At 63.4% G+C, this 41,446-nt stretch carries 39 protein-coding genes; 30 read left to right on the plus strand and 9 right to left on the minus strand.

Annotation, left to right across the window (positions count from 1 at the left end; translation table 11 throughout):
* The 6 genes from CAG46_RS28815 to CAG46_RS26690 all read left to right on the plus strand — a co-directional run.
* Window positions 1–6,321: immunoglobulin-like domain-containing protein (locus CAG46_RS28815; RefSeq protein ID WP_143493574.1), on the plus strand; the 6,321-nt coding region annotated here is incomplete at its 5' end.
* 305 nt (window positions 6,322–6,626) lie between these two features.
* On the plus strand, window positions 6,627–6,968 hold the full coding sequence (locus CAG46_RS26670) for a hypothetical protein (protein ID WP_025337260.1): 342 nt from the start codon (window positions 6,627–6,629) through the stop codon (window positions 6,966–6,968).
* 199 nt (window positions 6,969–7,167) lie between these two features.
* Window positions 7,168–8,067, plus strand: a complete 900-nt coding sequence (locus CAG46_RS26675; protein WP_085619333.1) for a TauD/TfdA family dioxygenase — start codon at window positions 7,168–7,170, stop codon at window positions 8,065–8,067.
* Between the two features lie 18 nt (window positions 8,068–8,085).
* A complete protein-coding gene (locus CAG46_RS26680) occupies window positions 8,086–9,105 on the plus strand; it encodes an ABC transporter substrate-binding protein (RefSeq protein WP_025337262.1) in 1,020 nt (339 codons plus the stop codon).
* A 6-nt stretch (window positions 9,106–9,111) separates the two neighbouring features.
* Window positions 9,112–9,975, plus strand: a complete 864-nt coding sequence (locus CAG46_RS26685; RefSeq protein WP_085619335.1) for an ABC transporter ATP-binding protein — start codon at window positions 9,112–9,114, stop codon at window positions 9,973–9,975.
* A 14-nt stretch (window positions 9,976–9,989) separates the two neighbouring features.
* Window positions 9,990–10,853, plus strand: coding sequence for an ABC transporter permease (locus CAG46_RS26690; RefSeq protein WP_015268522.1), 864 nt, complete (start codon window positions 9,990–9,992; stop codon window positions 10,851–10,853).
* A 118-nt stretch (window positions 10,854–10,971) separates the two neighbouring features.
* On the opposite strand, the gene CAG46_RS26700 is transcribed toward CAG46_RS26690, so the two are convergent.
* Window positions 10,972–11,532 carry a WYL domain-containing protein gene (locus CAG46_RS26700; protein WP_085619337.1) on the minus strand — a complete coding sequence of 187 codons (561 nt, stop codon included), beginning with the start codon at window positions 11,530–11,532 and terminating at the stop codon, window positions 10,972–10,974.
* A gap of 207 nt (window positions 11,533–11,739) precedes the next feature.
* Between CAG46_RS26700 and CAG46_RS26705 the strand changes: the two genes are divergently transcribed.
* From CAG46_RS26705 to CAG46_RS26745, 9 genes are all read left to right on the plus strand, one after another.
* Window positions 11,740–12,534: a tetratricopeptide repeat protein gene (locus CAG46_RS26705; RefSeq protein WP_025337265.1), complete on the plus strand. Its 795-nt coding sequence runs from the start codon at window positions 11,740–11,742 to the stop codon at window positions 12,532–12,534.
* A gap of 234 nt (window positions 12,535–12,768) precedes the next feature.
* On the plus strand, window positions 12,769–13,221 hold the full coding sequence (locus CAG46_RS26710; RefSeq protein WP_025337266.1) for a MarR family winged helix-turn-helix transcriptional regulator: 453 nt from the start codon (window positions 12,769–12,771) through the stop codon (window positions 13,219–13,221).
* Window positions 13,218–15,305, plus strand: a complete 2,088-nt coding sequence (locus CAG46_RS26715) for an FUSC family protein (RefSeq protein WP_085619339.1) — start codon at window positions 13,218–13,220, stop codon at window positions 15,303–15,305. The genes CAG46_RS26710 and CAG46_RS26715 overlap by 4 nt, the downstream gene beginning before the upstream one ends.
* Complete coding sequence (locus CAG46_RS26720) at window positions 15,302–15,514, plus strand: DUF1656 domain-containing protein (RefSeq protein ID WP_003255905.1); 213 nt, start codon at window positions 15,302–15,304, stop codon at window positions 15,512–15,514. Before CAG46_RS26715 ends, CAG46_RS26720 begins: the two co-directional genes overlap by 4 nt.
* Window positions 15,511–16,386 (plus strand): HlyD family secretion protein, encoded by an 876-nt coding sequence (locus CAG46_RS26725; RefSeq protein WP_010951565.1) that lies wholly within the window; start codon window positions 15,511–15,513, stop codon window positions 16,384–16,386. The genes CAG46_RS26720 and CAG46_RS26725 overlap by 4 nt, the downstream gene beginning before the upstream one ends.
* Window positions 16,383–17,801 (plus strand): efflux transporter outer membrane subunit, encoded by a 1,419-nt coding sequence (locus CAG46_RS26730; RefSeq protein WP_015268531.1) that lies wholly within the window; start codon window positions 16,383–16,385, stop codon window positions 17,799–17,801. Before CAG46_RS26725 ends, CAG46_RS26730 begins: the two co-directional genes overlap by 4 nt.
* Window positions 17,802–18,357: 556 nt before the next feature.
* Window positions 18,358–18,633 (plus strand): hypothetical protein, encoded by a 276-nt coding sequence (locus CAG46_RS26735; protein ID WP_085619341.1) that lies wholly within the window; start codon window positions 18,358–18,360, stop codon window positions 18,631–18,633.
* Window positions 18,630–18,881: a DUF3077 domain-containing protein gene (locus CAG46_RS26740; protein ID WP_023662451.1), complete on the plus strand. Its 252-nt coding sequence runs from the start codon at window positions 18,630–18,632 to the stop codon at window positions 18,879–18,881. The genes CAG46_RS26735 and CAG46_RS26740 overlap by 4 nt, the downstream gene beginning before the upstream one ends.
* A 217-nt stretch (window positions 18,882–19,098) precedes the next feature.
* Window positions 19,099–21,042 carry an FTR1 family protein gene (locus CAG46_RS26745; protein ID WP_085619344.1) on the plus strand — a complete coding sequence of 648 codons (1,944 nt, stop codon included), beginning with the start codon at window positions 19,099–19,101 and terminating at the stop codon, window positions 21,040–21,042.
* Between the two features lie 154 nt (window positions 21,043–21,196).
* Here CAG46_RS26745 and CAG46_RS26750 read toward each other — a convergent pair whose 3' ends face one another.
* Complete coding sequence (locus CAG46_RS26750; RefSeq protein WP_075044277.1) at window positions 21,197–21,442, minus strand: TIGR02647 family protein; 246 nt, start codon at window positions 21,440–21,442, stop codon at window positions 21,197–21,199.
* Window positions 21,443–21,512: 70 nt separating this feature from the next.
* Window positions 21,513–21,815: a hypothetical protein gene (locus CAG46_RS26755; protein ID WP_085591763.1), complete on the minus strand. Its 303-nt coding sequence runs from the start codon at window positions 21,813–21,815 to the stop codon at window positions 21,513–21,515.
* Window positions 21,816–21,962: 147 nt separating this feature from the next.
* Between CAG46_RS26755 and CAG46_RS26760 the strand changes: the two genes are divergently transcribed.
* Window positions 21,963–22,625 carry a glutathione S-transferase gene (locus tag CAG46_RS26760; RefSeq protein WP_085619345.1) on the plus strand — a complete coding sequence of 221 codons (663 nt, stop codon included), beginning with the start codon at window positions 21,963–21,965 and terminating at the stop codon, window positions 22,623–22,625.
* A gap of 105 nt (window positions 22,626–22,730) precedes the next feature.
* On the opposite strand, the gene argH is transcribed toward CAG46_RS26760, so the two are convergent.
* The gene (gene argH, locus CAG46_RS26765) at window positions 22,731–24,125 is read right to left on the minus strand and encodes an argininosuccinate lyase (RefSeq protein ID WP_025337274.1); all 1,395 of its coding nucleotides are present in this window, start codon (window positions 24,123–24,125) and stop codon (window positions 22,731–22,733) included.
* Between the two features lie 297 nt (window positions 24,126–24,422).
* On the opposite strand from argH, the gene CAG46_RS26770 reads away from it, so the two are divergent.
* The 7 genes from CAG46_RS26770 to rsd all read left to right on the plus strand — a co-directional run bounded on the left by CAG46_RS26770 (window position 24,423) and on the right by rsd (window position 30,925).
* Window positions 24,423–25,166, plus strand: coding sequence for a LytTR family DNA-binding domain-containing protein (locus tag CAG46_RS26770; RefSeq protein WP_085619347.1), 744 nt, complete (start codon window positions 24,423–24,425; stop codon window positions 25,164–25,166).
* Window positions 25,167–25,409: 243 nt separating this feature from the next.
* The gene (gene hemC / locus CAG46_RS26775; protein WP_085619349.1) at window positions 25,410–26,351 is read left to right on the plus strand and encodes a hydroxymethylbilane synthase; all 942 of its coding nucleotides are present in this window, start codon (window positions 25,410–25,412) and stop codon (window positions 26,349–26,351) included.
* Complete coding sequence (locus CAG46_RS26780) at window positions 26,348–27,115, plus strand: uroporphyrinogen-III synthase (protein ID WP_085619351.1); 768 nt, start codon at window positions 26,348–26,350, stop codon at window positions 27,113–27,115. The genes hemC and CAG46_RS26780 overlap by 4 nt, the downstream gene beginning before the upstream one ends.
* Before the next feature lie 45 nt (window positions 27,116–27,160).
* A complete protein-coding gene (locus CAG46_RS26785; protein ID WP_084785108.1) occupies window positions 27,161–28,261 on the plus strand; it encodes a uroporphyrinogen-III C-methyltransferase in 1,101 nt (366 codons plus the stop codon).
* Window positions 28,258–29,496: a heme biosynthesis protein HemY gene (locus tag CAG46_RS26790; protein ID WP_075044282.1), complete on the plus strand. Its 1,239-nt coding sequence runs from the start codon at window positions 28,258–28,260 to the stop codon at window positions 29,494–29,496. Before CAG46_RS26785 ends, CAG46_RS26790 begins: the two co-directional genes overlap by 4 nt.
* A 221-nt stretch (window positions 29,497–29,717) precedes the next feature.
* A complete protein-coding gene (locus CAG46_RS26795; RefSeq protein WP_025337279.1) occupies window positions 29,718–30,224 on the plus strand; it encodes a disulfide bond formation protein B in 507 nt (168 codons plus the stop codon).
* A gap of 230 nt (window positions 30,225–30,454) precedes the next feature.
* A complete protein-coding gene (gene rsd / locus CAG46_RS26800; RefSeq protein WP_085619353.1) occupies window positions 30,455–30,925 on the plus strand; it encodes a sigma D regulator in 471 nt (156 codons plus the stop codon).
* 9 nt (window positions 30,926–30,934) lie between these two features.
* On the opposite strand, the gene CAG46_RS26805 is transcribed toward rsd, so the two are convergent.
* Window positions 30,935–31,573 carry an FKBP-type peptidyl-prolyl cis-trans isomerase gene (locus CAG46_RS26805; protein WP_085619355.1) on the minus strand — a complete coding sequence of 213 codons (639 nt, stop codon included), beginning with the start codon at window positions 31,571–31,573 and terminating at the stop codon, window positions 30,935–30,937.
* 379 nt (window positions 31,574–31,952) lie between these two features.
* Here CAG46_RS26805 and CAG46_RS26810 point away from each other — a divergent pair, with 379 nt between their 5' ends.
* Window positions 31,953–33,068 carry an AlgP family protein gene (locus CAG46_RS26810; protein WP_085619357.1) on the plus strand — a complete coding sequence of 372 codons (1,116 nt, stop codon included), beginning with the start codon at window positions 31,953–31,955 and terminating at the stop codon, window positions 33,066–33,068.
* Here the strand turns inward: CAG46_RS26810 and CAG46_RS26815 are convergent.
* The gene (locus tag CAG46_RS26815; RefSeq protein WP_085619359.1) at window positions 33,044–33,526 is read right to left on the minus strand and encodes a TIGR02444 family protein; all 483 of its coding nucleotides are present in this window, start codon (window positions 33,524–33,526) and stop codon (window positions 33,044–33,046) included. The two genes, CAG46_RS26810 and CAG46_RS26815, sit on opposite strands and share 25 nt — an antisense overlap.
* Window positions 33,527–33,576: 50 nt before the next feature.
* Here CAG46_RS26815 and CAG46_RS26820 point away from each other — a divergent pair, with 50 nt between their 5' ends.
* The 3 genes from CAG46_RS26820 (at window position 33,577) to CAG46_RS26830 (ending at window position 36,906) form a co-directional block, all read left to right on the plus strand.
* Window positions 33,577–35,487 carry an ATP-binding cassette domain-containing protein gene (locus CAG46_RS26820; protein ID WP_085619361.1) on the plus strand — a complete coding sequence of 637 codons (1,911 nt, stop codon included), beginning with the start codon at window positions 33,577–33,579 and terminating at the stop codon, window positions 35,485–35,487.
* Window positions 35,487–36,074 (plus strand): mechanosensitive ion channel family protein, encoded by a 588-nt coding sequence (locus tag CAG46_RS26825; protein WP_085619363.1) that lies wholly within the window; start codon window positions 35,487–35,489, stop codon window positions 36,072–36,074. Before CAG46_RS26820 ends, CAG46_RS26825 begins: the two co-directional genes overlap by 1 nt.
* A gap of 199 nt (window positions 36,075–36,273) precedes the next feature.
* The gene (locus CAG46_RS26830; RefSeq protein WP_046616418.1) at window positions 36,274–36,906 is read left to right on the plus strand and encodes a LysE family transporter; all 633 of its coding nucleotides are present in this window, start codon (window positions 36,274–36,276) and stop codon (window positions 36,904–36,906) included.
* A gap of 72 nt (window positions 36,907–36,978) precedes the next feature.
* Here the strand turns inward: CAG46_RS26830 and CAG46_RS26835 are convergent, their stop codons facing one another.
* Both CAG46_RS26835 and CAG46_RS26840 read right to left on the minus strand, forming a co-directional pair.
* A complete protein-coding gene (locus tag CAG46_RS26835) occupies window positions 36,979–37,731 on the minus strand; it encodes a slipin family protein (RefSeq protein WP_025337287.1) in 753 nt (250 codons plus the stop codon).
* A 2-nt stretch (window positions 37,732–37,733) separates the two neighbouring features.
* On the minus strand, window positions 37,734–39,080 hold the full coding sequence (locus CAG46_RS26840) for a nodulation protein NfeD (RefSeq protein ID WP_085619365.1): 1,347 nt from the start codon (window positions 39,078–39,080) through the stop codon (window positions 37,734–37,736).
* 98 nt (window positions 39,081–39,178) lie between these two features.
* Between CAG46_RS26840 and CAG46_RS26845 the strand changes: the two genes are divergently transcribed.
* The 3 genes from CAG46_RS26845 (at window position 39,179) to CAG46_RS26855 (ending at window position 40,648) form a co-directional block, all read left to right on the plus strand.
* Complete coding sequence (locus CAG46_RS26845) at window positions 39,179–39,637, plus strand: aminoacyl-tRNA deacylase (protein WP_003260230.1); 459 nt, start codon at window positions 39,179–39,181, stop codon at window positions 39,635–39,637.
* A gap of 60 nt (window positions 39,638–39,697) precedes the next feature.
* A complete protein-coding gene (locus CAG46_RS26850) occupies window positions 39,698–39,940 on the plus strand; it encodes a DUF2789 domain-containing protein (protein WP_075044292.1) in 243 nt (80 codons plus the stop codon).
* 69 nt (window positions 39,941–40,009) lie between these two features.
* Window positions 40,010–40,648 (plus strand): NADH:ubiquinone oxidoreductase subunit N, encoded by a 639-nt coding sequence (locus tag CAG46_RS26855; protein ID WP_075044293.1) that lies wholly within the window; start codon window positions 40,010–40,012, stop codon window positions 40,646–40,648.
* A 6-nt stretch (window positions 40,649–40,654) separates the two neighbouring features.
* Here CAG46_RS26855 and CAG46_RS26860 read toward each other — a convergent pair whose 3' ends face one another.
* Window positions 40,655–41,092 (minus strand): CBS domain-containing protein, encoded by a 438-nt coding sequence (locus tag CAG46_RS26860; protein ID WP_025337291.1) that lies wholly within the window; start codon window positions 41,090–41,092, stop codon window positions 40,655–40,657.
* Window positions 41,093–41,446 lie beyond the last annotated feature (354 nt).

Consider the following 41,446-nt stretch of genomic DNA (forward strand, 5'->3'; position numbering starts at 1 on the left):
ACCATCACCATCCCGGTGGGCGAGTCGTCGGCTTCGGTACCGTTCACCGCGCCGAACAACGTGCACAACACCAACCTGGATCTGACCAACAAGATCACCAATATCTCGGGCGGCAACTACGAGAAGACCGTGGCGGTTGGCGAGCCAGTGACCACGGTCACCGACAACCCGGCGACTCCGGACGTCACCACGCTCACCCTGACCGCGACGGATACCGTGGCTGAAGGCGGGGCGATCACCTATACCGCCAGCCTGACCAACAAGGCGGGCACTGACCTCGTGATCAAGCTGAGCAACGGTGAAACCATCACCATCGCCGCTGGCTCGAAGGAAGCCTCGATCACCATCGATGCCCCAAGCGATGACGTGTACCTCGATGCCGAAAACCTGAGCGTGATCGTTACCGGCACCACCGGTGGCGACTTCGAGAAGCTGAACATCAGCAGCACTGCAGCCGTGACCAAGGTCACCGACACCATCGACACCACTACCGTCACCCTGACCGCCACGCAAAGCGTGGTCGAGGGTGGCGTGGTGACCTACACCGCGTCGGTCAACCACAAAGTCACCGGTTCCGATCTGGTAGTGAAACTGGCCAACGGCCAGACCATCACCATCCCGGTGGGCGAGTCGTCGGCTTCGGTACCGTTCACCGCGCCGAACAACGTGCACAACACCAACCTGGATCTGACCAACAAGATCACCAATATCTCGGGCGGCAACTACGAGAAGACCGTGGCGGTTGGCGAGCCAGTGACCACGGTCACCGACAACCCGGCGACTCCGGACGTCACCACGCTCACCCTGACCGCGACGGATACCGTGGCTGAAGGCGGGGCGATCACCTATACCGCCAGCCTGACCAACAAGGCGGGCACTGACCTCGTGATCAAGCTGAGCAACGGTGAAACCATCACCATCGCCGCGGGCTCGAAGGAAGCGTCGATCACCATCAATGCCCCAAGCGATGACGTGTACCTCGATGCCGAAAACCTGAGCGTGACCGTTACCGGCACCACCGGTGGTGACTTCGAGAAACTGGACGTCAGCAGTACTGCGGCCGTGACCAAGGTGACCGATACCATCGACACCACCACCGTGACCCTGACCGCCACGCAAAGTGTGGTCGAGGGCGGCGTGGTGACCTACACCGCGTCGGTCAACCACAAGGTCACCGGCTCGGACTTGGTGGTGAAGTTGGCCAACGGCCAGACCATCACCATTCCGGTGGGCGAGTCGTCGGCTTCGGTACCGTTCACTGCACCGAACAACGCGCACAACACCAACCTGGATCTGACCAACAAGATCACCAATATCTCGGGCGGCAACTACGAGAAGACCGTGGCCGTTGGCGAGCCGGTGACCACCGTCACCGACAACCCGGCGACTCCGGACGTCACCACGCTCACCCTGACCGCGACGGATACCGTGGCCGAAGGCGGCAAGATCACCTACACGGCCACCCTGACCAACAAGGCCGGTACTGACCTGGTGATCAAGCTGAGCAACGGCGAGAGCATCACCATTGCCGCGGGCTCGAAGGAAGCGTCGATCACCATCAATGCCCCAAGCGATGACGTGTACCTCGATGCCGAAAACCTGAGCGTGACCGTCACCGGTACCACCGGTGGTGACTTCGAGAAGCTCGACGTCAGCAGCACCGCAGCTGTGACCAAGGTGACCGATACCATCGACACCACCACCGTGACCCTGACCGCCACGCAAAGTGTGGTCGAGGGCGGCGTGGTGACCTACACCGCGTCGGTTAACCACAAGGTCACCGGCTCGGACTTGGTGGTGAAGTTGGCCAACGGCCAGACCATCACCATCCCGGTGGGCGAGTCGTCGGCTTCGGTACCGTTCACTGCACCGAACAACGTCCACAACACCAACCTGGACCTGACCAACAAGATCACCAATATCTCGGGTGGCAACTACGAGAAGACCGTGGCCGTTGGCGAGCCGGTGACCACTGTCACTGACAATCCGGCCACTCCGGACATCACCACGCTCACCCTGACCGCGACGGATACCGTGGCCGAAGGTGGCAAGATCACCTACACCGCTACCTTGACCAACAAGGCCGGTACCGACTTGGTGATCAAGCTGAGCAATGGCGAGACCATCACCATCGCCGCCGGTTCGAAAGAAGCGTCGATCACCATCAATGCCCCAAGCGATGACGTGTACCTCGATGCCGAAAACCTGAGCGTGACTGTCACCGGCACCACCGGTGGCGACTTCGAGAAGCTGAACATCAGCAACTCTGCAGCTGTGACCAAAGTCACCGACACCCTCGATAATACCGGTCTGACCCTGACTGCCACTCCTACCGTCCAGGAAGGTGGCCAGATCACCTACACCGCCACCTTGACCAACAAGGCCGGCACCGACATGACCATCAAGCTAAGCAACGGCGCCGTCATCAGCATCGAAGCGGGCAAGCTCTCCGGTAGCGTTACCGTTCCGGCGCCTACCGATGACGTCTATATCGATGCAGGCAACGTTTCGGCGAAGATCACCGAAACCAGCGGTGGCAACTTCGAGAAACTGAATGTCAGCGATACGGCGGCGGTCACTGCGGTAACGGATACCATCCAGACCACCACCCTCAGCATCAGCGGCACCTCCGCGGTCGCCGAAGGTGGCGATGCCACGTACGTCCTGAACCTGACCAACAAGGCCGAGAGCGACGTCACCGTCAAACTGACCTACACCGGCACCGCGGCCGATGGCACGGACTACACCGGCGTGGCCACCGTGGTGATCAAGGCCAACAGCACGCAGGCAACGTTCACCATCCCGACCCTCAAGGACAACTTCACCGAGGGCACCGAGCACTTCACGGTCAAGATCGATTCGGCCACTGGCGGCAACTTCGAGAAGCTCGACATCAGCTCCAGCGCCGGCAGCGTGACCACCCAGATCTTCGAGCCAGCCCCGGTTCTGGACCTGGATGGCAACGACTCCAGCGGCAAGACCGGTGCCGACTACCAGACCACCTTCACCGAGAACCAGCCAGGCAGTGGTGTGTCGATCGGCGATGTGGACGTCACCATCACCGACTTCGACAGCTCGAAGCTGACTGGCGCGACGGTCACCCTGACCAACCGCCAGCCGGGTGACGCGTTGAACCTGGGCAACAGTGTCAACGGCATCTCGATCAATGCCAACAGCACCGACGGCAAGGTAGTCCTGACCCTGAGCGGCGCTGCATCGCTGGCCGACTATATCCAGGCGATCAAGAACATCACCTTCATCAACAGCAGCGAGAACCCGAGCACCACGCCTCGCATCATTACCGTGACGGTGACCGACGGCGTTAATACCTCGAACACCGCCACGACCACGGTGAATGTGATCGCAGTCAACGACGCACCGGTTGCCACCGGCGGCGCCGTCACTGGCGTCGAAGACACGCCGCTGGTGCTGACCTGGAACGACTTCAACATTTCTGACGTCGACAGCGCCCTGTCGAGCCTGGGTGTGACCTTCACCCAGCTGCCAGCGGGTTCCCTGCAGTTCTTCAACGGCACCGCCTGGGTCAACGTCGCCCAGAACCAGACCGTCAGCCAGGCCGACATCGCTGCCGGCAACTTGCGGTTCGTGCCGAAACCCAACGAGTCGGGTATCGACGGATATGGCGGAACGGGCGTCGGCAACAAGCAGGCCGACTATGCCCAGATCAAGTACAAGCCTACCGACGGTACCGCTGCTGGTGGCGAGGCCACGCTGAAGGTCGATATTGCACCTGTAGCCGACAAGCCTGGCCTGAACATCGGCAGCAACACCCCCGATTCGCTTGGCCTGACCAAGGAAACCTGGAACAGCCTCACGGGCCTGGGCACCAACGGCAACGGCATCAGCGGTACTGCGCTGAAGAACGTGTTCGCCAACTCTGGCAGTGCCAGCAAGACCGAGCAGGTTACCAGCGCCGATTCGGGCGGTAGCGTTGCCGCCGGCACTGGCTCCAAGACCTCCGGCCTGATCTACCTGGAAGCCGGCCAGACCTACACCTTCAGCGGCACCGCCGATGACAGCCTGCAGGTCTACATCGGCAAAACCAGCGTGGTCGGCGCCACCTGGGGGGCGGGCGGTACGATCTCCGGCAGCTTCTCGCCGCCTGTCAGCGGCTACTACACCCTGGAGATCTACCACGCCAACCAGTCCGGCCCGGGCAGCCTGGATATCAACGTCAAGGTCGGTAACGGCCCGGTGACCGACCTGAGCAGCTCGGCCATCCCGATGTACCCGAACGTTGCGGCGATGGGTAACGCCGGGCTTTCCGTGTCCGATTTCCATGGCAGTGACGGCCAGGGCTACTACGACGGCTACAAGCTCAACGAAGGGCCGGAGAACGGCACCGTCAAGCTGGTTGGCATTTCCACCAACCTGACCGACACCGACGGCTCCGAGAGCCTGAGCGTCAAGCTGGACGGCATTCCGGCAGGTTCGGTGGTCAGCGATGGCGCCGGTCATACCGTAACCGTCGGCGCCACTTCGGTTGACGTCACCGGCTGGAGCCTCAACGGCCTGAGCATCAAACCGCCGGCGTACTACCAGGGCAGTTTCGATGTGAAGGTCACCTCGACCGCCACCGAGAGCGTGGGCGGCAGCAAAGCCTCCACCGAAGGCACGATCAAGGTAACTGTCTATCCGGACACCTACACCGCCAACAACCTGACCACCGACAGCGACAGTTTCACCGGCACCGCCACCAGCGACATCATCGTTGCCGACATCAGTGGCCTGCATGTGACGCCGGGTCAGGACTACAACATTGCGTTCATCGTCGATACCTCAGGCAGCATGGGCAGCGCGGTCGATGCCGCGCGCAACTCGCTGAAGTCGGTGTTCGATACCTTGGCCAACAGCGTCAAGGGCGCGCAGTCCGGCACAGTGAACATCCTGCTGGTGGACTTCTCCACCCAGGTGAACAGTACGGTTTCGGTCAACCTGGGCGACAAGAACGCGTTGAGCACGCTCTACACTGCGCTCAATACGCTCTATTCCAGCGGCTCGACCAACTACGAGGATGCGTTCAAGACCACCGCCAACTGGTTCAAGCAATTGATGGATGCGGGCAACACCGGCAGCCGCCAGACGTTCTTCATTACCGACGGCCAGCCGAACGTGTACCAGGCTGGCGAACGTGAGGGCACCTTCAAGAACATCGGCACCACGGTGGATTCCGTGCTCAAGTCGATCAGCTACAAGTTGGGCGACGTGGTCACCAACAAGATGGTGGGCAGCGACAACCGCTTCAGCATCGATGCCAAAGGCAACATGACCGCCGAGTACTGGGGCAAAAAGGGCTGGACCAACGACAGTGGTGCGTCTGGACAGCTGCATGCCCAAGGTGATGGCACCTTTGAGTTCTCCTACGCTGAAAGCGGTTACTACTATGTGGACTACAACTCGCAACAAAGCTTCCTGTTGCTGTCCAACCTGTCTGGCGTGGAAGCCATCGGCCTGAACAGCGCGGTCAATGTCAACGACCTGAAGCCCTACGACACCGATAGCAAGCCGCAGACCAACATCGACCCGAGCAAACTGGCGGAAGCGATCCTGGGCCACACCGAAGCCACCGTGCCGGGCAATGACACCGTCAACGGTGGTGATGGCAACGACATCATCTTCGGTGACCTGGTGAGCTTCGGTTCGGTCGCCGGCAACGGTGTCGAAGCCATACAGGGCTATGTCGCAGGCCAGCTGGGTGTGGCCCTGGGTGATGTCGACGGTCGCGTGCTGCACAAGTACATCGTCGAGCACGTCAGCGAATTCGATGTCTCGCGCAGCAACGATGGCAATGACATTCTCAACGGTGGTGCGGGCAATGACCTCCTGTTCGGCCAGGGCGGCGACGACACCCTCGACGGTGGCAAGGGCAATGACATCCTGATCGGTGGCCTGGGCAAGGACACTTTGCTCGGTGGTGAAGGCAATGACATCCTGCTTGGCGGCAAGGGCGATGACACCATGACCGGTGGCAGCGGTGCCGACACCTTCGTATGGAAGGCTGGCGATACCGGCAATGACGTGATCAAGGACTTCAAGGTGGCCGAAGGCGACCGCATCGACCTGAAGGACCTGCTCCAGGGCGAGAAGGGCAGCACCATCGACAACTACCTGAAGCTCACCACGGTGGAAGGCACGACGACGCTGCAGGTCAGCAGCGAAGGCAAGCTCAATGCCGCCGGTGGTATCGCCAACGCCGATGTGACCATCAAGCTGGAAGGGGTGAACTGGTCCAACACCACGATCAACTCGTTGATCAGCGGTGCTGACCCGACCATCATCGTCCACAACAAGGACAGCTGATGCGCCAATGGGCTGCTCTGCAGCCCATCGCCATCACCGGCTTCAGGCTGGTGCTGTCCCTGTAGGAGCGGCCTTGTGTCGCGATGGGCTGCAGAGCAGCCCCCAGGTCTCCGGCATTGTTGCCGAAACCGTGGGGCCGCTTTGCGGCCCTATCGCGACACAAGGCCGCTCCTACAGGGCGCGTGCCTGGGCCTTTCCCGCAACTCCATGACAGCGCATACTCTGGCGCCGGGCCGGCGTGCCTGGTGATCTTTGCCTATGCTGCTGTCTACCACCAAGGAACCAATGTGACGAGGGACACCGCCATGTTCTACGTGCAACGCGATGCCGCTGGCCAGTTGCTGCGGGTAGAAGCAGCCGCTTTTGACGAGTTCACCGAAATGCTCCCCGCCGACCATGCCGATATCCAGGAATGGTTTGCCCATGACGTGGTGGAAAACAGCCTCAATCAGCTCAAGCAAAGCGACCTCGACATGATCCGCGTACTCGAGGACCTGATCGATGTACTGACCGCCAAGGGTGTGTTCAAGATCACCGACCTGCCCCCCGGTGCGCAGGCCAAGCTGCTCAACCGTTCTACAGCGCGCAAGGCGCTCAGCAGCCTGAACAACCTCATCGATGAAGAAGAGCAGGGCGGCTTGATCTGATTGCGTAGCGCCCCTGACAGCAGTGCTATGGTTATTCTTTAACGGTATTTAAAATAACGCTCTTATGACTATATAGTCACTTCCACTGCGTACCCGTCGACCAATCGATGCGCCGCACGACTTGAACCCACACGGGAAATCCCCGTGCGTTTCTGATCGTTGCGCGCCATTGAAGTCGCGCACTGCGTGGGAGTGAAAAATGTCAGCCGCCTCGAACGCCTTGTCGATCATCGACAGCGCCCAGCCGCAACGCTTCGAAATCCGCCCGTTCTCCGGTGCCGTAGGCGCCGAGATCATCGGCCTGGATCTGGCCAAACCGGTCAACGCCGAGGATTTCGCCCGTATCCATCGCGCCCACCTCGATCACCATGTGTTGGTGTTCCGCGACCAGCGCATCAGCCCCGACCAGCAGATCGCCTTCAGCCGCCGTTTTGGTCCATTGCAGATCCATGTGCTCAAGCAGTTCCTGCTCGCCGGCCACCCCGAGATCCTGATCGTTTCCAACATCGTCGAAAACGGCCAGAACATCGGCCTGGGTGATGCCGGCAAGTTCTGGCACTCGGACCTGTCGTACAAGGAACTGCCCAGCCTCGGCTCCATGCTGCATGCCCAGGAACTGCCCGACGAGGGCGGCGATACCTTGTTCGCCGACATGCACAAGGCCTGGGACGCCGTACCCGCGGCCCTGCGCAAGGTCATCGAGGGCCGTGATGCTGCGCACTCCTACACCGCCCGTTACGCCGAGACCAAATTCGAAGGCAACTGGCGCCCGACCCTGACCGCCGAGCAACTGGCGCAGGTACAGGAAGTCATCCACCCGGTGGTCCGTACCCACCCGGAAAACGGCCGCAAGGCGCTGTTCGTCAGCGAAGGTTTCACCACCCGCATCGTCGGCCTGCCAAGTGACGAAAGCCGCGACGTGCTGCATCAGCTGTATGCCCTGAGCGTGCTGGAGCAGAACATCTACCGCCACCAGTGGCAGCCCCACGACCTGGTGTTCTGGGACAACCGCTCGCTGATCCACCTGGCCACCGGCTGCCCCGCACACCTGCGGCGCAAGCTTTACCGCACCACCATCCAGGGCGATGCCCCGTTCTGACGACTGAGGAAACCCATCATGCGTAAATCCATCAGCCGCCTGGCGGCAAGCATCGGCCTGGGCGCAAGCCTGGTCGTAGGCAGCCTGGCGGCCCCCGCCGCGGCGCAAGCAGAAGGCAAGATTCGCATCGCCGAACAGTTCGGCATTGTCTACCTGCTGCTGAACGTAGTGCGTGACCAGCATCTGATCGAAAAACATGGCAAGGAGCAGGGCATCGACATCGAAGTCGATTGGGCCCAGCTGTCGGGTGGGTCGGCCATCAACGACGCACTGCTGTCCGGTTCGGTGGACATCGCCGGTGCCGGCGTCGGCCCACTGTTGACCGTGTGGGACCGTACCAAGGGCCGACAGAACGTCAAGGCCGTGGCCTCGCTGGGCAACTTCCCGTACTACCTGGTCAGCAGCAACCCCAACGTGAAGACCATTGCCGACCTCTCCGACAAGGACCGCATCGCCGTGCCGGCGGTAGGCGTTTCGGTGCAGTCGCGCTTCCTGCAATACGCCGCCGCCCAGCAATGGGGCGACAAGGAATACAACCGCCTCGACAAGTACACCCTGGCCGTGCCGCACCCGGATGCCACTGCCGCGCTGTTGGCCGGCGGCACCGAACTCAACGGGCACTTCTCCAACCCGCCGTTCCAGGACCAGGTGCTGGCCAACAAGAACGTGCACGTGGTGCTCAACAGCTACGACCTGCTCGGCCCCAACTCGCCGACCTTGCTGTTCGCCACCGAAAAATTCCGCAAGGACAACCCCAAGACCTACAAGGCCTTCGTCGATGCGCTGGCCGAAGCCGCGGACTTCGCCCAGAAGGACAAGGCGGCCGCCGCCGACACCTACATCCGCGTGACCAAGGCCAAGATCGACCGCGACACGTTGATCAAGCTGATCGACAACCCGCAGTACGAATTCACCGTCACGCCAAAAAACACCTACAAGCTGGCCGACTTCCTCTATCGGGTAGGCGCCATCAAGCACAAGCCGGAATCGTGGAAGGACTACTTCTTCCAGGATGAACGCCCGCTGCAGGGGAGCTGACCGATCATGACCGCCCCATTGCCAGGCCACACGGCCAGCAACCTGAGCCGTGTCGCAACGCCGCCTTTGCTCAAGGTGGATAACCTCAGCCTCGAATACCGCACCGCGCAACGCCTAGTGCGGGCCACCCACCAGGTCAGCTTCGAAGTCGACCGTGCCGACCGCTTCGTGCTGCTCGGCCCCTCCGGCTGCGGCAAGTCCACCTTGCTCAAGGCCGTGGCCGGGTTCATCTCGCCCCAGGAAGGGCAGATTCTGCTGCAAGGTCAGCCAGTCAGCGGCCCAGGCCCCGACCGCATCGTGGTGTTCCAGGAGTTCGACCAGCTGCCGCCATGGAAGACGGTGAAACAGAACGTCATGTTCCCTCTGCTGGTGTCGGGCCAGCTGAAACGCGCCGAGGCCGAGGAGCGGGCGCTGCACTACCTGGAAAAAGTCGGCCTGGCCGCCTTCGCCGATGCCTACCCACACACCCTGTCGGGCGGTATGAAAGCGCGCGTGGCGATTGCCCGGGCCTTGGCCACGCAGCCGAAGATCCTGCTGATGGACGAACCGTTCGCGGCACTTGATGCGCTGACCCGGCGCAAGATGCAGGAAGAACTGCTGCTGCTGTGGGAGGAGGTGCGTTTTACCCTGCTGTTCGTTACCCACTCCATCGAAGAGGCTCTGGTGGTCGGCAACCGCATCCTGCTGTTGTCCCCCCACCCGGGGCGGGTGCGCGCCGAAGTGCACAGCCACCAGTACGACTTGGGCAGCCTGGGTGGTAGCGACTTCCAGGCCAGTGCCCGGCGCATCCATCGTTTGCTGTTCGATGAGGTGGATGCCCCCGAACAGCCCGACGATCTTGGTTTCAACGATATCCGTATCGCCTACTGACAGGAGCTTCAGCCATGACCACTACACCTGTACGCCAGGAATACGAGGTGCAGCTGGAGCCTTTGCTCAGTGTGCCTGTGGAGCGCAACCTGCCGTTGGCTCAGCGCCTGTGGCAGCACGGCTGGTTGCGCAAGGCGGTCATCCTGCTGGTGATCGCCGTGCTGTGGGAGGCCATTGCCCGCTACCAGGGCAACGACCTGCTGCTACCGACCTTCCTGCAGACGGCCACGGCGCTGTGGGACGGCATGGTCAGCGGTGAGTTGCCGGCCAAGGTTGGCGTGTCGCTGGTGATTCTGCTCAAGGGTTACCTGCTGGGGATCATCCTGGCCTTCGGCCTCACCAGCCTGGCGGTGTCGACCCAGCTTGGGCGCGATCTGCTGGGCACCCTTACCTCGATGTTCAACCCGTTGCCGGCGATTGCCCTGTTGCCGCTGGCTTTGCTGTGGTTCGGGCTGGGCGACAACAGCCTGATCTTCGTGCTGGTGCACTCGGTGCTATGGGCGCTGGCGCTGAACACCTATGCGGGCTTTCTCGGCGTGTCGGAAACCCTGCGCATGGCCGGGCGCAATTACGGCCTGAAAGGGCTGCGGCTGGTGCTGCATATCTTGGTGCCGGCGGCGTTGCCGTCGATCCTCTCGGGGCTGAAGATCGGCTGGGCATTCGCCTGGCGCACACTGATCGCTGCCGAGCTGGTGTTCGGGGCCAGCAGTGGCAAAGGCGGGTTGGGTTGGTACATCTTCCAGAACCGCAACGAGCTGTACACCGACAAGGTGTTTGCCGGGTTGGCGGTGGTGATCCTGATCGGCTTGCTGGTGGAAGGGCTGGTGTTCAATACCCTCGAGCGGCTGACGGTGCGGCGTTGGGGGATGCAGCGCTAACTGGTATGCCTGTGTCGGCCTCTTCGCGGGCTTGCCCGCTCCCACAGGAAAACCACACACTTCAGAATCTGTAGAGTACCTGTGGGAGCGGGCAAGCCCGCGAAGAGGCCAGCACAGGCTAAAAATTCTGGTACTGCGCCGCCGCATTGCTCAGGATCCTGCCAATCTCCTCCCGCAACCCGCCCGGCTGCTCAACCACCACCCCATCGCCATGGCTCAACAGCCACCAGCGCAGTGGCCAGCCGTCACTCACCGTGGCCTGCAACCGATGCCCGTGCTCCAAGGCCGTCAGCTGCATGTCGCTACTCAACGGCGCAACCCGCAACTGCCGCGCCAGCGTATCGCTGATCCGCGCCACCAACTCCACCCCCTCACCCCGAGCCGGTTGCAGCGCATCACCGCGCAGGTGCGTCAACAAGTCGAAATTGCCGCGCAAGTCGCCCACTGCGCTCGCCGACCAATGCCAGCCAAACGGGATGCTCTTGTCATTGCGCTCCAGCGGAAATATCAGCGACAGCTCATTGAGATCACGCTCGACAGTGCGTTTGCTGACAGTGAAGCCCACGTCACGCAGGCGCCAGACCAATTCGGCGCTGGTAATGCCTGGGGAGCGGCTGGGCAACTGGCGCAGCAGCGCCCACTGTCGGCTGAGGGTGGCGCGAGTTGTGGCGAACGGCAAAAGATAACGTCCTTGTCTAGGCTTGCCGCAATAGGATGGCGGCAGGCGTGGGTCATGGCAATTGGCCACAGCCTGCTCAGATCAAGGAAGTCGCATTTGGTTGCCTGGCGCCGAATCGTTCGCGACAGGTTTTGACGTTACGTCACGCAGAATCACGCCTCATCACAGCCGAAGGTTGGGGTTGTGTGTCGTTCAATGAGGATGAACATGTCTGCTGCCAGCAATATCCATTCGCTGCTTGCCCGCCTTTTGCCCGAGCGGGTCATTGCCCCACCGGCCGCTGTCGGGAGGCGACAGCGACTGTTTGCCGGGATAGGGTTGCCCAGCCAGCGCTCGCTGCTGGTCAGCCGCCTGGACGAAGCCAGCGACTTGCAGGCGGTGTACGTCGACCTGCGCCGCCAGGCCTTGCAAGGCAGCGTGGCGGCGCTCAACGACCTTGGCTGGATCTGGCTCAACGGCAAATACTGGCGTGCTGACACCGTGTTGGCCGGCCACCTGTTGCGCATGGCGGCCCTGCAAGGCAATGCCGCGGCATGGTTCAACCTTGGGCAGCAACATTACTTCGGCAAAGGCATCGAGCCCTCTTACATGCAGGCGGCGGAGTGCTATCGGCAGGCTTTCGAGCGGGGCATGCTGCATGCCGCTGCCGCGCTGGGTGACCTGTACGAGGAAGAGGTGTGTGATGGCGGCCTGCAGTGGCAGGTCGACCTGGTGCAGGCCTACCAGTGGTTCCTGCGCGGGGCCGAGCAGGGCGAGGCACGCTGCCGTTTCGAGGTGGGCTACCGGCTGATGCATGGGCTGTACGTGGAGGCTGATCTCAAGGCCGCGCTGTACTGGCTGGAGCTGGCGGCAGCTGCGGGGGTGGTACAGGCGGCCGAAGAGCTGGCGGTGCACTTCAGCAGCCGTGACGAGGGCCGCTACCAGGAGTGGCGTGACCGGGCGGTGCAGATGGGCAGCACACTGGCCTTGACCATGAAGCTGGAAGACCAGATACAGCCCTGAATGCTCTGTTGTCTGTCCGGGCCTCTTCGCGGGTAAACCCGCTCCCACAGGTACCGCGCATGGCTGAATCCTATGCAGCACCTGTGGGAGCGGGTTTACCCGCGAAGAGGCCGGCACAGGCAGGCCAGAAGGCCCAGCATGAACAACAATTCATCCATTCCCCTGGTTGACGACAGGGGGAGGCACAGGCGTATATTGATAGTTAGCAAACTATGAATATCCTTGGTTCCTGTCATGTCCCTTGATCTCCTGCGCCTGCAAGTCAGCAGTGGCATGGTGGTTGCCGCCCGCCATTGGCGGCGCATCTGTCATACCGCCCTGACCGGTTACGGCATTTCCGAGGCTTGCGCCGCGCCGTTGCTGATGATCGTGCGCCTGGGTGACGGCGTGCATCAGGTGGCCGTGGCCCAGGCCGCCGGCCTGGAAAGCCCGTCGCTGGTGCGCCTGCTCGACCAGCTGTGCAAGGCTGGCCTGGTATGCCGCAGCGAAGACCCACTGGACCGCCGCGCCAAGGCCCTGAGCCTGACTGCCGAAGGCCGCACCCTGGCCGAGTCCATCGAAGCCGAACTGGTGCGCCTGCGCCGCGAGGTGCTGCATGGCATCGACCAGGCCGACCTGGAAGCCGCCTTGCGCGTGCTGCGTGCCTTCGAAGCCGCCGGCCTGGGCAACACAGGCGGGGCAGCATGAACGGTTTCTTCAGCTCGGTGCCCCCGGCCCGCGACTGGTTCTATGGCGTGCGTACCTTTGCCGCCTCCATGATCGCCCTGTACATCGCCCTGCTCATGCAGTTGCCGCGACCCTATTGGGCCATGGCCACGGTGTACATCGTCTCCAGCCCGTTCCTTGGCCCCACCAGCTCCAAGGCCCTGTACCGTGCCGTGGGCACGCTGCTCGGTGCCGGCGGGGCGATTTTCCTGGTACCACCGCTGGTGCAATCGCCGTTGCTGCTGAGCATCGCCATCGCCCTGTGGACCGGCACCTTGCTGTTCCTTTCGCTGAACCTGCGCACCGCCAACAACTATGTGCTGATGCTGGCCGGCTACACCTTGCCGATGATTGCCCTGGCGGTGGTCGACAACCCGCTTGCTGTGTTCGATGTGGCGTCTTCCCGCGCCCAGGAAATCTGCCTGGGGATCGTCTGCGCGGCGGTGGTCGGGGCGATCTTCTGGCCACGACGGCTGGCGCCAGTTGTAGTCGGTGCCACTGGTAGCTGGTTCACCGAAGCGATCCGCTACAGCGACACCTATCTGGCCCGCCAGGCCAGCGCAGACCAGGTTGGCGGCATGCGAGGGGCGATGGTCGCCACCTTCAACTCGCTGGAGCTGATGATCGGCCAGCTCGGCCATGAAGGCGCTGGTCCGCACACCCTGAAGAATGCCCGCGAGTTGCGCGGGCGCATGATCCACCTGCTGCCCGTGATCGATGCCCTCGACGACGCCCTTGTCGCCCTCGAAGGCCGCGCCCCGGCACAGTTCGCCCAGTTGCAACCGTTGCTCGATGCTGCCCGCGAATGGCTCAAGGGCACCGTCGACAGCGCCTCCGTCGCCCGCTGGACCGCCCTGCACGAACAGATCGAGCGCCTGCAGCCCGGCGCCGCTGCCCTCGACCAGCGCGCCGAACTGCTGCTGTCCAACGCCCTGTATCGCCTGACCGAATGGGCCGACCTGTGGCAGGACTGCTGCAGCCTACAACATGCCCTGCGCAGCGACGATTCCAACCCCTGGCGCGCGGTGTACCGCCACTGGCGCCTGGGCCGCCTGACGGCGTTCTTCGACCGTGGCCTGATGCTGTATTCGGTGGCCTCAACCGTGCTGGCGATCGTTGTCGCCTGCGGCTTGTGGATTGGCCTGGGTTGGAACGACGGCGCCAGCGCAGTGATCCTCGCCGCCGTGTCGTGCAGCTTCTTCGCAGCCATGGACGACCCGGCGCCGCAGATCTACAGGTTCTTCTTCTGGACGCTGATGTCGGTCATCTTCTCCAGCCTGTACCTGTTCCTGGTGCTGCCCAACCTGCACGACTTCCCGATGCTGGTGCTGGCCTTCGCCGTGCCATTCATCTGCGTTGGCACCCTGACCGTGCAGCCGCGCTTCTACCTGGGTACCTTGCTGACCATCGTCAACACCTCGACTTTCATCAGCATCCAGGGCGCCTACGATGCTGACTTCTTCACCTTCCTCAATTCCAACCTGGCCGGCCCCGTGGGGCTGCTGTTCGCCTTCATCTGGACCTTGGTGATGCGCCCGTTCGGCGTGGAGCTGGCAGCCAAGCGCATGACCCGCTTCGCCTGGCGCGACATCGTCGAAATGACCGAGCCGGCCACCCTGGCCGAGCACCGCCAGGTCGGTGTGCAGATGCTCGACCGCCTGATGCAGCACCTGCCGCGCTTGTCGCAAACCGGGCAGGACAGCGGCGTGGCACTGCGCGACCTGCGCGTGGGGTTGAACCTGCTCGACCTGCTGGCCTACATGCCGCGTGCCGGGCAGCAGGCTCGTGAACGCCTGAACACGGTAGTCGAGGAAGTCGGCGCGCACTACGCCGCCTGCCTGCGCGTCGGCGAGCGCCTGCACGCCCCGGCCGCGCTGCTGCGCAACATGGAGCGCGCGCGCCTGGCGCTGAACCTGGATGAGCTGTACGAGCGCGGCGATGCCCGTACCCACCTGCTGCACGCGCTGAGCGGCCTGCGCCTGGCGCTGCTGCCGGGCGTGGAGGTGATGCTCGAGCCAGCCGAACAACCGCAACTGCCCCCCGGCCTCGACGGAGCGCCCCTGTGATTGGTGAACTGGATATCAGCGGGGTATTCCTGCCCACGCTGCTGGTGATGATGTTTGGCACCTACCTGCTGTTCCTCGGGGTGCACGCGGTGCTGGTGCGCCTGCATTTCTACCGTCTGGTCTGGCACCGGGCGTTGTTCAACGTTGCTCTGTATGCCGTGCTGCTTGGTGCGGTGGACCACTTTTGCCGAAACCTGATGCTGCCATGAAAAAACCTTTGCTGACCCTGGGCCGTGTGGTCCTGACCTTGCTGGTAGTGACCTTCGCCGCCGTGCTCGTGTGGCAGATGGTGGTGTACTACATGTTCGCCCCCTGGACCCGCGACGGCCACATCCGCGCCGACGTGATCCAGATCGCCCCGGACGTGTCCGGGCTGATCCAGAAGGTCGAGGTGCGTGACAACCAGACCGTCAAGCGCGGCGATGTGCTGTTCACCATCGACCAGGACCGCTTCACCCTGGCCCTGCGCCAGGCCAAGGCGACCCTGGGTGAGCGCCAGGAAACCCTGGCCCAGGCCTCCCGCGAAGCGCAGCGCAACCGCAAGCTGGGCAACCTGGTGGCCGCCGAGCAGCTGGAGGAAAGCCAGTCCCGCGAGGCCCGTGCCCGTTCCGCCGTCAGCGAAGCGCAGGTGGCCGTCGATACCGCCCAGCTCAACCTCGACCGCTCGGTGGTGCGCAGCCCGGTGGACGGTTACCTGAACGACCGAGCACCGCGTAATCACGAATTCGTCACCGCCGGCCGCCCGGTGCTGTCGGTGGTCGACAGCGCCTCGTACCACGTCGATGGCTACTTCGAGGAAACCAAGCTTGGCGGTATCCACATCGGCGATGCCGTGGACATTCGCGTCATGGGCGACAACACCCGCCTGCGTGGCCATGTGCAAAGCTTCGCCGCCGGCATCGAAGACCGTGACCGCAGCAGTGGCGCCAACCTGTTGCCCAACGTCAACCCCGCATTCAGCTGGGTGCGCCTGGCCCAGCGTATTCCGGTGCGCATCGCCTTTGATGAAGTGCCGCAAGACTTCCGCATGATTGCCGGGCGAACCGCCACGGTGTCGATCATCGAGGGCCAGCGCCCATGAAACAGCTGATCCTGGCGGGGCTGTGCCTGTCGTTGGGGGCCTGCATGATGGTCGGCCCCGACTATGAGGTGCCGAAGGACGCGGCGGTGCAACGCAGCGACCTCAACGGCCCGCTGCGCCAGGATGCCGACAGCGTGGTATCGGCACCGGTGCCTGAGGACTGGTGGCAGCTGTATCAGGATCAACGGCTGAACGAGCTGGTGCGCCAGGCCCTGAGTGCCAACACCGACCTGCGCGTGGCTGCCGCCAACATTGCCAAGGCGCGCGCCCAGGTCGAAGTGGCTGAGTCGCAAGGTGGCTTCAACGGCGGCGTCAAACTTGGCGCCCAGCGCCTGCAGGAATCGGGCGAGGCCTTCCTGCTGCCAGAGAAAGTGCCGGTGGCCAACATCGGCGAAGCCATCATCAGTGCCTCGTACCAGTTCGACCTGTGGGGTACTTTCAAGCGTGGCACCGAGGCGGCCAAGGCCAATGCCGACGCAGTGCAGGCCGCCGCCGATACTGCCCGCATCACCCTGGTGGCGGATGTGGTCAAGGCCTACACCCAGGTGTGCTCGGCCAACGAGGAATACCACATTGCCCGCGAGTCGCTCGACCTGCAGGAGCAGAGTGTGAAGCTTAACCAGCGCCTGCGTGATGCCGGGCGTGGCGACGAAACCCAGGTCACCCGTTCGCAGACCCAGTTCAAATCCTTGCGCGCCGAACTGCCACGCTTCAAGGCGGAGCGCGAGACCGGCATGTACACACTGGCTGCCTTGTTGGCAAAACCGGTTGATCAGCTGCCTGCCGGCACTGCCGATTGTGCCGAGCTGCCGCACCTGAACCAGCTGGTCCCGGTGGGCGATGGCGCGGCGTTGCTCAAGCGCCGTCCCGACGTGCGTCAGGCCGAACGGCAGCTGGCCGCTGCCACTGCCTACATCGGCGTGGCCACCGGCGCCCTGTACCCGGACATCAGCATCGGCGCCCAGGTTGGCACCATCGGTATCCTCGAGAACCTTGGCGAGCCGGCGACCAACCGCTGGGGCTTCGGCCCGCAGATCAGCTGGACCATCCCCACCAACGGCACCCGCGCCCGCATTCGCATGGCCGAAGCCTCGACCCAGGCCGCCCTGGCGAATTTTGATGGGGTAGTGCTGAACGCCATTCGCGAGACCCAGACCCGCCTGGCGCAGTACAGCGCTCTGCTGGACCGGCGTGACGCGCTGGCCGAGGCGGAGAAGTCGGCCAAGGAGGCGGCGGACCAGACGCACCGGTATTACCAGGCGGGGCGTGAATCGTTCCTGGCCGACCTGCAGGCGACGCGCACCTATACCGACATGCGCGCGCAGCTGGCCGCGGCCAATAGCCAGGTGGCGCAGGGACAGATTGGGGTGTTCCTGGCGTTGGGTGGGGGGTGGAAGGGCACCGCCAAGCCTTGAGGCCCAATCGCCGGCAAGCCAGCTCCCATAGAGCTGCACATAACTTACTGATTTAGCGGGGACCCTGTGGGAGCGGGCGTGCCCGCGAACACCGGCGCAGCCGGTGCCAGCCACCGCGTTGAATTCTTCGCGGGCACGCCCGCTCCCACATGTACTGCGCTGTTTTCGAGCCCTGTAGTCCACCTGTGGGAGCTGGCTTGCCGGCGATCGAGGGCAAAGCCCTCGCCTAGGCCCTAGAGCTGTAAGACATTTCCGAACCTGAAACCAAATGCTTCAGTTCGGACGCCCTGTCGAATTATCCTACAGCACCTGTCGGAAGGTGCTGTCTTGGCTGGAAAGTGTTCCCGGAATACTGTCGCGGGGTCGCCTCGCAAGGCGATCGGGATTGAGACCCCCGGACTCACAGAACGCACCGCTTAATGGTGGTCGTGCGCGGGCAGGCTTTCGCCTGGTCGGGTTTTCCTGTGAGCCCGGGTCTCACCCCTCGCACGACTGCCACCCAATTCCGTGAGACGAAGAGGATTGCAGTTCATAGTTATTCACAAGGAATGCAATTATGAACAAGCTCGTCCCCGATCCACCAGTTACCGATCTGCTTCTGCTCGACCCTCCCGCACTCTCACTAATCGATCCACTCAGCCCCAAAAACTGCGAAGAGCTGATCAGCGCCATCACCCTGACCATCGACCACACCACCACAGTCCTGCTCGACAACCCTCCCGGCGACATTCGCAATGCCATGGGCATGAATATTCGATTGCTCTGCCGCCTGATCAATGCCGTGTGCGACCGCACCCATGCAACCTGCCACGATCAAGGAGCGACCCGATGAGCGATGATCCAAGAGACTCTGCAACCGCAGGTGTGGAAACCTTCGACTTGTTCCGCCTGCAGCCCAATGTGCCGTTCAGCCATGCTTTCTCGCAGCTATCTGTGCTGCTGGGCTGTATTCGCCACCTGACCACCGAAGCGGAAATGGAAAACGACCGCATTGCTGGCAGCGCTGCGCGGATACTAAGCGAGATGGCCAAGGCTTTGATCGATGATATGGAGCGGGGGATGAACAAGGTTCTTCAATAACCCTAAAGACCCCGGGGCCGCTGTGCGGCCCATCGCCGGCAAGCCAGCTCCCACCTCGACCGCATCTCCCTCAAGCCATGTGCAATACCTGTGGGCAGGCAACACAAGACAGACTCTCCCACAGGTTCAGCGCATCCCCTCTCTTCATCTGATTTGTACCAAGATTTTTCATGAAATCCGCCCGGCACCCTTGAGCGAAGCAAAGTGGAAGTGAACAATGTTCTCTTTCGCATTCCCTTCGAGACTGGCCATGAAAACCCGTTCCCGACTGCTTGCCTGGCTGCCGGTTATATTGCTCGGCCCGGTGCTGGCGCTGTGCAGCACCCTGGCGTTGGCCGAAGCCCCCGCCGAGGCCACCAAGGCCCTGCACCTGCTGGACTACATTGGCGCCGACTACCCGCCCACCGTGCAAGACGGCAAGGTGATCGACGATGGTGAATACCGCGAGCAGCAGGAGTTCAGCGCGGTATTGGCCGACCTGGTCAAAGGCCTGCCTGCGCATGCTGAGCAAGCAGCCCTGGAGCAGGGCGTCCAGGCGCTGCGCCAGGCCATCGACCAGCGTCAGGACGGCCCAACGGTGGCCAAGCAGGCCCGTCAGCTGGGCGCGCGCCTGGCAGTGGCCTATGAGGTCAGCCAAGCCCCGGTTATCACGCCTGACCCAGCCCGTGGCGCTTCGCTGTACGCGCAAAACTGCTCGATCTGCCACGGTGATAACGGCGCCGGCGACGGCCCGGCCGGCGTGGGCCTGGAGCCTGCACCCGCCAACCTGCGCGATGTTTCGCGCCTCGACCAGTTGAGCCTGTTCGACCTTTACAACACTCTGGCCCTGGGCATCGATGGCACCGAGATGCCTTCGTTTGCCGACCAGCTGGACGACCGCCAGCGTTGGGATGTGGCTGCCTACATCGCCAGCTTCACCGCCAAGCCAGAAGCCGGCAAAGGCGACAAGACCTGGAACATCGCCGACCTGGCCCGCCAGACCCCGGCCGAAGTCGCCGCCAGCGAAGGTGCCACGGCCGTGGAGGCGTTCCGCGCCCAGCGCGCCCAGCCGCCGCAGGTCAAGCGTGGCCCGGCGCAATTGCTCGAATACACCGCCAGCACTCTGGACAAGAGCCTGGCGGCCTACCGCGCAGGTGATCACGACCAGGCCTATGACCTGTCAGTGGCGGCCTACCTGGAAGGCTTCGAGCTGGTGGAAAGCTCGCTGGACAACATCGACACCCAGGCGCGCAAGGACACCGAAAAATCGCTGATGGCGTACCGTCAGTCGCTGCAGGACGGCTTGCCCGTGGCCCAGGCCGAGCAACGCCTGAGCGAAGCCAAGGCCAAGCTGGAGCAGGCTTCCAAACTGCTGGGCAGCGATGGCCTGAGCTGGTCGCTGAGCTTTGTATCCGGCTTGCTGATCCTGCTGCGCGAAGGCCTGGAGGCGATTCTGGTGCTGGCGGCGATCCTGGCCTTCCTGCGCAATACCGGCCAGCAGTCGGCGGTGCGCAGCGTCAACATCGGCTGGGGCCTGGCGCTGGTGGCTGGTTTCGCAACCTGGGCGCTGGCAGCCTACGTGATCGACGTCGGTGGCGCCCAGCGCGAACTGCTGGAAGGCTGCACGGCGCTTTTCGCCGCGGTGATGGTGCTGTGGCTTGGCGTGTGGATGCACGATCGCCGCCATGCCGCCGCCTGGCAGGACTACATCAAGAGCAGCCTGGTCGGTGGTGGCGGACGTTTCGGTTTTGCCGTGCTGGCGTTCTTCTCGGTTTACCGCGAACTGTTCGAAGTGATCCTGTTCTACGAAACCCTGTGGCTGCAGGCCGGCCCAGCCGGGCACCAGGCGGTGCTGGCGGGTGGTGCCACGGCGCTGGTGCTGCTGGTGGGGTTGGCCTGGGTGATCCTGCGTGGCTCGGCCAAGCTGCCGCTGTCGCTGTTCTTCAGCATCAACGCCGCGCTGCTATGTGCCTTGTCGGTGGTGTTCGCCGGGCATGGCGTGAAGGCGTTGCAAGAGGCCGGGGTACTTGGAACACGGCCGGTGGCGTTCTTCGAGTTCGACTGGCTGGGGATTCACGCTGACGCCTACTCGCTTTCGGCGCAGGCGCTGGCCTTGCTGGCCATCTTGTTCCTGTACGGGCGCTCACGCCTGGTGGAAAAGCGCAGAGTCACTGCTAACTGAAAGCCTCACGCGATCCCTTGCAGGAGCGGCCTTGTGTCGCGACAGGGCCGCAAAGCGGCCCCAGGATTTCAGCAGCGCTGCACTAATTGCTGGGGCCGCGGTGCGGCCCTGTCGCGACACAAGGCCGCTCCTACACACAGACCGCGAAGGGAACTCAGGCCGGTTGTGGTGCCTTGAGAATGTTCTGCAGCAACTGGACACTTTCGACAGCGTCATGACCCAGGCTGGTCAGGTAGCCGCCATCAGGTTGATCGGTCAGCCCCTTTTCATGCAGGCGTTGCGCGGCAGCTACCAGGTCGGGGGAAGCGTTCTTGTGAATCTTGATGCCTTCCTGGCTGCTGTCGTGCTTGAACAGCGAAAGGACTTCCAGTTCAGCGATCAGATCGGGGGTAAAAGGCATGGCGACTCCTGACTTCCAGACAAGGATGACGGCACCGTTCTACGGTGCCTGACCTTCGAGTGTAGCCGGGTTATTCGTCCTCGCCTTGATCCATCTCAGGCGGCAGTTCCGGCAGCGCGCGCAGGGCATTCTCGTACCACTCGCGGTCGAACTCGCGGTCTTCCACCAGCATGTTGTCAATTTCGAAGGCCAGTACATGGGCCATCAGGTTGAGAATGTCTTCGCGCTCGTAACCGACCAGGGTCAGTTTGTTGAACGTGGCTTTCGCCGCCGCCGGGTCGCCGCTTTCTATCTGGTTCTCGATGGCCTGGGTCAGCGTTGCCTCGGCGAAGGCTTCGTCGTCGTCATTGTCGATGTCGGTGGGCTCGCTCATGGCGGTACTCCTAGGGTGGGATGCACAGTGTGCCACGCCTGTGGCGGCAATGCCCGGGCATTGACGGGGCGCATGACGCTGGTCAGGAGCGGGCGTACGGTCTATAAAAGCCGGGCCAACCCCTTACGGCCTGGAGGCTGTTACCTCATGCTCAAGCTTCATGGATTCTCGGTCAGCAACTACTACAACATGGTCAAGCTGGCCCTGCTGGAAAAAGGCCTGCCCTTCGAGGAAGTCACCTTCTATGGCGGCCAGGCGCCACAGGCGCTGGAAGTGAGCCCGCGAGGCAAGGTGCCGGTGCTGCAGACCGAACACGGCTTCCTCAGCGAAACCAGTGTGATCCTCGACTATATCGAGCAGACCCAGGGCGGCAAGGCGCTGCTGCCGGCCGACCCGTTCGGGCAGGCCAAGGTGCGTGAGCTGCTCAAGGAAATCGAGCTGTACATCGAACTGCCGGCGCGTACCTGCTATGCCGAGTCTTTCTTTGGCATGTCGGTGGAGCCGCTGATAAAGGAAAAAGCCCGTGCCGACCTGCTGGCCGGTTTTGCCACGCTCAAGCGTAACGGCCGCTTCGCACCCTATGTGGCGGGTGAGCAACTGACCCTGGCAGACCTGATGTTCTGCTTCTCGGTCGACCTGGCCTATGCGGTGGGCAAGAAGGTGCTGAACATCGACTTCCTGGCGGACTTCCCGCAGGCCAACGCGTTGCTGCAGCTGATGGGCGACAACCCGCACATGGCGCGGATCGTGGCGGACAAGGAGGCGGCGATGCCGGCCTTCATGGAGATGATTCGCAGCGGCAAGCGCTGAGTCTGGTGTTGGACCCTTCGCGGGCACGCCCGCTCCCACAGGGAAACGATGTACCTGTGGGAGCGGGCGTGCCCGCGAACGAGGGCGAAGCCCTCGCAATGGGCCTTAACGCGAAGCCAGCAGCGCCTTGCCGCGGGCGACGGCCGCACGCACCTGCGCCGGTGCGGTACCACCAATGTGGTTACGGGCATTCACCGAGCCTTCCAGGGTCAGCACGGCAAACACGTCCTGCTCGATCTGGTCGCTGAACTGGCGCAGTTCGTCCAGGCTCATTTCGGCCAGGTCCTTGCCGGTGTCCACGCCATACTTCACCGCGTGACCCACGATCTCGTGGCAGTCACGGAACGGCAGGCCACGGCGTACCAGGTAGTCGGCCAGGTCGGTGGCGGTGGAGAAACCGCGCAGGGCCGCTTCACGCATGATGGCGTGCTTGGGCTTGATTGCCGGGATCATGTCGGCAAAGGCACGCAGCGAGTCGCGCAGGGTGTCGGCGGCGTCGAACAGTGGTTCCTTGTCTTCCTGGTTGTCCTTGTTGTAGGCCAGCGGCTGGCCTTTCATCAGGGTCAGCAGGCCGGTCAGGGCGCCGAACACACGGCCGCTCTTGCCACGTACCAGTTCCGGCACGTCCGGGTTCTTTTTCTGCGGCATGATCGAGCTGCCGGTGCAGAAGCGGTCTGGCAGGTCGATGAACTGGAACTGCGCGCTGGTCCACAGCACCAGCTCTTCGGAGAAGCGCGACAGGTGCATCATCGCCACGCTGGCGGCGGCGCAGAATTCGATGGCGAAGTCGCGGTCCGACACGCCGTCCAGCGAGTTGCCGGCCACGGCTTCGAAGCCCAGCAGCTTGCAGGTGAGTTCACGGTCGATCGGGTAGGTGGTGCCTGCCAGCGCGGCGCTGCCCAGGGGCATGCGGTTGGCACGCTTGCGGCAGTCGACCAGGCGCTCGTAGTCGCGGCTGAGCATTTCGAACCAGGCCAGCAGGTGGTGGCCGAAGGTGACCGGCTGGGCCGTCTGCAGGTGAGTGAAGCCGGGCATGATGGTCTCGGCTTCACGCTCGGCCTGCTCCAGCAGACCCTGCTGCAGGCGGGTGATTTCGGCCAGGATCAGGTCGATTTCGTCGCGCAGCCAAAGGCGAATGTCGGTGGCCACCTGGTCGTTGCGGCTACGGCCGGTGTGCAGCTTCTTGCCAGTGATGCCGATACGGTCGGTCAGGCGTGCTTCGATGTTCATGTGCACGTCTTCGAGGTCGACACGCCAGTCGAAGGTGCCAGCCTCGATCTCGCCCTGGATGGTCTTCAGGCCATCGATGATGGTGTCGCGCTCGGCATCGCTGAGCACGCCGACTTGCGCCAGCATGGTGGCATGGGCGATCGAACCCATGATGTCGTGGCGGTACAGGCGCTTGTCGAAATCGACCGAGGCGGTGAAACGGGCGACGAAGGCGTCGACGGGCTCACTGAAGCGGCCGCCCCAGGACTGATTGGTCTTGTCGGTGCTCATGGATTCACTCATTGCAGGCGTGAACGAAAAAGTGGCGCCGATGATAGCAGGGTTTGGGCTGGCCGCCGCAGGGCGCTGGTCGAGAGAAATACGCGGAAAACGATAGAGAAGGATTTGCAGGAATGAACGGCAGTGTTCCACGGACCGTCTACAGTTGGACAGAGGACTGGCAGTGAATCTGCCGGCCGAGTGAATCTTTGGCCATCGCACCGGTCTAGAGCGTGACCTTAGTGTCGCTCGAACCATACCTGTCTACGCTATACCTGTGCGAGACTCATTCAGGAATCCAGCGCAATTATGAATGTCCTGATCGTTGATGACGAACCCCAAGGCCGTGAGCGGCTTAGCCGGCTGCTCGGCGAACTGGAGGGTTACACCGTGCTGGAGCCTAGCGCCACCAACGGCGAGGAGGCCTTGGCGCTGATCGAAAGCCTCAAGCCCGATGTGGTCCTGCTGGACATCGGCATGCCGGGCCTGGACGGCCTGCAGGTTGCTGCTCGCCTGTGCGAGCGCGAGGCGCCGCCGGCGGTGGTGTTTTGCACCGGGGACGATGAATACGGTGCCGAGGCTTTCAAGGACAGTACCCTCAGCCATGTGACCAAACCTTTCCAGGCCCAGGTCTTGCGCGATGCCTTGCGCAAGGCTGAAAAGCCCAACCGCGCCCAATTGGCGGCGCTCACCAGGCCGGCCAATGAAGGCGGTGGCCCGCGTAGCCACATCAGTGCCCGCACGCGCAAAGGCATCGAACTGATCCCTTTGCCCCAGGTGATCTATTTCATTGCCGATCACAAGTACGTGACCTTGCGCCACGAGGCCGGGGAAGTACTGCTCGACGAGCCCCTCAAGGCCCTGGAAGACGAGTTTGGCGAACGTTTCGTGCGTATCCACCGCAATGCGCTGGTCGCCCGTGAGCGTATCGAACGCCTGCAGCGCACGCCGCTGGGGCATTTCCAGCTATACCTGAAAGGCCTGGACGGTGACGCCCTGACCGTCAGCCGGCGCCATGTGGCCGGTGTGCGCAAGATGATGCAAACCCTCTGAGCCCTTTGCGCAAGTCTGTGGATTTGCTCGGGCCTTGTGGGAGCGGCCTTGTGTCGCGAAAGGGCCGCAAAGCGGCCCCAGCAAATTATGCATCACTGCCGAAATCCTGGGGCCGCTGTGCGGCCCTTTCGCGACACAAGGCCGCTCCCACAGCAAACCACGCATGGCCTGTTGATCCGTATCTGCTAGCGATACCGGCGATGCTGTTATCATCGACAGCATTTCTCTGGATCGGGGCGTTCCATGTCCACTCGCGAAATCCGCATTGCCACCCGTAAAAGTGCCTTGGCCCTGTGGCAGGCCGAATACGTCAAAGCCCGCCTCGAGCAGGCCCACCCCGGTCTGCTGGTGACCCTGGTGCCCATGGTCAGCCGTGGCGACAAGCTGCTCGACGCGCCGCTGGCAAAGATCGGTGGCAAGGGCTTGTTCGTCAAGGAACTGGAAACCGCCCTGCTGGACAACGAAGCCGACATCGCCGTGCATTCGATGAAGGACGTGCCCATGGACTTCCCCGAAGGCCTGGGCCTGTATTGCATCTGCGAGCGGGAAGACCCGCGCGATGCCTTCGTTTCCAATACCTTTGACAGCCTCGATGAGCTGCCTGCCGGCAGCATCGTCGGTACCTCCAGCCTGCGTCGCCAGGCCCAGTTGCTGGCGCGTCGCCCGGACCTGCAAATCCGCTTCCTGCGCGGCAACGTCAACACCCGCCTGGCCAAGCTGGATGCCGGTGAGTACGACGCCATCATCCTCGCCGCCGCCGGCTTGATCCGCCTGGGCTTCGAAAACCGCATCACCTCCGCCATCAGCGTCGATGACAGCCTGCCGGCTGGCGGCCAGGGCGCGGTGGGCATCGAATGCCGCAGCGCCGACCAGCAAATCCACGCGCTGCTGGCGCCGCTGCACCATGCCGATACCGCCGACCGGGTGGTGGCCGAACGCGCCCTGAACAAACGCCTGAATGGCGGCTGCCAGGTACCGATTGCCTGCTATGCGGTGCTGGAAGGTGACCAGCTGTGGCTACGTGGCCTGGTCGGCCAGCCCAGCGGCGGTACCCTGCTGGTGGCCGATGCCCGCGCCCCACGTACTGCCGCCGAAACCCTGGGCGTGCAGGTGGCCGAGGACCTGCTGGGGCAGGGCGCCGAGGCCATTCTCAAGGAAGTCTACGGCGAGGCCGGCCACCCGTGAGTTCGTGGCGCCTGTTGCTGACCCGGCCTGCCGAGGACTGTGCGGCACTGGCGCAAAGCCTGGCAGCGGCGGGGGTAGCCAGCAGCTGCCTGCCGCTGCTGGCAATCAAGCCCGTCGTTGTGGATAACCAGCAACGCCTGTTGCTGGAAGGCCTGCAGGGCTTCCAGGCGATCATCGTGGTCAGCAAGCCGGCAGCCCGGTTGTTGCTTGAGCAACTGGCCGATGCCGGCCTGCAGCCACCCGTGCAAGGCTGGTTCACTGTGGGCGAGGCAACCGCCGCCGTGCTGCAGGGTGCGGGCCTGGCGGTGAGCTTCCCGCCACGTGGCGATGACAGCGAAGCGTTGCTGGCGCTGCCAGCCCTGCGCCAGGCAGTTGCCGTACCGGCACCGCGGATCTTGATCGTTCGTGGCGTCGGAGGTCGCGAACTGCTGGCAGAGCGTCTTGCAGAGCAAGGTGCTAGTGTCGATTATCTGGAACTGTATCGTCGCTGCCTGCCGGCTTACCCACCAGGTACCCTGATGCGCCGCATCGAAGCGGAACGCCTCAATGGCCTGGTGGTCAGCAGTGGGCAGGGTTTTGAACACTTGCAGCAGATGGCCGGCGCCGATTGGCCGCAGCTGGCGCGTCTGCCGCTGTTCGTGCCCAGCCCTCGGGTTGCCGAGCAGGCCAGGGCCGCCGGGGCCCAACAGGTTGTGGATTGCCGTGGCGCCAGTGCCACGGCCTTGCTGGCAGCCGTGCAGCGCAGCGCTGCACCTGCCTCTTAAGGCGCTAAGCTGAACGCGATGCGCCCCCATGCAAAGGATGGATACGTGAGCGAGACTGTCTTGTCCAATAACGATCAGCCGTCGGCACAAGCGCCGGCGGAACCCGTCACCACCCCACCTGCCAAGCGCTCCGGCAGTGGCCTGGCAACGCTGGCCCTGCTGTTGGGCGCGGCCGGGGTGGCGGTAGGTGGCTGGGGTGTCTGGCAGGTGCGTCAACTGCAAGGCAGCGAATTCAACCAGGGCCAGCACATCGAGGCGCTGAACCAGCGCGCCGAAGCCCTGCAGCAGCGTGAACAGCAGATCAGCGCGCAACTGGCCAGCCTGCCGGCGGCCAGCGAGCTGGAAGACCGCCGCCGCCTGGTGGCGCAGTTGCAAGGCGACCAGCAACGCCTCAGCCAGCGCCTGGAAACCGTACTGGGCGAAAGCCGCAAGGAATGGCGCCTGGCCGAGGCCGAGCACCTGCTGCGCCTGGCCACCCTGCGGCTGTCTGCGCTGCAGGACATCACCAGTGCCAAGGCTTTGGTCGAGGGGGCGGACGAGATCCTGCGCGAGCAGAGCGATCCGGGTGCCTTCGCCGCCCGTGAGCAACTGGCGCGCAGCCTGGCCACGCTCAACAGCACCCAGCAACCGGACCGTACCGGCCTGTTCCTGAAACTGGCCGCTCAGCGTGAGCTGGTGCAGCAACTCAGCGCCCAGTCGCCGGAGTTCGACACCAATGCCGATGCCTTGGGCGCGCTCACCGCCGATGGTGACGGCGCCAGTCGCCTGTCCCAGTGGTGGGCCGAGATCTCCAAGTACTTCCAGATCGACTTCAACGCCGATGACAACGTGCGTCCGCTGCTGGCCGGGCAGCAACTGAACCAGCTGCGCCTGGCCCTGAGCCTGACCATCGAGCAGGCCCAGTGGGCAGCGCTCAATGGCGACAGCAAGGTGTACACCCAGGCGCTGGACGACGCCCGCAGCGTGCTGCTGGCCAACTTCAACGCCGACAACCCGCAAAGCAAGGCCATGCTTGACAGCCTCAACGCCCTGGCCGAGCAGCCGGTGTCGGTGGTTACCCCCGACCTCAGCGAAAGCCTGGCCGCAGTGCAGGCCTATATACAGCGCCGCCACCTGCCGGCCGAGGCTGAAGGGGGCAAGCCATGAAGCGTGTCTACCTGCTGGCCGTGCTGGCGATCGTGGTCGCCGCGGCGCTGGGTATTGCGGTCGCCAAGCACAGCGGCTACGTGCTGATCTCCTATGGCAGCTTCCGCTACCAGTCGGGGCTGTGGGCGGCCCTGGCCGGCTTGCTGGCTGTAGTGCTGCTGCTGTGGCTGGTGCGCTACCTGGTCGGCCTGGTGCTGACTTCCAGCGGCGTGGTCAACCCGTGGTCGCGGCGTAATCGCAGCCGGCGCGTTCGTCTGGCCATCGAGCAGGGCCAGTTGGACCTCGCGGAGGGCCGTTGGGCCAGTGCCCAGCGCCATCTGCACCGTGCCGCCGAGGCCGAGCGCCAGCCGTTGCTGTACTACCTCGGTGCCGCGCGTGCCGCCAACGAGCAAGGCCGAACCGAAGACAGCGACAACCTGCTGGAACGTGCCCTGGAGCGCCAGCCGCAAGCGGAACTGGCTATCGCCCTGACCCATGCACAGTTGCAGATGGACCGTGGCGAAAGCGACGGCGCCCTCGAAACCCTGCTGGCCATGCAGGAGCGCCACCCGCACAACGGCCAGGTGCTGCGCCTGCTGCAGCGCCTGCACCTGGAGCGCGGCGACTGGTCGGCACTGATCCGCCTGCTGCCCGACCTGCGCAAGGGCAAGGTGCTGCCGGCCGCCGAGCTGGCTGCCCTGGAGCAACGTGCCTGGGGCCAGAACCTGAGCCTGGCCACCACCCGTGGCGAGGATGCGCAAAGTGCCCGTCAGGCCCTGGAGCGCGCCTGGCAGCAACTGACCGCAGCCCAGCGCCAGGAGCCACAGCTGGTGCTGGCCTATGCCGAGCAATTGCGCCAGGTGGGTGCCCAGAGCGAAGCCGAACAAGTGCTGCGTACCGCCCTCAAGCGTGAATACGAAAGCCACCTGGCCCGCCTGTACGGCCTGGTGCGCGGCGATGACCCGGCGCGCCAGCTGCAAACAGCCGAAGGTTGGCTCAAGGCCCACCCGCAAGATGCCAGCCTGCTGCTTACCCTGGGCCGTCTGAGCTTACAGAACCGCCTGTGGGGCAAGGCGCGCGACTACCTGGAAAGCAGCCTGCGCATGGAGCGCAACCCCGAAGCCTGTGCCGAGCTGGCGCGCCTGCTCGCTGGCCTTGGCGAGACCGAGCGCAGCAACCAGCTGTTCCAGGAGGGCCTCGGCCTGCTGGACGAGCGCCTGCTAGCCCTGCCTTTGCCCGAAGGCGTACGCGCCTGACCTACCCCAGGGCCCGCGCAAAGGCGCGGGCCTTGGGGGCGGGTAACCTTTCTCTCGATGTAAGTTAGATCTGCAATCCATTTCTTCAGACGTTTCCTACTGCATAGTTGGAAATTTCCTTCGCGATTCAGCGACTTGTCGTTGCTGTCGCGCCTTGAAACAAAGCGCGTCTTTCCTCTACCGTTTCAGGCCACTTCATTATTCCGGGACCTTCACCGCCCATGTTGCCGGCCCGTTTGCGCACCTTTTTCCTACCTGCCTGCCTTGCTGCACTGGCGGTACTGGCCGCGTCCTTCCACCTGGAAAGCGTCCTCGGGCTGGTGCCCTGCCCGTTGTGTTTCAGCCAGCGGCTGCTGCTTGGCCTGTACGCGCTGCTGTGCCTGGCGGCGGTGCTGCAGGCACCAAGTACGGCGGGCATTCGCTGTTACGCGCGGGCGACGCTGGGCTGTTCGCTGGCCGGGGCGTTGCTGGCAGCGCGACATGTCTGGTTGCAAGGGGATGACGGGGCCATCCCGGTCTGCCCGGTGCCGCTCGGGCGGCTGTTCGAGCAATCCTGGGGCGAGGCGGCCCGGCAATTGTTGTTCGGCGGCCCGGATTGCAACTCGCTGGCCTGGAGCTTTCTCGACCTGACCCTGCCCGAGTGGAGCCTGCTGGCCTTCCTGCTGCTGGCGGTGCTGCCCTTGAGTTGCCTGCTGGCGTATCGTTTCCGCACCCTGGCGAGAACATGACCTGGCGCAAGGTTGCGCCATTGGCACGACCAATGGCCATGTAACAGGGTATTAAACACTTGTATGAACTTTGTCCGCTGCGTACCTTGAAGGGCAGCACGCGCGGGAATAATCTCCCAGCACGCATACCGAAAACACAACTGCTCGATGCCGCCTGCTGATGTCACCTTTGTGCTGCACGGTCGTGGTGCGAGGTGCAGCGGCATCTACCCAGAAGGGAAGAGATCGCCATGCTCGATAGTTGTCAGAACGCTCAGGAACGCTGGGGTGGGGTTCACAAACTGATCGACCGCTGGCTGGAGGAGCGCCAGGAACTGGTGCAGGCTTTCCGCGCGCTGCGGGTTGCCAAGCCGGCCTTCGCCGACAAGGACACGAACGGGGAGTTTTGCACGCTCCTTGTCGACTACGTTTCGGCGTGGCATTTCGAAGTCTGCGAGCAGCTGGTCAGTGAGGCCAAGGCCTTCGGCGACGAGAAGGCGCTGAAGCTGGCCGAAGAGATCAACCCACGGATCAACGACAGTACTCAGGTCGCACTGGCCTTCAATGACCATTGCGCCAAGGGTGAATGCAAGGACACCGAACGCTTTGCCGAAAAGCTGGGCAAGCTGGGTGGCCTGCTGCACGAGCGCTTCGAACTGGAAGACTGCCTGATCGAAGTGTTGCACAACGCGCACAAGGAAGAAGACGCGGTCCAGGCCTGAGGGTTGGCGTCAGTCGCCAACCGCCAGCAGTTCGATCTCGAACACCAAGGGTGTATAGGGTTCGATCAGGTCGCCCGCGCCCTCGGCGCCATAAGCTTGCGCTGAGGGAATCACCAGGCGCCATTTGGCGCCGGTGTGCATCTTTGGCAAGGCCACCTGCCATCCTTCGATTACTGAGTCCAGGCTGAACCACTGGGGCGTCTGGTTCTGGTCGAACACCGAACCGTCTGGCAGCCTGCCCACGTAGCGCACCTGCACCTTGCCACCGGCTTTGGGCTGCGCGCCCGTACCTGCTTGCAGTTCGCTGTAGAGCACGCCCTCCGGTAGTTCGTGCACGCCATAACGACCACGCTCGGTGGCCATGAAGCGTGTTTCGGCAGCTTGAAGTTTCTGCATGGCGGCATCGCCTTCCTGGGCTTCCTGCTGCTGGAGCAAGGCCTGCATGCGTGCCTTGTCGAGTTTCAGCGGTTGCCCCTGGTAGGACTGGCGCAGGCCTTCTACCAGCGCATCCAGTTGCAGGCCCGGCATATCCTGGCGCAGCCGCTCACCCAGGCTGGCGCCGATACTGTAGGCGAGGTCATGTTCTTCGCTGTCGGCCAAGGCGATGGGTGCCAGCAGGCATAAACCTAAAACAAGATATCGAGGCATGGTGAGTTCCTGCGCCAATGAGCGGGGAAGTATGCCAGTGTTCGTTATTTGTATTTGCCTTTTTACGCCCGCTGTAGGAGCGGCCTTGTGTCGCGAAAGGGCTGCGGAGCAGCCCCGGCGATATTTGCCCTGGCGCTGACACCGGGGCCGCTCTGCGCCCCATCGCGACACAAGGCCGCTCCTACAGGGGGCTGTGCAGTACAGATAATTGCCAAATATCAGCAATGATTTATTCAGCAACTACACTTGCTCGGAGCTGCAAGATAACAACTTTGCCCAGGCATGCAACGCGGCGTAAATAATACTGTCAACATGCCCTAGCGGCGGTAGCAGCAGAAGCATAGTATGAGCCGCAATCTCGTCAGCCAGGAGGTAAACCATGTCGGCTAAAAAGAAGCCAGTAAGCACGCCGTTACACCTGCTCCAGCAACTTTCGGGCAGCTTGCTCGAACACTTGGAAGATGCCTGCTCGCAAGCGCTGGCTGATGCGGAAAAACTGCTGGCCAAGTTGGAAAAGCAGCGTGGCAAGGCCCAGGAAAAACTGCACAACGGTCGCCTGAAACTGCAAGACGCGGCCAAGGCAGGTAAAGCCAAGGCGCAGACCAAGGCGCAAAAAGCCATTGGCGAACTTGAAGAACTGCTCGACTCCCTCAAGGAACGTCAAACCCAGACCCGTTCTTATATCCAGCAACTCAAGCGCGATGCCCAGGACAGCCTCAAGCTGGCCCAAGGTGTAGGCAAGGTTCGCGAAGCTGCAGCCAAGGCGCTTGACCAGCGTGCTGCCAAGACCTCCAAACCGGCAGCCGCCAAACCCGTCACCAAGGCTGCTGCGGCCAAACCTGCAGCCAAGCCGGCCGCCAAGGCCACTGCTGCCAAACCTGCGGCCAAGCCAGCCGCCAAGGCCACTGCTGCTGCCAAACCTGCGGCCAAGCCAGCCGCCAAGGCCACTGCTGCTGCCAAACCTGCAGCCAAGCCGGCTGCCAAGGCCACTGCTGCTGCCAAACCTGCAGCCAAGCCAGCCGCCAAGGCCACTGCTGCTGCCAAACCTGTGGCCAAGCCAGCCGCCAAGGCCACTGCTGCTGCCAAACCTGCGGCTAAACCAGCCGCCAAGGCCACTGCTGCTGCCAAACCTGCAGCCAAGCCGGCTGCCAAGGCCACTGCTGCTGCCAAACCGGCAGCCAAGCCAGCAGCCAAAGCCACCGCAGCCGCTAAACCTGCAGCCAAGCCAGCGGCAGCCAAAACGCCAGCCAAAGCCGCTGCTGCCAAGCCGGCCTCGAAACCAGCTGCCGCCAAGGCCCCAGCACGTACGGCCGCCAAACCCGCCGCCAAGCCAGCAGCTGCGAAGCCTGTTGCCAGCAAGCCAGCCGAAGCCAAACCGGCTACGCCAGCCGCCAGCACTCCTGCCGCCGCGACCAACTCGGCCACCCCGGCAGCTTCGGTAGCGCCATCGGCACCTGCCAGCACCCCGGCTCAGGCTCCGTCTTCGGCGTCCTGAAGCGCTGCCGCCGCGACGCGCAACCGAACCAGCGCGTCGTGGTGGCGGGCCTGGGCCGGCGCCAGCCGGTCCAGCCAGTTTTCCATGGGCTCATGGGCGCCCACCGGCCACTGTCGCGAACGCTCCTGCAAGCGTTCCAGCAAGGCTTTCTCGGCCTGTAACTCCAGCCCTTTCACCTGCTCCCGCAACGCCGCCAGCTGCGCATCACCTTGCGCCGCTGCTCGCCACTGTTGGCGCAAGCTACGTAACGGGTTGACCACTTCGCGCTGCCAGGGCTCGGCAACCTCGTGCAATGCCTGCACGCGTTCGCCCCGCACGGCCACGCCACGTGCCTGCAACCAGGTTGCGCACAGCAGCAGACAGACATCGCCACCCAGCGCCTGCAGGTCTAGGCAGGCGGCTTCTACGCCAGGCCTGGCGTACAGGGCCAGGGCGTGATTCCACAGGTCGGTGTGCATGGTTCCACTCGCGCTATGGGCCGAGGAAGCTGGTAGACTCCGCGACCATCATGATCAGACTATCCAACCTCACTTTACAGCGTGGTCCGCAGCGCTTGCTAGAAGGCGCCGAGATGACCCTGCACACCGGTCACAAGGCCGGCCTGATCGGCGCCAACGGCGCCGGAAAATCCAGCCTGTTCGCCTTGCTGCGCGGTGAGCTGTCGCCCGATGCCGGCGATTGCCAGCTGCCCAGTGACTGGCGCATCGCCCACATGCGCCAGGAAGTCGATACCCTCGACCGCCTGGCCGTGGACTATGTGCTCGACGGTGACGTGCGCCTGCGCAAGGTCCAGGCCGAACTGGCCGCGGCCGAGCAGGCCCACGACGGTACCGCCCTGGCGCGCCTGCACATTGAGCTGGATAGCGCCGACGGCTATACCGCCGACGCCCGCGCACGCAAGTTGCTGGCCGGCCTTGGTTTCACCAACGAACAGATGGACCGCCGCGTCGGCGACTTCTCCGGTGGCTGGCGGATGCGCCTGAACCTGGCCCAGGCCCTGATGTGCCCGTCCGACCTGCTGCTGCTCGACGAGCCCACCAACCACCTGGACCTGGACGCTATCCTGTGGCTGGAGGACTGGCTCAAGGGCTACCCCGGCACGTTGTTGCTGATCTCCCACGACCGCGACTTCCTCGATGCCGTGGTCGACCATGTGCTGCACGTCGAGCAGCGCAAGCTGAACCTGTACAAAGGCGGCTACACCGCCTTCGAGCGCACCCGGGCCGAGCGCCTGGCGCAACAGCAGCAGGCCTACGAGAAACAGCAGGCCCAGCGTGCGCACATGGAAAAGTACATTGCCCGCTTCAAGGCCCAGGCCACCAAGGCCCGCCAGGCACAGAGCCGGATCAAGGCCCTGGAACGCATGGAGGAGCTGTCGGCGGCGCATGTCGATTCGCCGTTCGACTTCGTTTTCCGCGAGTCGCAGAAAATCTCCAGCCCGCTGCTCAGCCTGTCCGAAGGCCGCCTGGGCTACGGTGACAAGGCGATCCTCGACAAGGTCAAGCTGCAGCTCACCCCCGGTGCGCGCATTGGCCTGCTCGGCCCCAACGGCGCTGGCAAGTCGACCCTGATCAAGAACCTCGCAGGCGAGCTCGAACCATTGTCGGGCCGCCTGGTGCGGGGTGAGAACCTGGCCGTGGGCTACTTCGCCCAGCACCAGCTGGATTCGCTGGACGACAAGGCCAGCCCGCTGCTGCACCTGCAACGCATTGCCCCCACCGAGCGTGAGCAGACCCTGCGCGACTTCCTGGGTGGCTTCGACTTTCATGGCGATCGCGTCGACGAGCCGGTGGTGAACTTCTCCGGTGGTGAGAAGGCCCGCCTGGCGCTGGCCCTGATCGCCTGGGAGCGACCGAACCTGCTGCTGCTCGACGAACCGACCAACCACCTCGACCTGGAAATGCGCCTGGCGCTGACCATGGCCCTGCAGGAGTTTGCCGGTGCCGTGGTGGTGGTATCGCACGACCGCCATCTGCTCAAGAGCACAACCGACGACTTCCTGTTGGTGGCTGACGGCAAGGTCGACATCTTCGATGGTGACCTGGACGACTACAGCCGCTGGCTGGTCGAGTACCGCCAGCGCAGCGCGCCGGCCAGTACCGCCCCGGTCAACCCGGACAAGACCGACAAGAAGGCCCAACGCCAGGCTGCCGCAGCCTTGCGCCAGCAACTGGCCCCGCACAAGAAGGCCGCTGACAAGCTGGAAGCCGAGCTCAACCAGGTGCACGCGCAACTGGCCGAAATCGAGACCGCGCTGGGTGATGGTGGCCTCTACGACGCGTCGCGCAAGGACGAGTTGCGTGACCTGCTGGCGCGCCAGACCAAGCTGAAGCAGCGCGAAGGCGAACTGGAAGAGGCCTGGATGGAAGCGCTGGAAACCCTCGAAAGCATGCAGGCCGAGCTCGAGGCGCTGTCCTGATGGAGGAACTGCGTTCGCTGCTGCCAGGGCAATGGATGGACACCTTCTGGCTGGGCTTGCAGATCCTGTTGATCCTGGTAGTGGCCTTCGTCCTGCAGCGCATCGTTGCACGCGGGCTGAGCCGCCTGAGCCAGCGTTACCCGTTGCCGCCGGAACTGCTGGTGCCGGTGCGTGGCGGCCTGCGCTGGCTGATCATGGGCAGCGCGTTGCTGTTTGTGCTGGAGCGCCTGGGTGTGTCGGCGACTGTGCTGTGGACAGCACTGTCCGGCTTCGTCGCGGTGGCGGCAGTGGCCTTCTTCGCCATGTGGAGCGTGCTGTCCAACCTGCTGTGCGCGGTGCTGATCTTCACCGTCGGGCCGTTTCGTATTGGTGACGTGGTCGAACTGGTCGACACCCTGGACAAGCCAGGCGTCAAGGGCCGGGTGATTGCCATCAACCTGCTGTTCACCACCCTGATGGAAATGCCCGAGGCGGGCGGGGCGCTGGTGCAGGTGCCCAATAGCCAGTTCTTCCAGAAGTCGGTACGGCGCTGGCGCGGGGCTGAGGTGCAGTCCATGCAAAAAGAGTCGTCCGCCGAGGCTGACTGAACCTGCACCGGCCTCTTCGCGGGTAAACCCGCTCCCACAGGAGTTCCGCAGCCCTTGGGGACAGCGCGATACCTGTGGGAGCGGGTTCACCCGCGAAGAGGCCAGCACAGACAATACAAATCCTTCAGAAATCGCTGGTTATTTTTTCACCAACACCTTAGCTTAACGTTTTGCAACATATGTTCGAGCGAGGTGTGTGATGTCGATGGAAGTGTGGTTGGGCTTCTTTGCCGCCTGTTGGGTGATCAGCCTTTCACCCGGTGCCGGGGCGATTGCCTCGATGTCCAGCGGCCTGCAATACGGCTTCTGGCGTGGTTACTGGAACGCCCTGGGCCTGCAACTGGGCCTGATCGTGCAGATCGCCATCATCGCCGCCGGCGTCGGCGCCATCCTGGCCGCCTCGGCCACGGCCTTCCAGATCATCAAATGGTTCGGCGTCGCCTACCTTGTCTACCTGGCTTACAAGCAATGGCGAGCCTTGCCGATGGACATGAGCGATGAATCCGCCGTGCGCCCGATCGGTAAACCGCTGAGCCTGGTGTTCCGTGGCTTTCTGGTCAACGTCAGCAACCCCAAGGCACTGGTGTTCATGCTGGCGGTGCTGCCGCAGTTCATCAACCCGCATGAACCGCTGTTGCCGCAGTATGTGGCAATCACCGTTACCATGGTCACCGTGGATATGCTGGTGATGGCGGGGTACACAGGGTTGGCTGCGCGGGTTTTGCGCTTGCTGCGTACGCCCAAGCAGCAGAAGCGTTTGAACCGGACGTTCGCCGGGTTGTTCATTGGTGCGGCCACCTTCCTGGCGACCCTGCGCCGCGCGCCAGTCTGATAGGCCCGGGGGCTGCTTTGCAGCCCATCGCGACACAAGGCCGCTCCTACAGGGATCGCATGGCGGCCTTTGCTATTTCTGCTTGTCCACCAACCCCTTGAGCAAATCCACCGGCAGCGGAAAGACGATGGTCGAACTCTTGTCCCCGGCAATCGTCCCCAGCGTCTGCATGTAACGCAACTGCATCGCCCCCGGCTCCTTGCTCAGCATCTGCGCCGCCTGCATCAATTTCTCCGACGCCTGCAACTCACCCTCGGCATGGATCACCTTGGCCCGTCGTTCACGCTCGGCCTCGGCCTGGCGGGCAATGGCACGCACCATCGATTCGTTGAGGTCGACGTGCTTGATCTCGACGTTTGCCACCTTGATGCCCCAGGCATCGGTCTGTGCATCCAGCACCTGGCGAATGTCCGAGTTCAGCTGCTCGCGTTCGGCCAACAGTTCATCCAGTTCGTGCTTGCCGAGCACCGCGCGCAGCGTGGTCTGGGCCAGCTGGCTGGTCGCCACGAGGAAGTCCTCGACCTGAATGATCGCCTTCTGCGGGTCGAGCACGCGGAAGTAGACCACGGCGTTGACCTTGACCGAGACGTTGTCGCGGGTGATCACATCCTGCGGTGGTACATCCAGCACCACGGTGCGCAGGTCGACCCGCACCATTTGCTGGATCACCGGGATCAGCAGGATCAGCCCCGGCCCCTTCACCTGCCAGAAGCGCCCCAGCTGGAACACCACGCCGCGCTCGTACTCGCGCAGGATGCGGAATGCCGACAGCAACAGCATCGCCAGCACGATCAGCACCGCGCCGAAGCCCAATTGCATGAACATGGTCATTCTCCTTGCGCCGCGGGCGCGGCGGCGCTCACTTCCAGCATGACGCCATGGCGCGCGGTCACCCGCACGTTCTGGCCCGCTTGCAGTGGCGTTGCACACTGCGCCTGCCATTGCTCGCCCTGGGCCAGCACGAAGCCACAGAACGGGTTGCCTGCCATCACCTGGGTGACGGTGACCAGGCTGCCGACCAGGCCGGCGTCACCGCTGACCAGCGCCCGTCGGCGGGCCTTGAGCGCCATGCCCAGCACACCGCCGATCAGCAGCGACGAGAGCACCGCCAGGGTGCCGATCAGGGCCAGCGGGATACCGAAACCAGGGGCATCGGTGTCGATCAGGATCAGCGCGCCGACCACGAAGGCGACGATGCCGCCAAAACCGACCACGCCGAAACTGGGCAGGAAGGCTTCGGCGATCATGAAGGCGATACCGAGCAATATCAGCGCCACCCCGGCGAAGCTCACGGGCAACAGCTGCAGGGCATACAGCGCCAGCAGCAGGCAGATGCCGCCGACCACGCCGCCTACCGTCGAGCCGGGGTTCATGAACTCGAACAGCAGGCCGTACACACCGATCATGATCAGGATCAGCGCCACGCTGGGGTTGGTGATGACCGCCAGCACCCGTGTGCGCCAGTCCGGCAGGTGCTCGACCAGGCTGGCGCCGGCAGTCTGCAGCTGCTGGGGCTGGCCAGCGACAGTGAGCGTTTTGCCATCGAGCTTGCGCAGCAGGTCGGGCAGGTCATCGGCCACCAGGTCGATCACGTCGAGCCGCAAGGCCTCGCTGGCGGACAGGCTGACCGCCTCGCGCACAGCCTTCTCCGCCCAGTCGGCATTGCGCCCGCGCAGCTGCGCCAGGCCACGAATGTAGGCCGCCGCATCGTTTACCTGCTTGCGCGCGAGGGTTTCGTCATCGCTGCCTTTGGCCTTGTCGTCCTTGGGCGTGCCTGGCGGGGCGCCTATCTGCACGGGGGTTGCGGCGCCCAGGTTGGTACCGGGCGCCATGGCCGCGACATGGCTGGCATAGAGGATATAAGTGCCAGCGCTGGCGGCGCGGGCACCACTGGGGGCGACGAAGGTTGCGACCGGCACGGGGCTGGCGAGAATCGCCTTGATCATCTGGCGCATGGCGCTGTCCAGCCCGCCCGGGGTGTCCATGCGGATAACCACCAGTTGCGCACCCTGCGCCTTGGCCTGGTCGAGGCTGCGCACCAGGTAGTCGGCGCTGGCCGGGCCGATGGCGTCATCGATGCCCAGCACCCAGACTGCACCGGGCGCTGCCCAGCCGCCTGGCGTGATACCAAGCAGCAACAGCAGCAACAGCCAGCGCCAGCAGCGGGTGATCACCTGTCGTCACCTCGTTTGCCTCTATTGCACAAGTTTAGCCCTGCCTGCTGGTACCCGACCTAAAATTGGAAATTGGGGGGCGAAACCGGAGGTGCATCATGCGTATGGCAAAGACCCTGCAGGATCGCCTGGACAAGGCCAACTGCGATTACGACATCATTCCCCATCCACATTCGGCCACCAGCCTGGAGTCGGCCCGTACGGCCGGCGTGCCCGCCGAGCGGGTCGCCAAGTCGGTGATGCTCGATGACCGTCATGGCAACTACATCATGGCCGTGCTACCGGCCAACCGGCATCTGGACATGACCAAGGTACGCATGTCCGGGGCCTGGCAACTGACCCGTGAAAGCGGCCTGCCGAGCCTGTTCGGCGACTGCGAGCGCGGTGCCGTACCGGCGCTTGGCGATGCCTACCAGATAAAGATGCTGCTTGATTCGAGTCTTACCCGCCAAGGCGATGTCTATCTGGAGGCGGGTGATCACGATCACCTGATCCACATGAGCATGGAGCAATATCTGAAGCTGGTGCCGCGCGCCGAAGTGCGTGAGCTCAGCTGATGCTCTCAACCCATGCCGGGCCGGCATCGTCGACGACCGGTCTGGCGACGAGGAGGAACCATGGATAAGCCGATTCATCCTTTGTCCGAGATTTTCAAACAGCTGGGGCTGTCTGACGATCCGGTCGATATCGACCGTTTCATCACCACCCATTCGCCGCTCGACGACGATATAAAGCTGGTTGACGCGCCTTTCTGGAACGATTCACAGCGCGCTTTTCTGAAAGAGAAGTACATCGCTGATGACGACTGGATTCCGATGATCGACCAACTGAACGAGGCGCTGCATCCAAGCAAAAAATAAAGCGCCGAGTGGTGCCTGACGAGTGATTGGCCGTTGCTATGCTCAGGAAAACAACAAGGGGATAGCGCGATGAAAGATCCCTACGCACCAGGCTTCTGGTGCTCCGTGACGATCCTGGGCACGTTGACGGCCAGTTATTTCTACGGCATACGGCAAACGCAACAGATGAACCAGGCGGTGCATTTCCTGTATGCCGCTGCCGCTGTCACTGTGGCGGTTGCACTGGTGGCGCTGGCCTGGATCGCCTGGCAGCAACTGCACCTGAACAAGCGTGAGGTGGTGCAGGGGCGAACGTTGCTGACCATCTGGAACACCAAGGTCGCGCTACGCCGCGTCGAGACGGTGTTCGACCGTTACTTCTGGGGCAGCTACTGGCATTCGGGGCGCACCTTCGAAGAGGTCATGGGCGAGCTCAAGGGCACGCCGCTGGAGCAGAGCCTGGATGCCCTGAAACGCCAGTGCCGCTTGCTCGATCGCGAAATTCATGACCACCATCACCACTGGCTGGCCAATGCCCGCGACCTGTCCAGCGTGGCCCAGGCCATGGCCCGTGAACGCTACCAGCTGGATGTGGGAGAGCCGACCCGCAGCGGTCATGGCAACACCGCCGTGCTCAACCGGGACCTGGAAGTGCTGGTGTACACCTGGTCGGCGCGCCTGCGCAGTTTCGACCATCAGCTGGACGAGCTGGAGCGCGCCTACCACTGAGGTGCTTCATTCGCCGCGGATGTATTGCTCCAGTTTCAGGATCAGGTTTGCCTGTTCGGCGATGGTTTCCTTGACCAGGTCACCGATCGACAGCAGGCCGAGCAGCTCGCCATTGCTGACCACCGGCAGGTGGCGCAGGTGGCGGTTGGTCATCAGGTTCATGCAGTACTCGAGGTTCTGCTTCGGTTCCACGGTGACCACCGGCGCACTCATGATCTCGCGCACAGGGGTGGCGGCGGACGAGCGGCCCTTCAGCACCAGTTTGCGCGCATAGTCCCGTTCACTGACGATACCCACTACCTGGTTGGCCTCGACCACCGGTAGCGCACCGACGTTTTTCTCCGCCAGCAGCTTCAGGGCGTCGAGTACCGAGTCATCCGGGCCGATGGTGTACACGGTCTGGTGCTGGGACTTGGTCTTGAGGATTTGTTCGACGGTCTTCATACGGGCCTCTGCGGGTGAAAAAAGCGATGTCTCGGAGTAAATAAAGCATCCGGCACGGCGCTCTGCACGGCAATGCAGGAAACGGCATCGAGTCGATTGAAAAACGTCATGAATGGTCGCCTGTACCGGCCTCTTCGCGGCTAAAGCCGCTCCCACAGGGTGGGAGCAACTGTCTTGTGTTGCCTGTACTGGCCTCATCGCCGGCAAGCCAGCTCCCACAGGGATAGCGCCTGGCTCAAGGCCGATGCGGTCGAGGTGGGAGCAACTGTCTTGCTCAATTTCTAAAATCTAGCGCGTCACCTGTGGGAGCGGGCTTGTCCCGCGAACACGGGCGAAGCCCGTGCCATCCAGCGC

Origin of the sequence: Pseudomonas sp. B23(2017), assembly GCF_002113725.1 — a bacterium.
Lineage (GTDB): Bacteria > Pseudomonadota > Gammaproteobacteria > Pseudomonadales > Pseudomonadaceae > Aquipseudomonas > Aquipseudomonas putida_Z.

Excerpts from the sequence above, each read along its gene's own strand:
- CAG46_RS26670 (WP_025337260.1), top strand. The coding sequence starts at position 6,627 with ATGTTCTACGTGCAACGCGATGCCGCTGGCCAGTTGCTGCGGGTAGAA.
- CAG46_RS26675 (WP_085619333.1), top strand. The coding sequence starts at position 7,168 with ATGTCAGCCGCCTCGAACGCCTTGTCGATCATCGACAGCGCCCAGCCG.
- CAG46_RS26680 (WP_025337262.1), top strand. The coding sequence starts at position 8,086 with ATGCGTAAATCCATCAGCCGCCTGGCGGCAAGCATCGGCCTGGGCGCA.
- CAG46_RS26685 (WP_085619335.1), top strand. The coding sequence starts at position 9,112 with ATGACCGCCCCATTGCCAGGCCACACGGCCAGCAACCTGAGCCGTGTC.
- CAG46_RS26690 (WP_015268522.1), top strand. The coding sequence starts at position 9,990 with ATGACCACTACACCTGTACGCCAGGAATACGAGGTGCAGCTGGAGCCT.
- CAG46_RS26705 (WP_025337265.1), top strand. The coding sequence starts at position 11,740 with ATGTCTGCTGCCAGCAATATCCATTCGCTGCTTGCCCGCCTTTTGCCC.
- CAG46_RS26710 (WP_025337266.1), top strand. The coding sequence starts at position 12,769 with ATGTCCCTTGATCTCCTGCGCCTGCAAGTCAGCAGTGGCATGGTGGTT.
- CAG46_RS26715 (WP_085619339.1), top strand. The coding sequence starts at position 13,218 with ATGAACGGTTTCTTCAGCTCGGTGCCCCCGGCCCGCGACTGGTTCTAT.
- CAG46_RS26725 (WP_010951565.1), top strand. The coding sequence starts at position 15,511 with ATGAAAAAACCTTTGCTGACCCTGGGCCGTGTGGTCCTGACCTTGCTG.
- CAG46_RS26730 (WP_015268531.1), top strand. The coding sequence starts at position 16,383 with ATGAAACAGCTGATCCTGGCGGGGCTGTGCCTGTCGTTGGGGGCCTGC.
- CAG46_RS26735 (WP_085619341.1), top strand. The coding sequence starts at position 18,358 with ATGAACAAGCTCGTCCCCGATCCACCAGTTACCGATCTGCTTCTGCTC.
- CAG46_RS26740 (WP_023662451.1), top strand. The coding sequence starts at position 18,630 with ATGAGCGATGATCCAAGAGACTCTGCAACCGCAGGTGTGGAAACCTTC.
- CAG46_RS26745 (WP_085619344.1), top strand. The coding sequence starts at position 19,099 with ATGTTCTCTTTCGCATTCCCTTCGAGACTGGCCATGAAAACCCGTTCC.
- CAG46_RS26750 (WP_075044277.1), bottom strand. The coding sequence starts at position 21,442 with ATGCCTTTTACCCCCGATCTGATCGCTGAACTGGAAGTCCTTTCGCTG.
- CAG46_RS26755 (WP_085591763.1), bottom strand. The coding sequence starts at position 21,815 with ATGAGCGAGCCCACCGACATCGACAATGACGACGACGAAGCCTTCGCC.
- CAG46_RS26760 (WP_085619345.1), top strand. The coding sequence starts at position 21,963 with ATGCTCAAGCTTCATGGATTCTCGGTCAGCAACTACTACAACATGGTC.
- argH (WP_025337274.1), bottom strand. The coding sequence starts at position 24,125 with ATGAGCACCGACAAGACCAATCAGTCCTGGGGCGGCCGCTTCAGTGAG.
- CAG46_RS26770 (WP_085619347.1), top strand. The coding sequence starts at position 24,423 with ATGAATGTCCTGATCGTTGATGACGAACCCCAAGGCCGTGAGCGGCTT.
- hemC (WP_085619349.1), top strand. The coding sequence starts at position 25,410 with ATGTCCACTCGCGAAATCCGCATTGCCACCCGTAAAAGTGCCTTGGCC.
- CAG46_RS26790 (WP_075044282.1), top strand. The coding sequence starts at position 28,258 with ATGAAGCGTGTCTACCTGCTGGCCGTGCTGGCGATCGTGGTCGCCGCG.
- CAG46_RS26795 (WP_025337279.1), top strand. The coding sequence starts at position 29,718 with ATGTTGCCGGCCCGTTTGCGCACCTTTTTCCTACCTGCCTGCCTTGCT.
- rsd (WP_085619353.1), top strand. The coding sequence starts at position 30,455 with ATGCTCGATAGTTGTCAGAACGCTCAGGAACGCTGGGGTGGGGTTCAC.
- CAG46_RS26805 (WP_085619355.1), bottom strand. The coding sequence starts at position 31,573 with ATGCCTCGATATCTTGTTTTAGGTTTATGCCTGCTGGCACCCATCGCC.
- CAG46_RS26810 (WP_085619357.1), top strand. The coding sequence starts at position 31,953 with ATGTCGGCTAAAAAGAAGCCAGTAAGCACGCCGTTACACCTGCTCCAG.
- CAG46_RS26815 (WP_085619359.1), bottom strand. The coding sequence starts at position 33,526 with ATGCACACCGACCTGTGGAATCACGCCCTGGCCCTGTACGCCAGGCCT.
- CAG46_RS26820 (WP_085619361.1), top strand. The coding sequence starts at position 33,577 with ATGATCAGACTATCCAACCTCACTTTACAGCGTGGTCCGCAGCGCTTG.
- CAG46_RS26825 (WP_085619363.1), top strand. The coding sequence starts at position 35,487 with ATGGAGGAACTGCGTTCGCTGCTGCCAGGGCAATGGATGGACACCTTC.
- CAG46_RS26830 (WP_046616418.1), top strand. The coding sequence starts at position 36,274 with ATGTCGATGGAAGTGTGGTTGGGCTTCTTTGCCGCCTGTTGGGTGATC.
- CAG46_RS26835 (WP_025337287.1), bottom strand. The coding sequence starts at position 37,731 with ATGTTCATGCAATTGGGCTTCGGCGCGGTGCTGATCGTGCTGGCGATG.
- CAG46_RS26845 (WP_003260230.1), top strand. The coding sequence starts at position 39,179 with ATGCGTATGGCAAAGACCCTGCAGGATCGCCTGGACAAGGCCAACTGC.
- CAG46_RS26850 (WP_075044292.1), top strand. The coding sequence starts at position 39,698 with ATGGATAAGCCGATTCATCCTTTGTCCGAGATTTTCAAACAGCTGGGG.
- CAG46_RS26855 (WP_075044293.1), top strand. The coding sequence starts at position 40,010 with ATGAAAGATCCCTACGCACCAGGCTTCTGGTGCTCCGTGACGATCCTG.
- CAG46_RS26860 (WP_025337291.1), bottom strand. The coding sequence starts at position 41,092 with ATGAAGACCGTCGAACAAATCCTCAAGACCAAGTCCCAGCACCAGACC.